Below are 57,671 nucleotides of genomic sequence, written 5' to 3' on the forward strand. Positions count from 1 at the left end.
TTCTAATTTCTTATTTGCAGATTTCACAGTTTTATTTGCAGTTTCAGATTTCATATTTGCAGATTTCACAGTGTTATTTGCACTTAGACTTTTATTTCAGCCACTTTTCTTAACAATATATTGAGACACCACCATTTTTTGTTTAAGAAAAGGGTCTTACTAAATTGAATTTTAGATCTATAAAAATGGAACTAAAATATTTTTAGAAAATTTAGAATTTAAGCTTGAATAAAAGAATAAACTTCAATATAATAAAAAAAAAGGATATCCTTCATAATTTGGATAGGAGAATTGCAATGGAAGAATTAAAGCAAAAAGTTCAAGATGAATTCGATAATTTTTCGAAGGGGTTAAAAAAGGTCGCAAAATATTTCCTTGCAAATCCGGAAGACTTCGCAATGGATTCAGGTGTTCAAGTTGGGCAGAAGATTAATGTAAGTGAAACAACCGTTATTCGATTTTGTCATGCTCTAGGTTATAGCGGTTTTAGCGCATTACAAAAAGATATTCAGACTCGACTGTTAAATCGTAAAAGCACGTTGGTTGAATACCATTCCATGAAAAATAAGATGGACATGGATCGAGATTTTTCTAAGAAAATGATGCATAAGGATGCAGAATTAATATTGCAAACTGCTGAAGGACTAAACGAAGAAGAGTTTAATTTGGCAGTAGAACGATTAAGTCAATCTGAAAAGATACTTGTTTCTGGTACCCGTTCTTCTCATGCAATGGCACATTGGTTTTCGTTTGCACTTGAACTAATCCGAGGGAATGTTAGGATGTTTCGACCAGATACGGATGATATTGTATTACGCATTGGTGAAATGAATGAAAATAGTACGTTTGTGGCGTTTTCTTTCCATCGCTACGCATTAGAAACAATTAATATGGCTAGAGAGGCGAAATTACGAGGTGCGTTTGTGATTAGTTTTACCGATTCCGAGGTTGCACCGATTCGTGAGTATACTGATGTATTATTTACTGTACAGCTACCGATCAAGTCAACACTGGATGTTAGTCCGGCAGTTTTTTCTCTTATGAATTCCTTACTTGGGGGAGTTGTCGTAAAAAATTCTGATCAGTTTATGAAGCGTACAAAGGCATATGAGAATTTTCATTTGCACCATTTCTTTGGGGAATAAAAGCTTTTCCTCTTATTTTTATAAAGAAAGTGGGTATAGGAATGTTTCAAATTAAACGATTGGAGGATATTGGTGAAATAGAATCCATTCAACAAATTGAAAAAGAAGTGTGGAATATGTCACCAATACCAATTCATCAAACGTACACAGCATCTCATAATGGTGGGTTGATTTTAGGAGCTTTTCACGAAAATCAATTAATAGGGTTTCAATATAGCTTTCCGGGGTATATGGACGGGAAATCCTATTTATGCTCACATATGTTAGGGGTTTTGCCTACTTATCAAAAAAGTGGGTTGGGTAAAAAGTTGAAAGAGGCACAGCGGGATTATGCTCTAGAAATGGGCTATTCTTTAATCGTTTGGACATTTGATCCATTAGAGAGTGTTAATGCCTATTTAAACCTACATAAGTTAAAGGGCATTGGTGCTACATATATCGAAAATCATTATGGCGAGATGACTGATTCGTTAAATAAAGGATTGCCTACTGATCGTTTTTTAGTAGAGTGGTGGATTCGTAGCGATCATGTATGTAAAGTACCAAGCAGGGTGGACATACAAAGTCTCAAACCATTAGTAGAAACAAAGCTTGATAACTTTGGGTTTCCGACAATTACCAAGGAATATGAAATCAATTTAACGGAAGATATTTTGGCCGTGCCGATACCTGAGCATATTCAACAAATAAAAAATAAAATGCCTGAGCTTGCGAAAGAATGGCGGTATAAAACAAGAAATTGGTTCCAAACCTTGTGTGAAAATGGCTTCGCTGCTAGTGATGTTATTCGAAATCCAGAAGGAAGAGTAAGTTACTATATTTTTGAAAAACGTAGAAATTTATCTCTTTAAGCTTCCAAACTCTTTATAGGAGGAGAGATTTTCGTGGTTAATTTTCAAAATAGTGCATTAACGATTGATGGACACTTTGATATTTTAATGGATGTCCAGATCCAACGGGAAAAAGGAAGAAAGAAAGTAATTGAAACAGATTATTACCCTAGGTTTTTAAAGGGTGGCATTAATGTCATTATCGCTGCCATCTTTATAGACAGTGCATTTTTGCCAGAAATGGCTCTTCGCAAAGCACTAAGCCAAGTAAGTGCGCTTTATGAAGAAGTACAGGAGTCTCCTGAAAAATTAATGATTTGTTATAACGGAGCCGACATGGATCTTGCGAAGAAACAAGGAAAGATTGGTTTCTTACTTTCCATTGAAGGAGCAGAACCGTTAGGAACAGATCTTAGTTTATTACGAGTTTTCTATGAATTAGGCGTTCGTAATCTAGGATTAGTTTGGAGCAGGAGAAATGCAGTAGGGGATGGGAGTTTCTTTCAACCGGTTCCTGAAGGACAAAAGGGGGGGATATCAAGCTTCGGAGTTAAGGTGATTAAAGAGGCAGAAAGACTTGGTATTTCTATTGATGTTTCTCACTTAAATGATGAAGGCTTCTGGGATGTCATTGAAATTTGTGAAACGCCAGTTATTGCGTCCCATTCCAACGCACGCTCCATTTGTTCAACAATGAGAAATCTGACCGATGAACAAATGATGGCAATTGCTTCCACAAATGGTGTAATAGGGATTAATGCTGCTAGTATGCTAGTTTCGGATGACGATTCTAAAGGCAACATTGTTCAGCTCGCCAATCACTTAGATCATCTTGTGGATGTAGCAGGTATTGAACATGTTGGAATAGGGTTAGACCTTTGTAATGACTTTATGAAATATTTATCACCAGATGATTTAGCAAGTTTGCCAAGAGTACCCTTTGATGTGATAGATGGACATGACAAGTTACCTCTTTTTATCGAAGAGTTAATGAATCGTGGGTATAAGGATGGAGAAATATTAGCAATATTAGGAGGTAATTTTAGAAGAATTTATTAAATAAAGTGGAAGGTTTTTACAAAAACAGTTCACTTTCATAGGAGGTTTTAGAATGACTAATAGTCCAATTACAATTCGGCAAATTACGTTGCACCGATTAAACATGAAGTTAAATGCTCCTTTCACTACAAGCTTTGGTACCTTTGAAGATAAAGAGTTTTATATTATTGAAGTAGAGGATGAGTTCGGGAACGTTGGTTTTGGAGAATCTGTAGCCTTTTCTAGTCCTTGGTACAGTGAGGAAACGGTTAAAACGAATAAACATATAATGGAAGATTTTCTCATTCCATTATTATTTGAGTCACCTATTCATCACCCAGATGAAGTGTCTGAACGTTTCCAAGCGATCAGAAAAAATAACATGGCAAAGGCTGGACTAGAAGGAGCAGTTTGGGATCTTTATGCAAAACGCCAAAAATTACCACTCTATAGAGCACTTGGTGGAAATAAAGACCAAATCGATGTTGGAATTAGTATCGGTCTTCAACCAACAGTAAAAGGACTTCTTCAACTGGTGGATTCTCATGTCGAGGCTGGTTACAAACGGATAAAATTAAAAATTAAACCTGGGTCTGATTATGAAATGTTAAAAGAAGTAAGAAGAGAATTTCCAACTATTTCAATGATGGCTGATGCAAATTCTGCTTATACTTTAGCCGATATAGAGATATTAAAAAAACTCGATGAATTTAATTTAACGATGATTGAACAGCCGTTAAGTCATGATGATATTATTGACCATGCCAAATTGCAGCAACAGTTAGTGACGCCTATTTGTTTGGATGAAAGTATTCATTCACTAGAAGATGCTAGAAAAGCAATTGAGTTAGGTAGCTGTCGAATTATTAATATTAAAATTGGACGTGTTGGCGGACTGACTGAGGCAAAAAAAATACACGATTATTGTTTAATGAAAGGTATACCTGTTTGGTGTGGAGGTATGCTTGAAGCGGGTATTGGTCGTGCTCATAATATCGCCTTAACGACATTAGATCAGTTTATTTTACCAGGGGATACTGCGGCATCAGCAAGTTACTGGGAACGAGATATTATTGATCCTGAAGTAATTGTAGACCATGGAGTTATTCATTTACCACAGAAATATGGTATTGGCTATGACATTAATCGAGAGGCATTAGATTACTATTGCGTCGAAAAAAATGTATTCCTAGAATCGAATTATAATGTGAAAACTTAAAATTTCGAAAAGTCAGAAAATATAATTGACTAGAAATTCTAAGAGATTATATAATAGGTCAAAAGGAAATACTTTATAATTTATAAAAATGAAGTGTTTGCTTTTTTATAGTAATACTTTATGGTTTAATCAAGCTAAAAATACAACTAATCATCTTATCAACTAACCTACTAATCATCTAATCAACTAACCTCAAAAAAATCTTACTTTAGTACAAGTAACGTTCCTACCCATTCATTCAAGAATCGTCACCAAAAAAGAAAGTAACTTAAACTCTAGTAGTCACACCTAAAGTTAATTAATTTTAGGTTTAATAAAAAAATATTAAGGGAGAGTGCTGTAATGGGACACAATGTATTGAAAAAAGTAAAAGAGTTTGAAGGGTATTGTAATGAAATCGTAGAGAAGTATCAAATTCCTGGATATATGATTGGTTTAGCAAAAAATGGTGAACTTTTCTATGAAAGCGGTTTCGGTTTCCGTGATAAAGAAAATGAGTTACTTTTATCCTCTGACACAGTACTTGGAATTGGCTCAGTCACTAAATCTTTTACTTGTGTAGCCATTCTCCAATTACAAGAGGCAGGGAAATTATCGGTTCAAGATCCTATTATTAAATATTTACCTGAATTTAAGACAAGCAATGATGAATATACAAAACTGATGACGATCCATCATTTTATGACACATTCAGCAGGGCTTCCTCCAATTCCAAGTCTTTATGGTGCTATGAGTAAAACGCTAGCGTTAGATCCAAAATTTGATGATGGCAAAGAGGAAGAAAAGTCTCCTGAAATTCCATACATTGCTACATACGAGGAATTAATGAAATCGATCGCTAAGGGTGAATATGCTCTTCTTGGTGCTCCTGGTACTGAGTTTAGTTATTCTAATGATTGTTATGCCCTACTTGGAGCTGTTGTAGAAAGAGTCAGCGGCATTACTTATGAGCAGTACATGAAGGATTATATTTTAGAGCCAGCTGGCATGAAAAATAGTGTCTTCCATCTTCATGAATTGGATGGACATGAAGATATTTCTAACTTATATGCTTCTAGAAAAGTAGATGAAGAGACTGTTGTGTTTGAGTCAAATAATCCATGGGATGCACCATCGATGCGTGCAGCAGGATTCTTAAAATCAACAGTAAACGATATGCTGAAATATGCAGAAATCTTCCGAAATGAAGGCAAAGTAGGAGATGCTCAAATTTTAACACCTGAGAGTGTTGAAGCTATGACTACTCCTTATATCCAATGCGGATATACTGAATTCTATGGCTACGGAGTAATGATTCATCCAGATTTCTATGGATATAAACTTGTTGAACATGGTGGTTCTATTAAAGGGGTATCAGCTCAACTGAATATTATTCCTGAGTTAGGCTTAACTGGTTTTTCGAATGCTAATTTAATAGGTGTTCCTTCTAAGAAACTTTTAAATAGTGCCTTTGCAGATTATTTGGAACAACCAATAAGATCTTCAAACATAAACTTGGCGGAAATACATTTAAATGTAGAACAGTTACAAGAATATGTAGGGAAATATGTTTCAGGTGAGGGCGGTAAGGTTGAGTTTTCAATCAATGATGAAGGAAAACTTTGCGCTCAAATGGAAGGGATGGTAGACTCGCTCGTTAAACCGATTGAGGAAGATTGGTTCTTATTTGAAATGAGAGAAGATGAATATTCTATTCAATTTAAAAGAGACGAAGAAGGAAAAATTAGTCGTTGTGTATTTGGATTCAGACAATTAGTAAAAACGGAATAAGGAGGCTAGTCAATTGCGTACAAAAACTGCACGTAAAATATTCCCAAGATTCGCACTATTATCAGTGAGCGTTCTTACTATTTTTGCAATGACTGCATGTAATTCTACTGACCAAGCATCGACGGATAAAAAGAATAATGCGACAACTGCTTTAACTTCTCCACAAACAGGTGGAACAATTACGGTTGGGCTTTCGCAGGAACCAGATACGCTTGATATTCAAAAAACAGCAATGAGTACAGCTGATGAAATTTCAAATCGTTTAGGAAATACGCTTTTAACACTTGATCCAAAAACGAATGAAATTGCTCCAGGTCTTGCAGAAAGCTACCAAGTATCAAATGACGGTAAATCGATTACGTTTAAAATTCGTCAAGGCGTTACCTTCCATGATGGAACGCCTTTAACATCAAAGTCATTTAAAGAAACATTTGACCGTATGTTAAATCCAGCTACTGGTGCGCCTTTAGTTAGCTTTTTAGCAGGTGTAAAATCGGTTTCGACTCCAGATGCTCAAACATTAGTCGTTGATTTGGCACAACCATCGGCACCATTTTTAAATAACTTAACGACTGGATTTTTACAACCATTATCGTTATCTTCTATCAATAAAGATGGAGCTAATTATGGAAGGAACCCTGTCGGAGTTGGTCCTTGGAAGTTTGAGAAATGGGAAACTGGACAATCTGTTACATTAGATCGAAATAATGACTATAATTGGGCGCCATCCTTCTTTGCAAATAAAGGAAAGGCTTACCCAGATAAATTAGTTTATAAATTTATTACGGATCCACAAACGATGCTTGCTGCTCTTGATAGTGGCTCGATTGATGTCCTAGTAAATGCGGCTCCAAAAGATGCTGAAAGATATCGCAAGAATGATAAGTTCCAAGTCCTAGATGCTGATCAACAAGGGCTAGGATTATTCTTAGAGATGAATCTTGATAATGAACTGTTAAAGGATAAAAATGTGAGAACAGCATTGAATATGGCTATTAACAAAGATGCCATCATTAAAGCAGCTCTTAATGGTGAAGGAACAGCGGCATATGGACCACTTTCATCTTCTATTTTTGGATATGATCCGAATGTGAAAGATTACGGCATTAAATACAATAAAGACGAAGCAATCAAATTATTAGAAAGCTCAGGCTGGAGTAAAAATAGCCAAGGTATTATGGAGAAAGACGGTAAGAAACTAGAGTTTGATCTTTCAGTCTATAGTACACAAAGTCAAGCTGCACAAATCGTTCAAGCGATGTTAAAGGATATTGGTATTACCATTAATATTAAACAAATGGAAACAGCAACTTTAATCCAAAAAGCATCTAAAGGAGAATTCGATCTGTCATTCTTAAGTTATTCCTACTCAGATCCTGACATTCTTTATATGCTATTCCATTCAAGTCAAATTGGTGGATTAAATCACATTCGAGTGAAAAATACAGAGCTTGATGCTTTATTAGAAAAAGGTAGAACAACTACCAATGCTGATGAAAGAAAACAGGTTTATGCTGACGCTCAAAAGTTGATTGTTGAAAATGCTTACTGGGTACCAATCTATTCTCCTAAAGTATTTTATATTGTCAATAAGAGGGTACATGATATTAAACTTCAGTCAACGAATATACTTTTAAATGATAGTTGGGTGAGTAAGTAATGACTCAATTCATTCTAAACCGGATCGTTTCAGCCATCATTGTTATCTTTGGTATCTCGATACTCTCATTTTTTCTAATACACTTGATACCTGGTGATCCAGTTAAAATAATGCTCGGTTTAAATGCTTCACCGGAACAAGTAGCAAAACTAACACACCATTTGGGGCTGGATAAGCCCCTTTTGGTTCAATATTTACAATACATTAATAATGTTTTTCACGGCGATTTTGGGACTTCCCTGAAAACCGGTAGACCAGTATTAACTGAAATCTTAGATCGTTTCCCTGAGACAATAAAGTTAGCAGCAACTGGGATGGTATTTGCCGTCATAATTGGAATCGCGTTAGGTATTTTAGCAGCAAAATATAAGGATACGATCATCGATACATTTTGTACCGGCCTAGCAACATTAGGAGTATCTATTCCTAGCTTTTGGTTAGGAATCTTATTAATTTTAGTATTTTCTGTAAAGTTAAGCTGGTTTCCGATCGCTGATGGAACTGGACTAAGATCACTCATTCTACCTGCTATTACTTTAGGCGTAGTCATGTCTACAATGATTAGTAGATTAACAAGAAATGGAATGGTGGAGGTTCTATCAAATGATTTTATACGTACTGCACGTTCGAAAGGTCTAGAGGAACGTCATATATTATTCCGCCATGCCTTTAGAAATGTGCTTATTCCAATCATTACGGTTATTGGATTACAAATAGCAGCTCTACTTGGTGGTACGGTAATTATCGAGCAAGTCTTTAATTGGCCAGGTTTAGGTACACTTTCCATTGGTGCGATTATGTCGAGGGATTTTCCGATGATTCAAGGTACTGTCTTATTTATGGGAGCTGTTTATGTTAGCGTTAATATACTAGTAGACATCGTTTACAGCTTAATCGATCCACGTGTTAAATTGAATGAAAAGGGTGAAGGGTAATGGCAAAATTGAGTGAGGCATATAAACCAATTGAGGCTCCCACTCTACGTAGGACACCTAAACTTATTAAACTCACAACTTTCCATAAAATTCTTAGCTATAAGCGGGCCAAATATTGTTTGATTTTTTTACTATTCATTGTTTTAATTGGCATTTTTGCTCCAGTCATTGCACCGTATAATCCTGAGAAGCCTTTCTATGATGCTATTTTACAAGCTCCAAATAAGGAGCACATTTTTGGAACGGACTCACTAGGAAGGGATGTATTCTCAAGGCTAGTTTATGGAGTTCGCGTTACTCTAACTGTTTCCACACTGGCTTTAGGTATCACTTTAGTTGCTGGTACGTTTATCGGGTTAATTAGCGCTTATATCGGTGGCCTTGTTGATAACGTTTTAATGCGGATCATGGATGTATTGTTAGCTTTACCAAGTATTGTTTTAGCTCTTGCAATTGTAGCGATTTTAGGTCCAAGTCTTACAAACGCCATGATTGCAGTTGGAATCGCTTCAATACCGGGCTTTGCCAGATTAACTAGAGGTGCTGTATTGACGGTGAAATTTTCTGATTTCGTCGAAGCAAGTCGTTCGATCGGAAGCTCAAATAGCTGGATTTTGAGAAGACAAATTTTACCCAATATTTTTGGAGTTCTACTTGTTTATACAACATTATTTATCGGAGTTGCCATATTAGATACAGCTGGACTTAGTTTCATCGGACTCGGTGCCCAACCGCCGACACCTGAATGGGGAACGATGCTTAGTGAAGGGAAGCAATATATTAATGACGCTTGGTGGTTAGCAACATTTCCTGGTCTAGCGATTACGGCTGTTGTGTTTTCGGTTAATTTCTTAGGTGATATTTTAAGAGATGTATTTGATCCAAAAGCATCAAGGTAACGAGAAGGAGAGGGCGATTATGTCTAATGTACTAGAAGTAAGAGGCCTTACCACAGAATTTAAAAGTAAGAACGGTTCGCTTAAGATTATAGAGAACATTGACCTTACTGTAAAAAAAGGCGAGATACTAGGAATAGTTGGGGAATCGGGCTGTGGAAAGAGTGTGACTTCTCTTTCGATTCTTCAGCTATTAGATAAAAAGGCTAAAATTTCTAGTGGTAGCGTTACGTTTAATAATAGTAACTTAGTAGATAAAACTGAAAAAGATATGAGGAAAATAAGAGGTAACGAGATATCTATGATTTTTCAGGATCCTATGACCTCTCTTAATCCTGTTTTGACGATTGGAATCCAAATAGGCGAAGTGATTCAAAAGCATCAAAAATTAACTGGATCAAATTTGAAGGAAAAGGTTGTCCATTTATTAAAATTAGTTGGAATACCACGTCCAGAAGCCATCTATCACGAATACCCACACCGTTTATCGGGAGGAATGAAGCAACGTGTAATGATTGCCATGGCTATATCTTGTAATCCATCACTTTTAATTGCTGATGAACCAACCACTGCACTAGATGTAACAATTCAAGCTCAAATATTAGCATTACTTAAATCCCTAAAAGATGACTTACAAATGTCGATCTTGCTTATTACACATGATCTTGGAGTAGTAGCAGAGATGTGTGATCGAGTAGTGGTTATGTACGCTGGACAGGTTGTGGAAACAACGGATACAAGAACACTTTTACGTAATCCTAGGCATCCTTATACAATCGGGTTGATTCAATCCACTCCGCATCAATCTAAAGGCGAGAATCGTCTTAAATCGATTCCAGGTCAAGTGCCAACTCCTGACAACTATCCAAAAGGTTGTCGTTTTGCTGACAGATGTCCAAAGGTGTTGGGAATATGCAGAACAAGCCTTCCACCACTTATCGAAGTTGATGACCAAACATCTTGCAGATGTTGGTTGTTACAACAAAAGGAGACGTTCGTATGACAGCCCCCCTCTTACAAGTGAAACAGTTAGAAAAAAAGTTTAAGGCCAATAAATCCTGGTTTAAACCTCCGCAATATGTACGTGCAGTAAATGGGGTTAGCTTGTATTTAAATCAGGAGGAGACGCTTGGGATTGTTGGTGAATCCGGTTGTGGAAAGTCAACAACTGGTAGATGTTTATTACGCCTTACTCAGCCCACGAGCGGAGAAGTAATTTTTCAAGGAACAGATTTACTTCAGCTTAGTAAAAAAGAAATGAATAAATATCGTAAGGATATTCAAATGGTATTTCAAGATCCAATGGCTTCCTTGAATCCGAAGCTGACAGTGAGAGAAATTCTTTCTGAGCCGCTAATAGCCAATCGTGTTCCAAGGAAAGAACATGATGATTTAATTAAACATACTCTTGGTTTAGTAGAACTATCTGAAAGCTATTTATCAAGATTTCCTCACGAACTTTCTGGGGGACAGCGTCAACGTATTGGAATTGCAAGAGCAATTATCATAAGACCAAAGATCGTCATTCTTGACGAACCTGTTTCGGCACTTGATGTTTCAGTTCAGTCCCAAATTCTTAATTTGCTACAAGACTTACAAGAAGAACTTGGTCTTTCTTATATCTTTATTTCACATGATTTAAGTGTAGTAGAACATATCGCTCATCGTGTTGGTGTAATGTATCTTGGGGAAATCGTGGAAATTGCAGATAAAGAACAATTATTTAAAAAGCCGCTACATCCATATACGCAAGCACTAATCTCTGCTATTCCAAAGACAGATCCAGACGATATTAAAGAGCGTATTATTCTTACTGGGGAGCTGCCGTCTTTAGACAACCCTCCTAGTGGATGTGCTTTTCATCAACGTTGCATTCATGCCATGGATTCCTGTAAAACTGTTAAACCTCAAATGCAAGAAGTAGAAGGAAGAAGAGTAGCTTGTCATTTATATAATGAAGAGAATAAAGGATGATGAAGGATAGTGAAGCCCAGTTAATTGGATTCACTTTCTTCATTTTGGAGGAGAGAAAATATGACTATAAGACTTACGAAACCAGAAGATATTTATCGTTTTGAATGGCCAAGTAATCCCGTGATATCACCTGATGGGAAACAAGTAATCTATGAAAAAACGAAAGCTTGTGAGAAAGAAAATGATTATAATACGCAGTTGTTCTTAGCTAATATAGAAGGAAAAACGGATCAGCAACTAACTATTAACGGAAAAAGCAACACCCAACCTATCTGGTCGCCAAACGGAAACACCGTTGCATATCTTTCTCATCGCAGTTATGGTTCGCAAATTTGGCTATTATCGCTAGACTCTAAGCAGGAGAGATGCCTTACAAAATTTAAATATGGCATTAGCTCAATTATTTGGTCACCAAATAGAGATATGATTTATGGTTTAGTACCAGTAGCACAAAACAAAGAAGTGGAAGTGTTTAATGAAAATATAAGTGAAGCCGAAGCCATTGATGAAATCAATGCTCGAAATAAACAGTGGCACGAAGGTTCGAAACGCTACAACAAGCTTTATTACAAAAATGATGGGATTGGTCTTCAAACTCCCCACACTCGCCAGCTTGTTTCAATAAATGTCAAAACAGGTGAGTTCGAACAATTAACGAATAGACCACACCATATCTCAGAACCTACTATTTCACCCGATGGGAAATATATTGCTTTTACTTCTTCAAATGATGGAGAGAGTGGTCTTTATGGTAAAAACATCTACACTATACCAGCACATGGTGGAGAAGAAAAATTGGTGTATCCAAAATCAAATGCACATTCGCCATCTTTTTCACCTGATGGAAAGTGGATTGCGTATTTTTCCTACTATTATAATCAAATTCAATTACAACTAATTCCAGCTGATGGAGGAGAGGTTAAACATTTAAGTAAACAATATCATGATACGTTAGGTGATATGATTTTTACTGATATGCGCTTCCTAAAAAGTCCTTTGAAACCTCAGTGGTCCAAAAATGGACAGTACGTTTTTTGCCTAGGAACTCGGGAAGGCAGGAATGAAATTGTCCGATTTACTGTGGATGATACAGATGGAAGAGGTCGTATAGTAATTGGTGGGGATCGGACTATCTTTCATTTTTCTTATAATGGCGACCAAACATTTGTTATAGCGTATTCGTCTTGCGAACACCCTGGAAAAATTGCTGTCGTTAATGTTAAGAATAATACGGGATATCATTATATTAAGAGAGAACCAACGGAAGAATTTTCTATTCCAGAAGAACCATCCTTATTCACAAACGAAGTACGTATAGATGACTGTAATGATGCCTACTTATCTGAGGTAAAGGTAGTCAAACCAGAAGTCTTTTCGTATCGTTCGGAGGATAAATGGCAGATTCAAGGATTTGTTCTTAAGCCAGCTAATTTTGAGGAAGGAAAAAAATACCCTGTATTATTAGATATACATGGTGGTCCCCATTCTTCGTTTGGTTATACATATTTTCACCAAATGCAACTATTCTCTGCACAAGGATTTGCGGTTGTTTACCTTAATCCACGAGGGACTTCTGGCTTTGGTGAAGATTTTACGAATGCGGTGTGTGGCGATTATGGCGGAAAGGATATGATCGACCTTTTTAACGGGTTAAACGAGGCTTTACGTCGATTTGATTTTCTTGATAAAAACAAGGTGGCAGTCAATGGAATTAGTTATGGTGGATTTATGGTGAATTGGCTAATTACTCATACCGATCAATTTTTTGCAGCTGTATCAGAAGGTTGTATTTCAAATTGGATTTCGATGTATGGTACTAGTGATATCGCGCCGGAATTTATGGATGTAGAATTTCAAGGGAAAACGGATGTAGTATCACTTTGGAAACGCTCTCCACTTGCTTATGTGGAAAATGTGAATACACCACTTTTGCTTCTTCATAATGAGAGCGATTTAAGATGTCCGATCGAACAGGCGGAGCAGTTCTATTCACACATTAAGAGGAAGGGAGGAGAGGTGCAATTTGTTCGGATACCGAACTCAAGCCACGCACTTCTTCAAATCGGGAAACCTACGTTGCGAATTCAAAGGTTAGAAGCCATGCTAGAATTTGTAACTTCACAGTTACAAGAATCATTATCAAAAGGGAGTTTGGCTATTCATGAATGAGATTAATACGTGGGTTTCTCAGCATGACGAGTTAATAAAATCTACTTATCAGTATTTTCATAAACATGCTGAAGTTAGTTGGAAAGAATTTGAGACAACTAGGTTCTTATGTGAACAATTAGAAAAATTGAATATACCATATGAAACGTTTGAGGACATTACCGGTGTCGTTGGATACTGGGGAAATAAAGAAGAAGGACCAACAATTGGGATTAGATCTGATATGGATGCTTTGTGGCAGCTAGTGGATGGAGAATGGAAAGCAAATCATTCCTGTGGTCATGACGCTCATATGACAATGGTCCTTTATGCCATAACTTGTTTGAAGGAAATTGGATATGAACCTAAAGGATTAATAAAAATAATCTTTCAACCAGCCGAGGAAACTGGGAAAGGTGCACAAGCGATGATTGAAAGAGGGGTTCTAAATGACGTGAAACTTTTACTAGGTCTTCATGTCCGCCCTATTCAAGAATTGAAATTTGGAAAAGCGGCACCTGCTATCTATCATGGGGCTACAACTCTATTAAAAGGGACGATCAAAGGGAAACAAGCTCACGGAGCTAGACCGAATCTCGGAATAAATGTAGTAGATTCCCTTGGAGCAATCATTCAAGCAGTTAATGCGGTAAAGGTAGATCCATCTGTTTCTGCATCTGCAAAGGTAACAATGGTAACGGCTGGTGGAGATAATGTAAATATCATCCCAGATTTTGCTGAGTTCGGAATTGATGTTCGAGCCGAACGAAATGAAATAATGAAAGAGTTAATTAAAGATATTGAACAAGCGGTTTTTGCAGCTGGAACGGCCAATCATGCAGAAGTTTTTATGGAAACTATTGCAGAAATGGTGGCTGCAGAAAAAAGTCAGTTGATGGAAGAGGTTGTAAAAGAGGCGATCGTGGAAGCAACTGGAATTGAAAGCTTGGCTCCAGCCGTTAACACTCCTGGAGGAGAAGATTTTCATTTTTACAAAACAAATTTCCCTCATTTACAATTAACAATGGTAGGATTAGGGACAGACTTGAAGCCAGGCTTGCATCACCCGAATATGAGCTTTAATCTAGATTCACTATCAAACGGTGTTAAAATCTTAAGTACTGCATTAATCAAGATGTTGGCGTTATAAAGCAACTTAGCGACGAATCCTATTTAGTCTAAAAATGGTGCTAACGTCCATACTTATGAAAGTATTACTTGAGCCAAAATAAAATGCTTTTAATGTATTTCACTTCTATTAAAGAATTTACTATGCTTGTTGAAGCATAGGCAAAGGTTATTGTTGATTTTAGAAAGTGTGTGACTGTTTAACTTGAAAGAGGATTTCTCATAGTTACTATGAGAAATCCTTTTTTTGTAGAAATATTGAACAGATCCCATAGAAAATAATAACTAGATAAAGTTTAGGCATAATGTGACATTTGGTGAAATTTCACGTACCAAACTTTATCTTTTTTTAAGTACTTACTAATCAATATTGTATTTAAGTATGGGGAAAATTACCTTTTTTTAACTTTGTCGATAAATAGGAGGTTTGTGAATAGTTTGACTCATGGTATGATATAGTAAGTGATAGATTAATGAGATAGAAAAGGTGATTAAATGAGAGCAAATCCATCTCAAAGACCATCATTAAAGATGAGGTCTGTATGGAGAATTACATCACTATTAAGTAGTATCTCTCTAGTTACATTACCAATTATCTATTATTTTCTTATGAGACATTTTTCACTTCCTTACTTTATTTTAATGATCATTATCGCTGTCGTTATAGTGTTAATTCTTTTTTTAACTTTATTTTTCCCTACACTTAGATTCAAATATACTGCATATGAGATATATGAAAATGAGTTAGAAATTCAAAAAGGAATATTTGTTATTAAACGAATCGTTATACCGATGGTCAGAGTTCAACACGTTACGACTGAGGTAGGACCAATACTACGTCGATACGGTTTATCTACAGTAAATATTTCCACGGCTGCCACCACACATGAAATTGAAGGCTTAGAACACCATGTCGCTGAAAAGCTTAGAGATAAAATTATCTACTTAGCAAGGATAAGTGATGACGATGTTTGAGCCAAAAAGACAACATCCAGCTTATATCCTTACCGTATTTTTAGAGCAAATAAAAAACGTACTAATACCACTTATTATTCTTTTAATTTCAGGTGGAAAAGGGTCAATGTTTCAATATTTGTTTGCTGGAGTTCTAATTGTTTTTCCTGTTGCATCAGCGATCATTAAATGGTATCGCTTTACTTACTATATAACTGAAGAAGAGTTTCGAATTCGTTCAGGATTATTTGTAATTGAAAATACATTTATTCAAAAAGAACGAATCCAATCTTTTTCAATCAATGCTGGTTTTATTCAACAGCTTTTTAATGTTGTGAGTGTTCGAATTGAAACAGCTGGTGGAAAAAAAGCTGAAGGTATTTTAAATGCTATACCAAAAGAAGTGGCACTTTCATTAAAGAATGAAGTCTTAAGTTCTAAAAAGAAAAAAGTAGATTCGGTTGTAGCTGAGGGAAATAGTGTACAGGCAGAATCATTTGTTGATATTAGTTTAACAATTGAAACGAGAAAACTTTTTTTAGCTGGAATCACTTCATTTGAGGTTGGACTAGCTTTTGCCGTACTAGCATCATTATTTTCACAAATCGAGGACTTGCTTCCACATAGTATATATGTAGCAATATATAATCAAATCCAATCTTTTACGTATATGATGTTTTTTATTGCATTTTTAGGTAGTTTATTGCTTTCGTTAATCTTCTCCACAATAAGATACATATTAAAATTTGCAAACTTTACAGTCCAAAGAAGAGAAAATCGAATTATTATAACAAGAGGGTTATTAGAAAAAAATGAATTTACGGTATCCTTAAAACGGATTCAAGGTGTCGTTATAAAGGAAGGAATCATTCGTCAATTATTTGGTTATTCAACAGTTTATGTAGAAGCTGTTGGGATGGGGGATAAGCAGGAGCAAGGCAGGCATGTTCTTCATCCATTTATAAAAACGAAGGATGTACAATTATTCCTAAAAAACTTTCTACCTACTATTAACTATGAAGATATTGCAAATCGAGCACCAAAAAGAGCCCGAAAAACGTATTATTCTAGAATGTTGATTATTTTTCTACTTATTGCAAGTGGGATCGTATTGCTTCCATTTGTCCATTTTTGGGCATATGCAATCGTATTAATAGGCTTACTTATTGCTGAATTAGGATTTAGAAACGCCGGCTATACACTATTAGATCGTACAGTGATTGTTCAATCTGGTTACTTCTCAAGAACAACTGCGATTTTACCAAAAGAGAGAATACAAGTACTGATAGGTGAACAAAGTTTTCTACAAAGAAGAGTAAAACTAAAAACGATTTATATTACAATTCTATCAAGTCAATATGGTCACACTTATCAAGTAAGACATTTAGATGAAAAAGATGTAAATCGAATGATTGGATGGTTTAGTAAATAAATTGTCTTATATTATAGAGTAAGTAGTTTTTACAAGATTTTTAGTTCTGTTAAACTTTCATTGTTTATTAGGAACAGGACAATAGTGTTAAAAAAAAAGACGTGTTTACATTATTGTAGTCACGTCTTTTTTTAACGCTTAAGTTTACTTTATCTATTTGGGGGAAAAGAACGTGAGGAAAAAAATATTAGTAGGAATACTCCTCTTAACAGTGTTTGCTACAGTTTTACATACATTATGGAATAAACCAACTCCATTAAAGCATGGAATGATTGATGATGTTGGCCACCTACTTCCAACAAAAATTGATCGTGTTGTTAAAGGGAAAGAAGTAGAACAATTAAAGAAAATAGTTATTGACGCAAAAAAACAAGGCAAGACAGTTTCAATTGCAGGACAGCGCCATAGTCAAGGGGGACATACTTATTATAAGGATGGAGTTGTGATCGACTTAAAAACATTTAATAAAGTTGAAAAAGTGGATCCAGTTCATAAAACAGTAATTGTTCAAAGTGGAGCAACCTGGGGGGATATACAAAAAGCAATTAATCCTTATAATCTTGCTCTGAAGGTAACTCAGTCTCAAGAAATATTTTCTGTCGGTGGATCATTAAGTGTGAATGCACACGGACGTGATATTCGGAATCATTCATTAGCTAGTACAGTTAACTGGTTCACATTACTAACTCCAACAGGGAAAGTAATCAAAGTAAGTCGTACTGAGAATAAAGAGCTTTTTCCTTATGTATTAGGTGGTTATGGATTATTTGGAGTTATTTTAGAAGTAGAGCTTCAATTAACAAATAATGAATTATATCAAGTAGAAACAAAAACGATGGAATATGATAAATATCCGGCGTATTTTAAGAAAAACGTTTTAGAAAATAAAAATGCAAGTATGCATATCGCTAGAATTTCTGTTGCGCCAGATAGTTTTTTTGACAAAGTTTATGCCATTAATTATATGGAAACATCTCGTAAAATGTCAGATTCGGATAAAGAGCTTAAGGAAGATCATTCCGCTTTTTTACCAAAGCTTGCTCTCGGTATGTCCAGAACATCGGATATTGGTAAAGATCTTTTCTGGCAACTGCAATATAGCTTTATTCATTCATTAAATGGAAGCTATGAAACTCGTAATAATGTTATGCGCTCAGAAAGCAAGTTTATGGAATTCGATGATCGTCAAGATACACAAGTTTTACAAGAGTTTTTCGTACCTGTAGATGAATTTGTTAGCTATATTGACGATGTTAGAGAATATTTACAATATGAGCATGATTTTAATCTTTTAAATATAACGATTCGATATGTTGAAAAAGATAATGAAACAGTTATGAATTATGCAAAAGATGATATGTTTGCTTTTGTTGTTTTGATTCAACATGGAAAAGATAAAGATTCTGTTCATAAAGCTTCAGAGGTTATTCAAAAATGGACTGATCTAACAATAAAACATCGAGGATCCTATTACTTACCGTATTATCCTTATCAGACTAAGCAACAAATGCAGTCGGCATATCCAAGAACTGAAGATTTTTTTAATAAGAAGAAAGAGTTTGATCCAAATCGTGTATTTATGAATACTTTTTATGAAAATTACGGGGAGTAAATCCTATGAATCGTTATGTAATCGCATTACTAAGTATTATTGGCTTTAGTAGCTCTTTAGTCTTTCCATATTATGTCCTCTTCTTAAGGAATATAGGGGATGCGTATGATGTATTTAGTTTATTGTATGGACTTTTTTCATTAAGCTTAAGTGTTGTAGTCTACTTTGGTGGCCGTTTTGTTGACTCTGTTTCGCCATATTTATTAATGGTATTGCATTCATTATTTTGCTGTCTTCTGTTCTTTTCACTACCTCTGATCGATAATATAAAAATTGTTTATGTTGGCCAAGTTCTATTTGGTGGTTTTACTGCATTGTTTAAGATTGCTGAAAAAAAATTATTTATGAATGCTTCGTCTGATTTTTATAGAAGCTACTTATTTTGGACATCTTTTGTAACGGCAATATGTATTATAGGTGTAGGAACTTTGCTTGAAACAATTGACATCCAATTTATGTTTCATTTAGCTGCATGGTTATTTTTAATAAGCGCATTTGGTCTTGGGTATAAAATGATCAGAAGTAAGGAATAAACAAAACACTCTCTATTCATAAAAATTCAGTACAACACAACAATGTTTTGTTTTTACCTTTTCGTTTGTGCCGTAACGTTGTTACATCCCTTCTATATTCAATAATATTAAGGTTCTATTGTTATTATTTACATATAAATTATTGTTTTTAATAAAAATACTACAATAAATTTTAATTTTTATATTGTCTAAGTAACGAAACAATGTTATATTAACTTTAAATTAAATAAAGTAACGCACTTATTATTTTATTTGAAGTTAAATTGTATGAAGGGATGATTATATAGTATGAGACACGAAGAAGCTGTTGGTCTTTTTTATGGAGCTTTTGTAATTTTAGGTTTAGTAGTTGGTTTAGGTGTAGGTTATTTTACATCACATCTAATTGTAGGTGGCTTTCTTGGGTTTGGAATTGGTATAGGTTTAGGTCTATTAAGCAATGCTATTTTATACATTAATAGAGATTGATTTGAGACTATATTTTGATTTATAGGCATGAAAGGTGAAGGAGAGATGATTATGCAAAAAAGGGAAACAAAATTGGTTCCTGTTATGATTGCGTTATTACTGGGGATATTTTTCGCTTCTCTTGATAACACAATCGTTTCAACAGCGATGCCAACAATTTTAAAAGACTTAGGTGGCTATGATAAATTTGTTTGGGTAACGTCAGCTTATTTAGTGACTGAAATGGCTGGGATGCCAATTTTCGGTAAACTTTCTGATATGTACGGTAGAAAAAGATTTTTTATGTTAGGTATTATTTTATTCATTTTAGGTTCGATTCTTTGTGGAACTGCAACTTCTATTATTCAACTTAGTGTTTACCGTGCGATTCAAGGTATTGGTGGAAGTGCTTTAATGCCAATTGCTTTTACAATTATTTGGGATGTGTTTCCTGTTGAAAAGCGTGGTAAAATGAGCGGTATTTTTGGTGCAGTATTTGGATTATCAAGTGTACTTGGACCGCTAATTGGTGCTTACATTACAGATTATATTAACTGGAGATTTATTTTCTATATCAATATTCCATTTGGACTTTTAACATTAGGATTAATCGGTTATTTTTATGTTGAATCGAAAAACCACACAAAGCAACAAATTGACTGGTGGGGTGCAATTACATTTGTTATTAGTATTGTCTGTTTAATGTTTGCACTTGAGCTTGGCGGAAAAGAATATGCTTGGGATTCAGTTCAAATTTTAGGTTTATTTGCTGGGTTCGCAGTTTTCTTAATTATTTTCTTATTTATTGAACGTAAAGTAGCAGAACCGATCATTTCATTTGATATGTTTAAATATCGACTTTTTGCTGCTAGTAACTTTGTCGGATTATTCTACGGGGCGGCATTCATCGCTGCAACAATTTATATCCCGATCTTTATTCAATTTGTTCAAGGTGGAACAGCAACGAATTCTGGCTTAGTTTTATTACCAATGATGGTAAGTGTAAGTATTTCTGCTACACTAGGTGGGGCATTAGCAAATCGAATGAGTTATCGTAGTATAATGATCGGTTCGGTTGTCCTATTATTAGCAGGTATTATTTGTTTAGGTACGATCACACCTGATACGAGTAAATTCCAAGTGATTGTGTATATGGTTATTGTTGGACTTGGCGTTGGAGCTTCATTCTCAGTTCTTGGTATGTCTGCAATGCATCACTTTGACAATGAAAATCGTGGTTCAGCAAGTTCAACAAACTCATTCCTACGTGCATTAGGAATGACAGTAGGGATTACTGTTTTTGGTGTTATTCAACGAAATGTATTTACTGACAAAATTACAGATGCTTTTGCAGGTAGCGGAGCACCTCAAAATTTCTCTAATATTAATCAAGCATTTACACCTGAAGCTCAAAAACTGATTCCAGCACCAATATTGGCGAAAATTATTGATGTGTTTTCTTCTTCAATTGCCCATACTTTCCTTTGGACACTAGTTCCAGTAGGATTGGCGTTGATTTCAATTTTCCTAATGGGTAATGAACGCTTATCTGATAAAGATTTTGCTAAGAGTAATGCTTCATAAATAGTGATGTTAAAAAGAAAGACCTTTGGTCTTTCTTTTTTTAGAGGTTTGATATAGTAAAGCAAGATGATGAAAATAATACGCTTTATGAACAAAAATCTCTGTTTTATGAACAAATCTACGGACTTTATGCACATTGTTCATAATCTGTTCGCCCTGCCCGAAAAGAGGGCTAGAGGAAGTAAATAGTAAGTTACTAAAGGAGAGATCATTATGACAGAAATTTGGGAATCAAGTTTTATCGAAAATCAAATGATGTGGGGACTAGAGCCTGCAGATTCAGCAATTTTGACAAAAGACTTTTTCGTTGAGAAGAATATTAAGTACATATTAATTCCGGGTTTTGGATATGGTCGAAATGCAAATGTTTTTATTGAAAATGGAATAAATGTAACTGGCATTGAAATCTCTGAAACAGCGATTGAATTGGCTAGGAAAAATGGAATGAGTTCTCATATTTTTCATGGTTCAGTTACCGATATGCCTTTTGATAACAGACAGTATGATGGGATTTTTTGCTACGCACTTATTCATTTATTGAATAAACATGATCGAGATAAGTTTATTAGTGATTGTTATAACCAATTAAGTCCAAATGGATATATGATTTTCACTACGATTTCAAAAGATGCTCCAATGTTTGGTAAGGGCAAACAACTAGGTGAAAACTATTTCGAAATAACGGAAGGGATGAAATTATTTTTTTATGATTCCGAATCGATTAAACAAGAATTTGGAAAATATGGATTGATCGAAGTAGTAGAAATTGTTGAACCACATAAGAATATGGAAAATAAACCTCCATTTAAATTTACGATGATAAAATGTCAAAAAAGATAAAATTTAGCGAACTAAGGGGAGTTCATAGGCTTCTTCTTTTTTGCTTAGAAGTGCAATATTAATAGGTGGTTGTCTTTTTCGTAAAATAGTTTAGACTATTAATTGAGGTGAAAGCTCTTGAAAGATAAGGTTTCTAGTACGAAATGGTTTGGACTAGCACTGCAATCTCTACTCATTTTAGCAGAGCAAGATGGAATATGCCCAAGTGCAGTATTAGCTCAGAAACTTGAAGCTCAGTCTACCTTCTTACGAAAAATTCTTGCCAATTTAGTTAAAGCGGGGATCGTTTCAGCTAAAGAAGGTCGAGATGGTGGATATTACTTAGCGAAAGATGTTAATGAAATTACTTTAAAAGATGTTTATGATGCGATGAGATCTGACCCATATTCCAAAGGTTTCTTGGATGTTAATAGTAAGGAATGTTTTGCTCCTTCTACAAAATCGGCTTTATACGAGTTAAAAGACGAGATGGAGAGCTGGCTAGTTGAAGGCCTTGCGAAGAAAACAATTTCTGACTTATTACCTAATGAAAAAGAGAATGGGTAAAATAAAATCGAAACAATATAGTTTCGATTTTATTTTTTTTTGGAAACTGTAGTTGACTTTTATACAGTTAAAGTCATATACTGTATTTGTAAATAATACAGTTAATCAAGGAGAGATCAATATGTCTAGTACGAAAACAGAAAGAGAAGAATATTTAAATAAAGTAAACGAAATTGATTTTGGAACTGATGCACCTAAAGAAATTGAAAGCACAGATTTCTTTACTGTAGCAAATGAAAGAAGATCAGTTCGTCATTATGACCCAAGTTTTCAACTGTCTGATGATGAAATTAAAGAATTACTTGAAATTGCAATCCAAGCTCCATCATCATCAAACTTACAACCATGGAGATTTCTTGTCATTAAAGATCAAGAAACAAAACAAAAATTATTACCAATCGCAAATAACCAACAACAAGTTGTTGATGCATCTGCAGTAATCGCTGTATTAGGTGATATTGAGGCATTCAAAAATGCTGACCGCATTTATGATGAATTAGTCGCAAAAGAAATGATGACTCAAGAAGTTAAAGACTTCTATGTAGGCTCAATTGTGAAAAACTACGGAAGCTTACCAGAGGAAGTGGCTACAAAAGTTGCTATGATTGACGGTGGATTAGTATCAATGCAATTTATGCTTGCTGCAAAAGCAAAAGGCTTAGACACAGTACCAATGGGTGGATATGACCAAGCGAAGTTTATCGAAGCTTTCAATGTACCAGCAAACTTCAAACCAGTAATGCTAATTTCAGTAGGTAAAGGAATTAAAGCAGGCTTCGAAAAAGTTCGTCTAACTTTAGATGAAGTTGTTACTTGGGATAAATATTAAGAAATCAGGGTTAAATGAAGGACAGGGAATAGGGAGAACCTAGGACCTGTTCTTTTTTATTGTTATTTCTAAATTTTGTCCCTTTAACTCATCATCCCCTCTCACGGAACTACTAGTATTATAAGAATATGTATTGTAAAATTTAATCGAAGAAGTTTGTGAATCTATTGGGAATTTTGTTTCGGTACATAATGGCTATACTACTATAAAACGAACATATTAAATCCTTAAGATCGGTTATTATCTATTTAAGTAATTTTGTGAGGTGTTAGTGATTTGAATGGTAATATGCATCCTAAAGTTGAAGCATTTTTAATTAGAGCCAAAAAGTGGCAAGAAGAATTTTATAAATTGAGAGAAATCGTGCTTGAGTGTGAATTGACCGAAGATTTTAAATGGATGCATCCTTGTTACACGCTTGATAATAAAAATGTAGTTTTAATACATGGGTTTAAAGAATATTGTGCACTTTTGTTTCACAAAGGTGCGTTGTTACAAGATCCAAAAGGTATTCTAATTCAACAGACGGAAAATGTACAATCAGCACGTCAGATTCGGTTTACGAATATTCAAGAAATAATTGAAATGGAAAGCGTCTTAATCGATTATATTAAAGAAGCAATTGAAGTGGAAAAAGCAGGTTTGCAGGTTGAATTAAAAAAGACTGCAGATTATGAAGTTCCTGAAGAACTTCAACTTAAATTAGATGAAAGCCCTGCCTTTAAAACTGCTTTTGAAGCATTGACTCCAGGGCGTCAAAGAGCATATATTTATTATTTTTCTCAACCAAAACAATCGAAAACTAGAGCGTCACGTGTAGAAAAGTATATTGATCATATTCTTGACGGAAAAGGTTTAAATGATTAGTATAAAATTAATAAAAAAAATATATACATGCTAAATAAAGAGTGATTAACACTAGTAATATAAAAAGAAGGAGGGAATCGTATGGGGCAAAATAAACATGCAATTCATCTTCACAATATGCATCGTAACCATAATCAAAGAGTAGCTGAGTTTCATAAGCAACACGCTATTCAGATTGCAAATGGAGAAAATGGAAATGGTTTATTAGCTAGATGGGAAAGATTCGTTTTTTTCAAAGCAAGAGATTTATTTAAACTAATTAAAAACGTGATCAAGTGAACTTTTAAAAAAATGTAAAAACCACAAGGATTTAATTCCTTGTGGTTTTTATCTTATCTTATCTTGATTTATTTAAGCTTCACCATGTAAACGATAAGCCATATGATTTGTTGGGCCTACGTATTGATTAATTGGGAATGAGTGACGAATTGCTTCAGTAATGAATTTTTTAGCAGTGTTAATTGCTTCTCTTGGTTCTGCACCTTTAGCAAGCTCTGCACAAATTGCTGCAGAGTATGTACAACCTGCTCCATGTGTGTATGTAGTTTCAATTCTGTCAGATTCTAAATGTTCGATTTTTTCACCATCAAATAATACGTCGATTGCATTTTCATGTTGAATTTTGCTTCCGCCTTTTACTAAAACATATTTTGCACCTAACTCATGGATTTTGCGTGCTGCTTCCTCCATTTGTTCAACTGTACAAATTGGTGCCATTTTAGCTAATTGTGCTGCCTCGAATAAGTTTGGCGTTACAACTGTTGAAAGGGGAACTAAAATTTCTCTTAATGCATCATTTGTTTCTGGATGAAGAGCTTCGTCATTTCCTTTACAAATCATAACTGGGTCTACAACTACGCGATCAATATTATGTTTTTTAATCGTTTTTGCAGCTAACTCAATGATCTCAACTGATCCTAGCATTCCTGTTTTCATCGCTTGAATTCCAACACCAACTACGATTGTTTCTAATTGTGCTGCAATTGTATCTATATCAATTGGGAATACTTGATGATGCCAATGATTATGAGGATCCATCGCTACTAAAGTTGTAATTGCACTCATTCCATAAACATTACGTTCCTGAAATGTTTTAATATCAGCTTGTAACCCTGCTCCACCACTACTATCTGATCCCGCAAGTGTAAGTGCTTTATAAATTGTCATGTGAAAAATTCCTCCTTTGAAGTACATAGAAATATTATACATAAAGGAAGTAGAATGGTACAAGGTAAGAGCATTAGTCGCTAGACAATATTAGTAAAAAAATTGAAGTCTTACAATAAAATTGAGATTTTTACTAATCTTTTATGGCCTTTAGAACCACGATTCTCTTCATGTTACCCTCAAAATTTGTCGAAAAATCTATTGACAAACTAGATTAGTAGATTGTATATTGAACTTATAAAATTAAATATGATCTTTATCTCGTATGGATAGAGGCGCGGTTTTGATTAGTCATTACTTTGAGGTTTATGGGACCTATGATAAGTAATAAAAGGCGAAACTGCCGAAATAATAAATTTACCATTTAAATTTATTATTGGGCCTATTGCTAAATAAGCGTAGGACTGTCACAAGATTTCTTGTGGAGGGCTATTGAAGAGATGTTGATGTTGTTTGACACATATATTTGAGTCTAGAACACGTGAACATTGATTCACGTGTTTTTTTGTTTTTTACTGGATTTTCCAATCTTTACATATTGTTGAAAATCATGAGTAAAATACACATCATACAACACTTTATACCGTCCCATATTCTCGCGTAAAGATAAGATTGCAAGAATCAAGAGGAGGCAACAAGATGGGACTAACAAACCCGAAAAATGATCGTACAGAAACGAATACTAACCAAACTTCTTTAAAAAGAGGTCTAAAAGCAAGACATTTAACTATGATTTCAATTGGTGGATCAATTGGGACAGGTTTATTTTTAGCTAGTGGATCTTCAATAAGTGAAGCGGGTCCTGGTGGTGCTATTTTAGCTTACGGATTGATTGGTATAATGGTTTATTTCTTAATGACTAGTTTAGGTGAGATGGCGACTTATTTACCAGTTTCTGGTTCATTTAGTACTTACGGATCTCGCTATGTAGACCCAGCATTTGGTTTTGCAATGGGTTGGAATTATTGGTATAACTGGGCGATTACATTAGCTTTTGAATTATTAGCTTCAGCAATGCTTATGAAATATTGGTTCCCACATACTCCAGCAGTATTATGGAGCGGAATCTTTTTAGTTATTATTTTAGGTTTAAATTTACTTTCAGTTAAAGGCTATGGTGAATCAGAATTTTGGTTTTCATTAATTAAAGTAGTTACTGTAATTGTCTTTTTAATAGTTGGTATTGCAATGATTTTTGGTATTTTAAAAGGGCATGATGCAGGTTTTAAAAACTTTACTGTTGGTGATGCTCCATTCCATAATGGATTTTTAGGTGTATTATCAATCTTTATCGTTGCGGGATTTTCATTCCAAGGAACTGAATTAATTGGTGTTGCAGCAGGTGAGACAGAAAATCCAGAAAAAAATGTTCCAAAAGCTATTCGTCAAATTTTCTGGCGTATCCTTTTATTTTACGTGTTAGCGATTGTAGTAATTGGCTTATTAATTCCTTATACAGATCCTGACTTAGTGCGAGGCAGTGTTGCTGTTAGTCCATTTACTTTAGTATTTGAAAAATTAGGTGTTGCATTTGCAGCGTCTGTTATGAATACAGTTATTTTAACATCAGTTTTATCTGCAGGTAATAGCGGAACATATGCGTCAACACGTATGTTATATACTTTAGCAGTAGAAGGAAAAGCACCTAAATTCTTAACAAAAGTAAATAAAAATGGTGTTCCTACAAATGCTTTATACGTAACACTTGCAGTTGGTTCTTTAGCTCTTTTATCTTCATTTTTCGGTGAAGGTCAAGTTTACAATTGGTTATTAAATTTATCTGGTTTATCAGGTTTTATAGCTTGGTTAGGTATTGCGATTTCTCATTACCGATTCCGTAAAGGGTATGTTGCTCAAGGGAAAGATTTGAAAGAACTTCCTTACCGTGCAAAATGGTTCCCTCTAGGTCCAATCTTAGCATTCTTAGCTTGTTTATTTATTGTTTTAGCTCAAAACTATCAAGCATTTACTGGTCATGCAATTAACTGGCAAGGTGTTCTTGTTTCATACATTGGAATTCCTGTATTTTTAATTGTTTGGTTAGGTTATAAAACTAAACATAAAACAAAAGTTGTACCTTATGAAGAAATGGATTTAAGTAGAAAATAAATTACTATGTGTTCTAACCCTTTCATCTATGATGGAAGGGTTTTTTAGTAAGATAAGTAAGTATAAATTTTGAGGTGTACCACGGTTCTAAAAACTGTGGTATTTTTTTGGCTGTACTCTAAGCAAAAAAGGACCAGTCTATTTTTTGCCCAGTTTTTATATGGGGTTATTGATATACGCACAAAGCTGTGACATTGTGGGAGAATCAACCAATTAACACAGAAACCATTGGCATTATCGAGTAAATCAATTGATTTACTCGAAAGCTAGTTATTTTATGCACGAAATCTTTCCAAATACGCACGAAATTCATTGATTTATGCATAAACCCACGGATTGCAGAGTCCGCCAACCATCATATCAACAAAAAATCCGATATATCAACAAAAATCAGTACTATATCAACAAAAACAAATGCTTTATCAACAAAGTTCACAGCTTTATCAATAAAGTACACAAAGTGTTCGCCATTACCAAACAACAACTAGATCCAATAGTTTTCATCTTACAAAAAATGTAAGTATATTTAGTCATTTTAACGATTTTTATGGAAAATTTGGAATTTTTGTTCACAAAAACTAATACCATTAGTATTATAAAACTAAAGGTATTAGTTTTTATTATTAGGAGGGTATAATATGAAGATTACGAAAAATAATCATCTTTATGAGTTGAGCTTTTTACCCAATTTCTTTCCTGTAAATTGTTTTTTAGTTGAAGAAGAAAACGAGCTTACGTTAATTGACACAGCGCTATCTTTTAGTGCGGCTAAAATTTTGGATACAGCAAATCAAATAGGCAAAAAAATTACGAATATCGTTTTAACACATGCTCACGGTGATCATGTCGGTTCGCTTGATCAATTAAAAGCATTACTTCCAGATGCGGTCGTGTCTATTTCAAAACGAGATGCAAAATTATTAAAAGGGGATACTAGTCTAGAAGCAAGTGAACCCAATATTCCTATAAAAGGCGATGTTCCTAAAAATATAAAAACGATTCCTGATCGTTTACTTCAAGAAGGTGATACGATAGGCTCTTTAATAGCGTTTGAAGTTCCTGGTCATACGCCAGGCTCGATGGCATTTTTGGATCAACGCACAAATGCAATTATTGCTGGTGATGCTTTTTCGTTAAGAGGAGGATTTGCGATTTCCGGTCAATTAAGAATTTTATTTCCTTTTCCAACTCTTGCAACGTGGAGTAAAGAGACTGCATTAAATAGTGCGAAGAAAATTAGTGATTTGAAACCTACATTATTAGCAGTTGGTCATGGTACGATGCTAAGTCATCCACAAGCAGCGATTGACCGTGCCCTTAAAAAGCAGTAATGGGAGAGGGTATGATATGTCACCAAGAATTGGATTGAATTTTAATGAATTACTGAGGGCTTCAATTAAAATTGTCGATACAGAAGGGTGGGAGGCTTTAACGATCAGTTATCTTGCAAAGAAGCTAACGATTCAACCACCATCGATCTATAATCATGTTAAGAATTTGGATGAACTAAAAAATAGTGTTGCCCTATATGCTATTACACAGCTTTATGAACAACTTAAAGAGGCTGTTCATCATCAAAGGAACGAGAAAGCAATTTTTGCTTTAACCTTTGCATATCTTAATTACGCTCGAACTCATCCAGGTTTATACAAAGCTACCTTATCTCCGTCTCAGACACCAGAAGATGAGTATCATCAAACAGCGAATAAAATTTTAAACCTAATTTACGAAATAATGAAACCATATCATTTAAACGATATTGAACAGATACATGCGGTTAGAGGGTTAAGGAGCTTACTCCATGGTTTTGTCTCACTTGAAAATAGCGAAGGATTTGGTATAAATATTCCAATCGATGAAAGTGTGCTTTTTGTATTAAAAAATTATATAAGTAATTTGAAGCAATGATTTGTATCCATAATTAAAAGGATAGGAAGGTTTAATACCCTCCTATCCTTTTTATCGAGAAAATACGTTTTATTTAAAAGTAAGTTTTATGTCTTTATTTAAAATTAAACATTTACGCCATCATCAAAGTTTTTATTCCAGTTTTTATCTCCAAGATGTTCGAAATCTTCAGTAGTACGCTCTAATACGTCAATTAGTAGCTTTTTCATATTGTGAATATTGCTATAAAATAAAGTTTCTTCTTCTAAATCTGGTTTTGCATGATGTGCTGCCTTAATTGCTGTTTCGTCACGAAATCTTTTAACTTTTGTGTCTAACTCATCGAAGACATGTTTAACATACTTTACAATATTTCTATGGTTCAACGTATTTCTCTCATTTAATTCCTCTAATTTGTTTACCATAGTCATTTCCTCCATCAATAAGATTAAAAGATTAATATTGATTATACTGAAACATATCGAAAAAACAATGATAATTATAAAATTTTAACCATTATAATCAAAACTTTAGGATTCAGTGAATTGCAAAATTGTATTTTTTTAGAGCTGATTTATGCTACAATGACTTCAAAATATTTTCCATTTCGAAAGAGGGAGTCAATATGAAAGCGATTGTAATTCATCAATATGGAGATAGCTCTGAATTTAAACACGTTGAAATTTCAATGCCAAAGCCAACTGGTAATCAAGTATTAGTGAAAGTTGCTGGAACTAGTATTAATCCGATCGATACAAAAATAAGAAAAGGCATTGTGCCAAATGCGTTTCAGCCTAATTTTCCTATGATTTTACATAGTGATTTTTCTGGTGAAGTTGTTGAAGTAGGTGAGAATGTTACACAGTTTGAAGTTGGCGATTTAGTATTTGGTTTAAATGTCTTTAGTGGAACTTTGACAGATTATTTTTTAATTGAAGAATCGTTTATTGCTAAAGCTCCAATGAATTTACCGATTCAAGAAGCGGCTAGTTTACCATTAACGTCTATAACTGCGTGGGAAGCACTTTTTGATAGAGGTAATTTAAAACAAGGTGATCATATTTTAATTCATGGTGGAACTGGTGGTGTTGGTCACGTTGCTATTCAATTGGCGAAAGCTTTTGGAGCAATTGTTACGACAACTGTTTCATCAAATGAAAAAGCTGATTTAGTTAAAAAGCTAGGTGTAGATCACGTTATCAATTATAAAGAAGAGTCTGTAGAAGAATATGTAAATCGACTAACAAATGGACAAGGCTTTGATATTGTTTTTGATACTGTTGGTCAAAAAAACTTAGATAAATCATTTCTTGCAGTGAAACCAAAAGGTACCGTATTAGCAATCGCTGCACGTTCGACACATGACTTAACTCTTTTACATAATAAATCATTATCTTTGCACGTCATTTTTATTATGCTCACTCAAAAGACGAAAGAAGGGCGAATGGAGCATAGTGCTATTTTAAATAAAATTTCTTCTTTAGTTGAAGAAGGAAAATTAAAGCCACTCATCAATCCAAAATCATTCACGTTTAATCAAGTGAAACAAGCCCATGATTACTTCGAAAATAATGAAGTGCAATTTGGTAAAGTATTAATTGAAAATAAGTAATAGGTAGAATCCCTTTTGTTATTACATTAGGGATTTTTTTATTTTTCGTTCATTAAAATCTCTTTTCTACTATTAGTAATTGGTTTAAATAGGTATATAATGGAAATATAATTCGTGGAATAAAGGATGTGAAAACGAGGTAGAAATTTTCTCCCTCTATTCAAATGAAAATAAAACTAATTATTGCAGATGATAATTCATTTATTAGGGAAGGACTTAAAATAATATTGAGTTCTTATGAAGAGTTTGAAGTGTTAGAAACTGTAGATGATGGGAATGAGGCGTTTAAATATTGTCAAAGTCATCAAGTAGATGTTGCTCTTTTAGATGTTCGAATGCCTAATATGAATGGTGTGGAGGCTACGAAGCTTATTTCTGAGCAGACTAAAACGAAGCCACTTATTTTAACGACTTTTGATGATGATGAGTATATTATTGACGCTGTGAAAAATGGAGCAAAGGGCTATTTATTAAAAAATAATGACCCAGAACGAATTCGAGAAGCAATCAAAAGTGTTTATCATGGAAATACAATCATGCAGGATTTAGTACTGGATAAAATAAGAACGAATTTATCAAATAATACAAATATAACTGACACAAAGATTGACACAAGTTTATTTACTCAAAGGGAGTTAGATGTGATGTCTTTAATTGCAAAGGGCCTATCGAATAAGGAAATATCTAAGCAAATATATATATCAGAAGGTACTGTTGCTAACTATATTACTTCAATTCTTGGGAAAACAGGTTTAGAACATCGAACACAAATTGCTATTTTCTATATTACTGGGAAAGTAGACTGACTCTAAGGGTGTTACATATGGAGCGTTGGATTATTTTAAATAAGCTCTCTGTTATTTTGTATATTGCTTTAATTTGCATTTATAATGAAATTCCTAATTTCTCTTGGGTTCTTTTTGCACTACTTGTTTATTTTTGTATAAACATTAGTCTGTATTTAATCAAAAATACAAACTTGATAAAATTTTTGCTTATTTTATCAATTTGTTTAATCGTCTATTCCAATTTAAAGATTCAGCCATTATTTTTCTTGTTATTGCCTATGTCTATTTTTGAGATTGTTTCTTTCTTTATTTCGAAAAAATGGATTAGTTGGTTTCTTTCGTTACTCCCAATTTTTCACCTTCATCATTCTTTACAGCCGATTTATGGTTTAATTACGTTCGTTAGTTTTATCGTTTTTTCAATTGTGGATTTGTATAGCACTCGATTACGCTTTAAAGAAGACCAAATTGACAGGATGCGAAGTACAATTCAAAAGCTTTCAAAAAAATTAAATAACCATAGTGAGTTTATGGAACAGTCAGAGTACACTTTTAAATTAGAAGAGCGGAATCGAATTTCTCAAGAAATACATGATAAAATTGGGCATTCCATGACAGGTGCATTATTTCAAATGGAAGCAACTAAGCATTTAATGGGTCATAATCAGGAGAAGGCATTAGAATTACTGCAAAACGCAATTAATATTTCAAAGGATGGAATTGAAAATATAAGACTTACTTTAAAAAATATGAAGCCTCCGACTGAGCAAATGGGAATTCATCATATGAAATTATTCATAGATGAATTTTCAGCTAAGCATGATTTAAAAACGTTATTTGTTTATAAAGGAAACTTAGACCTTATTACGCCAATCCAATGGAAAATAATTCAGGAAAATGTAGTCGAGGCATTAACAAATACGATGAAATATGCTGATGCTACAGAGGTTTCAATTGAAATTTATGTAATGAATAAAATGATTAAAACGAATGTGAAAGATAATGGTAGAGGGAAAGTGATCGTTAAAAAAGGTTTAGGGATTATTGGTATGGAAGAGAGAACGGCAGCTGTAAACGGTAAAATAATTGTTGATGGCCAAGATGGTTTTTCGGTAACCACTTTGCTTCCAATCGAATAATTTCATATAGGTTTATTCATTTCTATGAAGTCCATAATCATATTACCTATGAAAAAACATGAATATTCTCATGTTGAAAAGGTGAACTAATACACTGATATTAGTTCACCTTTTTGCTTATAATAGCAACATAACGAACGGAGAGGTGAGAGAATGAAAGTTTTAGAGATAAAAAATTTAACGAAAAAATTTGGTGATTTTATAGCCGTTGATAATATGTCTTTGTCAATTGAAGAAGGAGAAATCTTTGGATTTCTTGGGGCAAACGGCGCAGGGAAAAGTACAACAATTAATATCATTTCCGGGTTACTTCGAAGTAATCAAGGTACTGTTGAAATCCTTGGTAAAAATAGTAAAAAGTATAATAAATTTGCGAAAATGAATATTGGAATGGTACCGCAGGATTTAGCTATTTATGAAGATTTAACGGCATATGAAAATGTCAGATTTTTTGCCGGCTTATACGGATTAAGAGGCTCAGAATTAAATGAAAGAGTAGAAGAAGCATTACAATTTGTAGGGCTTGAAGATAAATTTAAGGAGTATCCAAAAAACTTCTCTGGTGGGATGAAGAGAAGATTAAATATTGCTTGTGCGATTGCACACCGACCAAAGCTTATTATTATGGATGAACCTACTGTTGGGATTGACCCGCATTCACGTAATTACATTCTTAATAGCGTACGTAAGCTAAACGAAATGGGCTGTACAATTATTTATACGAGCCATTACATGGAAGAAGTGGAAGAAATTTGCTCTCGTATCTCAATTATTGATCATGGGAAAATCATCGCTGAAGGAACGAAAGAACAGCTTAAATCGATTATTACGAATACTAAGGATATTCGAATTGAAGTTAAAACAAATGAAAAAATTGATGTGACAGCACTTAAAGTAATTAATGGTGTAGAGAATGTTCATATTTTGGATAATGTGATTACAATTACATCAGATAATGGTGTAAATAATTTAAATAAAATTATTCAGCATTTTATTAATAGTGAGATTGAAATCAGCTCATTACAGGAAAACGCACCTAACTTAGAAACTGTTTTTCTTACATTAACAGGTCGAAACTTACGCGATTAATTTCGTGAAAAATCATTTAATAAGGAGGCAATTGGCTTGAATATTTTTAATATTGCTTTCATGGAAATTAAGCGTGACTTTCGAGATGTAAGGACACTACTTTTTATGTTAGCATTTCCAATACTTTTAATGCTTGTTTTAGGTACTTCACTTTCAAATGCTTTTACAACATCTGTCCCAATTAAAGATGTGCATGTCTTATACAAAGATCAATCAACTACAGGTGAATTTTCGAAGTATTTTAATGAATTTGTGAAAGGAACGAAGGATTCAGGAATTCATTTTAAAAAGGCAAATAATAATACAGATGGTGAGAAGGAAGTAAAGCGAAATCAATATGATGGATACATTTCTATTCAAGATAATGGAATTAAGCTTTATATAAATGAAGGTAACAGTGTTGAAGGTAGCGTTATTCAAGGAATGTTAACTTCTTTTGTTGATAAATATAATGTTGGAGTCGAGGTCGCAAAAATTGATCCAACTCAAGTTAAAGAAGTCTTTTTAGCAAATCATGACGATTATATTAAGGATACTTCTATTGCATCAAATAAACAGCCAGGTTCGATGGATTATTACGCGATTGCAATGACGACTATGATCGCACTTTATGGTGCCATGTCTGCAAGTAAATTGATTACTGGTGAAAGAGTTAGAAAAACAGCTGATCGATTAATTGTATCGCCTATTTCTAAATTTGAGATTTTTATAGGGAAAATACTTGGAAGTTTAGCAGCTAATTTTCTTTGTATTATTGTAGTTGTCTATTTCAGTAAATTCTTTTTTAAAGCAAACTGGGGTAATCATCTTTTATTAGTATTTATTGTATTACTAACTGAAGTGCTTCTTTCAATCAGTTTAGGATTGGTTGTAAGCTATATAACGAAATCAAATGCTTCTTCAAGAGCGATCATCATGATTGTTGTGCAACTATCATCATTCTTTGGTGGAGCTTACTTTAAATTAGGTGATACTAGTGGAATCTTAAAAATCATTACACATTTTTCGCCACTAACATGGGTTAATACAGCAATTACAAAAATAATTTATACAAACGATTTATCAGCTGCATTTCCCGCTCTTATTTTTAATATAGGTTTTTCTCTACTATTTTTAGTAGTTGCATCTATTTCTCTACAAAGAAGGGAGGGGCTGTAGGATGCAGACAGTTTTTTGGCTAATTTCGAATACTTTAAGAGCTACGTTCAAAAACAAGAAAAATATCATTATGTATATAGGTGTTCCTTTAATTGGTATTTTTATTTCCTTCCTAGCTTATGGAGGTTCAAGTAAAACAGTCGTTCATGTTGGAATTGTCAATAATGATCACCAGTATATTGCAAATGATACGGTCAAATTTTTAGATCATCTAGATAATGTTAAAATTGAAAAAATAAAGAAATCTGATGTTAACGATAAAATTGCTTCCGGATCACTTGATTGTGTCATTTCATTAGATAATGGCTTCACAAATAGTGTTCGTTCTGGTAATCCAGGGCATATTCAAATCACTTCTATAAAAGGTGCTCAAATTACAAGCTTCGTAAAATCTTATTTATATAATTATGTCGACAATATTTCAGCAATAGGTAAAGTTGCAAAAACAGATCAGGCTAAATTTGATCAAATGTATTCTAACTATCAAAGTGCAAGCTTTAAAGTATCAACAAAAACAGTATCAGATTCATCCCAATCTGAAAATATGACGACATATAGCTTAGGATTTTTGATTATGATTATGCTAATGTCAGCGGGGAATCTTTCTGAAATTATTTTAAAGGAAAAAGAAAATCGTATTTATTACAGACTCTTATCAGCTCCTATTAATGCTAGGATGTATATTTTCTCAAATATTGTAGTGAATATGATTATAATGACTGTTCAAGTAATCCTTACGCTCTTCTTTATGACGAATGTGTTCCATATCGATATTCATATTCCGTTTTGGGAAGCAGCAGTTGTTATGATGCTTTTTGCTTTGATTGCTGTAGGAATATCATTAATGATTGTAGCGTTCTCAAATAATTCAAAATCATCAGGGGCATTACAGAATTTAATTGTTGTACCAACCGTCATGATTTCTGGTTGTTTCTGGCCAATCGAAATTATGCCATCATCAGTTCAAAGAATTGCAGATTTTCTTCCTCAAAGATGGACGTTAGAGACATTGACGAAGCTACAAAGTGGAAGTAGCTTAGGAAGTTTATATTTAAACATCTTAATTCTTCTAGTATTTGCGATTGCATTTTTCTTAATTGCGATTTATAAGTTTAGTCGTAATAGTTCTACGAGAAATTTTGTGTAAGCTAAAAAAATCCATCTCTTTATTTAGAGATGGATTTTTTGAGTGTTGAAATATAATATTTTGAGCGGGTTTAAAAATACCAATAAAGCCTAGGTCATCGCTTATATCTTTTTTAAAAGTAGGCTCTGTTAAAGTAGATTGTTGATTTTCTAATTGAAATAAATTGCAGGTTAGTTCAATAAGGAATGGCTCTATAAGTATTTCTAGAATGTTTTGATTTAGTTATACCAGTAGGGGGAAAGTTAACAACTTCTTCAGAAAGTTTAGGGTAAGTTTTTTTCGATTGGGGAAGACTTGAGGTTGTGCATAGGACAAATTTTAGAAAAGAATAGAATATTAAAATAGTGGCATAATAAAGTCGGCATTTGTAATTTTACTTGAAGATAAAGTAGTCATCATAATTGGTGAAAGGTACTGAAATCTAGGAGGCATTGATGTGAAATTAAAGGACAAAGTAGCAATTGTTACAGGTGGAGCTAGTGGAATTGGTGAAGCGACTGTTCGCCTTTTTGTTGAAGAAGGCGCAAAAGTGGTCATTGCAGATTTTTCTGAACGAGGTAAAGGGATATCAGAAGAATTGAATTCCAATGGATATGATACGTTATTTGTTAAAACTGATGTAACAAATGAAGAAGATATTAAACAGATGATTAATGAAACCGTGAATAAATACAGTAAGTTAGATATTATGTATGCAAATGCAGGTGTTGCTGATGATGCGCCAGCACATGAATTGTCATTTGATAAATGGAAACGAACCATTGATATTAACTTGTCAGGAGTATTCCTTTCTGATAAATATTCTATTGAGCAGTTTCTTAAACAAGGCACCGGCGGAGTCATTGTTAATGCTGGTTCAATTCATAGTTTTGTGGCATTACCAGGTCCTACAGCCTATTCCTCTTCAAAAGGTGGGGTTAAACTATTAACTCAAAACCTATGTACTGCTTATGCAAAAAATGGTATTCGTATTAATGCGATTTGCCCTGGTTATATTGATACTCCATTACTCAAAAATGTTGATCCTAAAAATAAAGAATATTTAGTTTCTCTTCATCCGCAAGGCAGACTAGGAAAACCAGAAGAAATAGCAAAGGCTGTTTTATTTTTAGCAAGTGATGATGCTAGTTTTGTTAATGGTACAACTCTTCTTGTTGATGGTGGCTATACCGCACAGTAATTTAAGATAAAGACGATCATATCCCAACAAAGCAGTCTAAATCGTAGATCATTTAGAACTGCTTTGTTTTTTTATTTTATAAAACACCTTCTATAGGATAGCAGCTATACTGACAACAGACGTCAATGTGTGAACTGGAGCGTTAATATCAACTTTAACATCTAGTTCTTCATAAAATTCCCTTATTAAAGTATTATCGGATATCTCTCCTAATTTCAGTGTTCCTCCAATTACGCCCGTTGCTCCTGTTGCTCAAGAGAAATCCCAAAATATTTATTATGATTCCTTAGGCAGCCTTCTCCGTTTTATATACCCAGTGTAGAAGAGTTGGTTGATAATTTGGTATCATCCACCCCAAAATTTTGCCGATAAAATAAGCGGCAATAAGTGTACCGATTCCGATTGATCCTAATGAGTGAATGAAAATTACACAGATTGTACCAGCCACACAAATATTTATTAAATCGCTTGAAATTTTTGCTTTACCGAATTTTAATTTAAACTTTGCACTAATTGCATAAGTTAACGCATCGTACGGCATTAAAGGAAGTTTCGCTGTTGTATAGCCCATTAAACCGACCGCTATAACAAATAAACTAACAACTAAAATGACAATTCGAGCAATGATGGTTTCAGGTGTAGGGAAAAGTTGTACAATGAAAAGCGTTGCATCCATGAAAAAACCAAATAAAAACGAAATAATGAATTGACCTATAAATTCATTTAACTCCATTCGTTTACTTAATATTATTTGAATAATAATATATAAAACATTTGCAAGCGCCATTGTCACACCTACCGATAAACCAGTAGTTAGTGTACTTGCATATGCTAATGATGAAACTGGCGATACCCCAAATCCAGCTTGAATCGACATGCTGATGCCCATAGACATAATAAATAACCCGAGCGCATACAAGATGATACGCTTCAAGGTTCTGCTCCAATGATTCATAATATCTCTCACTTCCTAATTAATATAAATACTATAGCTATAAGATTAAATTTAACATCAAACTCAAGATATGAAAAATATATATATGGTAAACTAATCATATTAAAAAACATATAACGGAGAGATGAAATGGATTTTCGTCAATTATATTATTTTAAAGAAATTGTGAAACAAGGAAGTATTTCTAAAGCAGCAGAAGTGCTACATATCGCGCAGCCCCCACTTAGTCAGTTGTTAAAAAAGCTTGAAAATGATCTTGGCACAACTTTAATTCAGCGTTATCGTCAAAAATGGGAGCTTACAGAAACAGGTGAAATACTATACCAATATGCCAATCAAATGCTAATGCAAATTCAAGATGTAAAGCAGCAAATTGAAGAAATTGAACAAGGTACAGGAGGAACAGTAAGTATCGGCGTATCGTCTACATGCTCGAATATGCTCATTGACTATATTAGTATGTTTAGAACACAATATCCAAAAGTTAAAATGAATATAGTTACAGGAAATTCAGAAGAATTATTAAAAAGACTAGAACAAAGAGAAATTGATGTTGCCTTACTTTTACGATTGGGCAATAGCGAGCAATATGAGATGAAAATATTAAAAAAACAACCAACCGCTGTGATTATCCCATCAAGTTGGTTAACATCGTTTTCATCACAGCATGTGACGATTGAACAGATTGCGCAGTTCCCATTCATTATGCTAGGAGCAATGGAAGGACTCACCTTCAATGAAGATCTCTTTAAAGCATTTGATGAACATCAAGTCAAGCCAAATATCATTATCGAGTGTAAAGATTTAAGGATGGTTGTAGATCTTGTTAGTAGAGGACTAGGATTATCCGTTATTCCGAGAATGGATTACACATCAGCATTTTTAGAACATACAATGCTATTTGAATTGAAACAATTTGATTTTCATATAGAACCTGTAATGGTTAAATTAAATGGCCAACGAATTTCCAAAGCAGCATCTCAATTTTGGGAAATTGTTGATTAGTTCATAACACTAAGGAGGAAACGTAGGGCAAATTTTTATAAATTTAAATGATGTTTTTAATACAAAATATCATCATGATAAAGAGAGATTAAATGGTTGTTGTGGTTATGATAGAATTGATGGGATTAATATCGTATGTAAGAATGGGCATGAAATTGGGACAGTAGAATCTGATTGTTGGATGCCACATTCTTTCGTTGTAGAAAAAGATTATATAGATTGGAATAGAGGATAATCAAAAATTGATTATCCTCTATGTTTACAATCGAAAAAGAAACCATGCATTTCATTATGCTCTATAGCAAGATTTTTAGAAATACACAAATTTATATAGACAAAGTTATAAAAAAGTATGAACTTAGACAGTTTTATAACCAAACAACAAATTCACCAGAATAACTTATTGTTTTTTACATAACATAAAGCCGTTTAGGAGGTGAAATATGATGTCTAATCAAACAAATAAAAACAACGAAGAAAAGAATCAAAGTCTTTCAGAAAATATAAAAGATACCGCAGGAGCTGCATTTCATTCTGTACATAGAGGATTAGAAGCCACTGAGAATGCTGCAATGAATGCTGTTGACGCAACTACAAACGCTGTTAAAAATTTATCAGACAACCGATAACAACAAAAGATGCAAGAGGAATGATGAATAAGCACATATAAAACAAGCCAGTATTTGGCGTTGTTTTATATGTGCTTCTGGATAAAATTTTTTAAATCTTCGTGTTACGAAATGATAAATCAACTAAGTTACAAAATGAAAGGATTTTCACCTCACTTGTTCCACTATCCTATAAAGTTAGCCCGCCATCTACAAGAACAGTTGAACCGGTCATATAGCTTGCTTTATCTGATGCTAAGAAAACAACCATTTCAGCGAGTTCTTTCGGATCAGCATAACGACCCATTCTCATATTTGGAAGGTCTTCTGGAACGTAACCACCTGTGGCAAACTGAGCTTCAACACTTGTTGTTAATGCTGTTTTCACACCTCCTGGACAAAGTGCATTAATGCGAATTCCTTTTTTCGCATATTCTAATGCAGCGCCCTTGGTTAAGCCTACAACCGCATGCTTGCTTGCAGAATATACAGCGACACTGTGTTCAGGACGAACCCCTGCAGTAGAAGCGGTATTAATAATAGAGCCACTTCCTTGCTCCTCCATCACTTTTAACACATATTTCATTCCAAGGAAGACCCCTTTTACATTGATCGACATAATGCGGTCAAATTCAGATTCTTCTACTGAAGTGAAAGGTGCGAACTTTTGGATAACACCTGCATTGTTGAAGAAAATATCAATACGTCCATATGTTTCGACTGCTTTATTTACATAGTTTTGTACATCTTCAGTTTTCGAAACATCGGCCTGGATGAAGATGCCTTCTCCACCTTGTTCTTTCACAAGTTTTAACGTTTCTTCTCCTGTTTCCTGATTGAAATCGACTAATACAACTGTTGCACCATTACTAGCAAGTTTCAAACTGCTTGCTCTTCCGATTCCACTTCCTGCACCAGTTATGACAGCAATTTTATTTAATAATTCCATGTCTAATTCCTCCCTGCTTATTCTTCTTACATGATTCATTTTATTGCTTGTTTAGAAAAATTTATTGTATTATCTTACGAATAATAGTAATTATTAATATAGTTTTTAAAAGTGAACCGAATTAATAAAAATTTGAAAGGAGTTTATAGAATAGATGGAAGTAGCCATACAAGATTTAAAATATATATGTGAGCTTATTTATAACGCTCATAAAATACCTGTTTATTATGTCAATCAATTTGGTGAGATTGAATATGAATTTTCAAGTAGGGACTTAGGGGATCAACCATATTACAGCCAGTTCAAAGAGCAAATAAGTGTGTATACTTATGAAGATAATCCAAAGGATTTTCCTATATTCTTCTCAAATTCAAATTTGAACTTTTTCTTTGTCAATCTAAAAAAAACGAATCTATTTTTAGGTACCATTATTTTAGGTCCTACTCTTGAGTCAGAAATATCTATTGAAATGATCAGCAAGATCATAGATGCTTTTAATGGAAACCTTAATAAAAGGAAACTCATTGAATACTACCATTCCATCCCCATTATTGGTAGTCAACAATTCCTAACGATTAGTCTATTGGTTTATTATTTGATATACCATAAAAAGCTTGATAAAACGACGGTTATCCAAAATAATGAAGCATTGAGCCTTGATATGATTGAATTAGAGAATCTGGATCTTGAGCTATCAAAAGGGAGAAGTAATTTCATTTTTCATTCCAATCTTTCATATGAACGGGTTTTGCTTGAGTATGTTAAAAACGGAAGGATAGATAAATTAAAGGATATCCTCGATTACTCTATTGTCGGTGAGGCAGAATTAGGATTATTATCGAAACGAAATCGCCTAAGAAGTGAAAAAAATTTAATGATAACGGGAATTGCTCTTGTTTGTAGAGCGGCAATTGAAGGTGGTTTATATGATGAAACTGCCTTTACCTTAAGCGATTTCTATATTCAACAACTAGAGGAATTAGAAAGCTTAAATGCAATATTGAAATTAACGGAAGAGGCGATAATGGATTTTGCCAAACGTGTGCACCAATTAAATGAAGAAAGATATTCTCCAACAATTACAGCATGTCAGCATTATATTTATGACCATCTTTATGACGATATCACACTTGATCACCTTGCAGAAATGAGTCGTTTAAGCCCGAATTACTTATCATCAGTTTTTAAAAAAGAAGTTGGTATACCAATAAGTGAATACATTCAACGGCAACGAATTGACGAATCAAAAAAGCTATTACAATTAACAAATTATTCGATTTCAGACATCGGCACATCGCTAAATTTCAACGACCAAAGTTATTTTATAAAAATATTTAAAAAATACACTGGTTTAACCCCAAAGCAGTTTAGAAGTAATCATTTTTCCGAGCATAAATCGACATAATTATCTATCAATAAAAATTTATAATAATGAAGGCTAAAGACCCCATAGGAACGAGGAGGTTCAGGTCTCGCCCCATGGAAAGCGAGCAACCTGTAGTGGAAATCAACATCACTGGGCAACATTTACGGCAATTTGGTAAATAATTTTTCAATAGCTAAAAAATCCATCTCTTTATTTAGAGATGGATTTTTTTAGCTATTTTATTAGTCCATTGAACTACAAATTTCAATATAATGGCCATCTGGATCAGCAACGTACGCTACTGTTTGACCCCATGGCTTTGTAATTGGTTCTTTGATAATCGTTACACCATTTTTTCGTAAATCTTCTATTGTAGAATGCACATCTTCAGTTACAAAACCAATTTCAAAGGTTTGCGAAGATGTTTCAGTACTTTTATAGGTCAATCCTGTTAGCTCTTGAACATTTCCACGTTCAATCATAGCTAGTACAGTATTACCAGTATCTAATTCTACATACGTACCATGGTTCCCACGAATAGGAAGACCTAAAGATTCAGTATAGAAAGTAAGAGATTGTTCTAGATTTGAAACATATAAAATTAAATACTTCATTTTCAACATTTCATTTACCTCCAGAATAGTTTCATCTCCATTTCTTTCTACAAAGATCTTGTACATACCTTCTTATTCGAATTGATAAGTATAGAATGATTCTTTCGCAAAAAATGATTTTAATCGATCGTCTGGAATATCTTCAAACTTTTCGATTTTTACAACGTCTTTTAGCATTGACTCTGTTTGAGAGCGGTGTGCTTTCATCGTTCTTAGTTTTTGGGTTGCAACATCCATTACATCATTTACGATATCTGGTTTTCCTAAAACTTCAAAACGTTCTTTTGTAATCGCAATACACCATACAGTAGGGCGATCATCTTTATCCATACGACGAACCGCCTCAACAGCTGCTCTTGCAGTTGCATCATGGTCTGGGTGAACACCATGATCTGGATAAAAAGTAATTAATAATGTTGGTTGAATTTCGTCGATAATTTCTTTAATTGGCTCGATTACTGCCTCAGGATCTTCGAATTCAATTGTTTTATCATGGAATCCTAGCATTCTTAAATCTTGGATTCCCATTTCTCTACAAGCATCGATTAATTCGTTTTTACGAATTGTAGGAAGTGATTCTCTTGTTGCGAAAAATGGATTTCCCATATTACGTCCCATTTCTCCTAAAGTTAAACAAGCGTATGTAACGGGAATTCCTTTATTTGTAAATTTAGAGATTGTTCCAGCAGCCCCAAAGGCTTCATCATCAGGGTGAGGGAACACAAGTAATACTTTTTCTTCTTTTTGACTCATTTTTAGTGCTCCTCTCTTAAAATGGTGTATGACTTAAATGAATTGCAATTGCAAGCTTTCCATCTTCATTATGACCTGCTAGTAGGAGGCGATCTTGATCATCAACTTCAAAATCTGTTAATCCTTCTGCAACAACCCATCCTTCTTCAAGTTTTAATCCTACTCTGTATGGGTATTTTCCTGTAATTGTAGCACGGCTAATGACTACCTTCGTATTTCGGATAAAGGCATTTACTGTCATTACTTTTTCGTTAAAATGATTAGCGTAAGCTCCATTTGTAGTTTCTAAATGTAAATAGACTGTCTGATTTATATAATTTTGAAGTGCATCTTGGGCAGCACTGATTTCTAATTTTTGCATTTTTTTAAGCCTCCTTTAAAAAGTATTATAATCCAACTTTCCCTAAAATGGTAATTTGAGAGCTTCTGTATTTTAATTTTGAACATAAAAAGATCCCTATCTAATTGGGTGATAGGGATTGGGGGGATGTGTATAACATGATTACTAAAATTTAACTGTTTAAATATTCAGTTAATTTATATTAAATATACATTATAGGAAAATATTCGTCAACTAGTTTTATTAAAAAAATTTAAAATATTCAAAAAATAATAAAGAAGTTAATAACTGCTAACTTTGTGCCGATGATATACATGACTGAAGTCGACAAAAAAAATGTGAATTTGAGCAAAATAGGCAAATTTTTACTTGTTTTACCTTTTTTTTCTTTTCTAATAAAGCATTAGTTGTTAAACTAGAATAGAATGATCACTTTTAAAAGGAGGTTTTTAACGTGAAGGCAGAAGCGCGAAAATTATATAATCCACAAAGAGAAGAAATGAATAAGCCTTCTCGTAATCAATTTCCGCAGGCTCATATTCCGCAGACTCATAAAAGAAAGACAATCCGAATCCATAGGATCACTTTGATGATTTTATATGTATCTCTAATTATTGGATCTGTAATGTATATGTTTAGTCAAAATAAAATTGTCTCAGCAAAGCAACGTGAACTGTCAAAACTACAAGTTGAACAAAAAAAATTGACTAAAACAGAGAAAGACTTAAACAGGCAAGTTAGACTATTAAATGATCCGGATTACATCGGAAACTATGCTCGCGGTGAATACATGTTCTCTAAAAAAGGAGAAACAATTATCATCGTACCGAAACCGAAAGAAGATAACAACTAAAAACATTTAATTAATCGAAAAGATTCTCAAAAATTCTGAGAATCTTTTTTTCTATATTTCTATTATAGAACAGTTGTTCGTTTAGTGCAAGAAAGAAGACGAACGTACAAACTGAAATGGGAGGAAAGATTTAGCTTAATAAAGAAAATTCCTGTTCCCTTAGCCAGTTTTTGCAATTTTTGACTTTTTTTTAGTTCGAACTACCTATATTTTCTACAAAATTTTCACTATTCTGAAAAATGTATTTTTGATATAATTTAGTTAAGCTTAAATAAGGAGGAATAACATGAAGAAGTTCATTTACGTTTTTGCTATTCTAATTGTACAAGTCATATTGACGTTCCTTGTTAGTGTTCTCGCGGATTCAGCGGCTAGTAATATTGCTATTATGGTAGGATTCGTTACGACGATGTTCCTTTACTGGAAAACAGCTAAAAAAGAAAGCTATACACCGTTACAAAGGTATCAATGGTTACGCGTTGCAGGACTAGAATTAAACGATTTACATAAAGATTTCCAAAGAAAAATTGCTATTAAAGCATCTCTGATGTATAGTTTTTCTGGTTTAGTAGTTACACTGTATACATCACATATTTTACTATAAGGTTAATCAAAAAGAAATGGACAAGCATAATGCTGTCCATTTTTTTGTACCGTTTTATATTATTTATTCTGGTTCTTGCTGTAGGCGTTTAATTCTTCTTCTAAATGCTACAGATGAGACAAGAATACTTAGTTCATATATAACCAATAGTGGTAAGCTTGTCATCATATCGGATACAAAATCAGGTGGTGAGATTGCTGTCCCTATAATGATAAGGATAAAGTAGGCAAATCGTCGTGATTTTTTTAAAAATGCTGGTGATACGATTCCGATGCTTGTTAAAAACATGATAATGACTGGTAAATCAAAGAAAAATGCAAAAGGAATAACTAAGTTAAATAAGAAGCTAAAATAGCGTTCAGCTGTAAATGTAACTGTTACTAAGTCTGCTCCGATGTTTTGTAAAAACTTTAAAACGTTTGGAAAGATAAAATAATATCCAAATGCTAAGCCACAAATAAACAATATGAATAAAGCTGGTATGTATAGCATTGTAGTTTTTCGTTCTTTTACATGCAAGGCCGGCTTTACAAACGCCCATATTTGATAAGCGATAAATGGGATACTACACGCAATCGCGAATACTCCACCAATCATTAGATAAATCCAAAGCACATCACTTGGACCTAATGCTAGAAGTTTTCCATTCAAATCTTTAACAAGGAAATTGAATATAGTTTTCGTATAATACAACCCAATCCCTAAAAAAATAACGAATGCTACAATAACTTTTATGATTCGATTTCGAAGCTCATCTAAATGGTCAATGACACTCATTTCTTTTTCTTGCATAATTTCCCCCAAAGCAAACTGTGAAAGTATTTTATTACACTTTAAAAAGTATAAATTGGCAGCAGTATTTTAGAATACGATTTAGTAGCCATCTCTATCGAATAAAGTGTAAGTGCAACTACGTCATTGTCTAAAAGACTCTCCAATCGACGAGTTGTAATATTGAGCTTCCTATATTTTGTCAGAAAAATGAACAATCGTCAATGATATCAGGACTTTAATTACCATCTTTTGTTAATATATTAATATGAAATCTAACCTTGTCCGACTATAATTAGAGTATGAGTATGTAAGATAAGGAAGGTAAGTATTTTGGATGGAAAAAGTCATGTAATTGTAGGATTATTTGCAACTGGTGTCACAATGTATGCAACAAAGAATGATTCTATAATCGTTCCACTTATTGTAGGAGCAATCAGTAGTTTAGCTCCTGATTTAGATCATCATAATAGCTCGCTAACAAAAAAGGTTTCAATGCCGCTAAAAATTTTTTTAAGCTTAATCTTTATAGCAGCTACATTATTTATTGTTATGAAAACTGGCGCGTTAATTTATTCTGGCTCCTGGATTTATGGAGTAGGTATTCTCACATTATTTATTATGATAGTTAGCTGGCTTCGGAACATAAAAACAATTTTGATGTTAACTGGCATATTAATTGCAGTTATTGGCTGGTTTTTCTTTCATAGTTATTGGTCAATCGTTGCGCTTGGGTTATTTGTTGCTGTTTCATCAAGATTAAAACATCGTGGACCAACGCATTCACTTTATTTTTTAGCGATTTGGAGTGGAATTTGTTATCTACTGCAAAAAGATTTAATGATGAACGGATTGTGGTTAGCTGGTACGGTCGGTTATTTTTCGCACCTTTTAGCAGACCAGTTATTTACAAAACAAAATATTAAGTGGTTATAGGCTTCTTAATTATCACATTTTTTTATCACAAATATCCATACTAAGAAAGATGTGATGATGAAAGAAGGGGCAGTATTGAAAAAAATAAATTCTCTGATATCCATGTGGATTTTGTTTTTTATGCTAGCTATGTCGTTCCCAGTGGATGCAAGTAGGACCTATAATTCTCAAACTATTAAGGTAAATACGAACTCATTTGTTCTGACTAAACAAACATCAACGAATCTTGCACTTAGGAGATCGTATCGTTCAAATAGAAGTTACAGACCGACAGCACCTAGATCAAGTTATCGGTCTTATAGAAGTCCTGGAAGGAACTTTTTTGGTTATGCAGGTGCATTTGGGTTAGGTTCCCTATTTGGCTCAATGTTAAACCCATTTGGCGGCTATTATGGCGGTCAGCACTTTGGTTTCTCATTTTTTAGCTTATTATTAGATATTTTAGTAATAGTAGTTATTATTTGGTTTATCAAGAGACTCTTTCGTAGAAACCAATATTAACTTTGTGAGGTGGCTTGTGAAAATCTTTTTTGATGAACAAGATGTTGCCAATGCAATTTGTGTATATGCAGCTGACCTTGAAGGAATCCGTCCAGAAAATGTACAAATTGAATTTCAATTTAATGAAGATGATGGCTTATGCTGTGAAGTATCAGCTAATCATCGGAATTTAATTTATTTTGAGCAACAAATAAGTGATGCAATTGGTTTTTACTTAGACGAGATTCATCATTTTTCTTCTCATTCGATGGAAATCATAATTGGTTTTGATGAAGAAGCAGGCATTACGAGTGACATATCATTTACCTAGTCAAAAAACCCGAAAGAGAACAAATGTTCTTTTTTCGGGTTTTTTTCGTTTACTTAGGCATAAGTCGTCACATATTCGTAAACAATATCTTGTACTATTTCATGTAATTCGCGGTCATCTTGTAATTGTTCGGTAATGACTTGATCGTACAGTTCATTTAGCATATCAGCTGTAATCCACTGTTCGTGTTCTCCTCTATATTGCATTAGTGCGCGTTTAATCATCTGCTTTATAAATTGTCCATTCACTGCGTCTTTCCTCCCTTAAGCTACTTTTTAGTATATCCAAAATTTTGTATCGTTCCTAGCGAAAAAATTATTGAAATCGAACGTATATTCGTTTAATATATGTTTATAATATAAATAAGAACATTAGTTCTGCTATTTTTTGGAAAATCGGAGTGATATGTATGAGCATTTGTTATGAAGAGTTACCACATCATCGTATATTATGCATCGATATGAAGAGCTTTTATGCAAGTTGTTCTGCGGTCATGCTCGAATTAGATCCATTGGAATGTTATTTAGCAGTTGTTGGAGATGTAGAAAGAGAAGGAAGTATTGTGCTTGCAGCTTCACCGCGATTAAAAAAGGAATTTGGAATTAAAACAGGATCAAGGGTTTTTGAAATACCAAAAGATCCGCGAATTAAAATTGTAAATCCTTCAATGGCAAAATACTTAGAAGTCTCAACAAACATCGTAAAATTATTAAATGAATTTGTACCTTTAGAGGATTTACATGTATACAGTGTCGATGAATGTTTTTTAAAGGTCGATGGAGTAAAAAAATTATGGGGGGATGCATGGGAGGTTGCCGAAAAAATTCGTGCTGAGATTATGGCACGATTTCAATTACCATGTTCGGTTGGGATTGGCCCCAACATGCTTTTGTCGAAGCTCTGCTTAGATTTAGAAGGAAAAAAAGATGGGATAGCAGAGTGGACTTATGAAGATGTAGAAAAAAAACTATGGCAAGTAAGTCCTCTTAGTGAAATGTGGGGAATCGGTAAAAGAACCGAACGGACTTTAAATGGAGTGGGGATTTTTACGGTAGGACAGCTAGCGAAATATCCTCTTCATTTGCTTGAAAAGAAATTCGGAGTAATGGGCAATCAACTATATCATCATGCATGGGGAGTAGATTTGTCTGAGCTAGGAGCGCCAATAATGAACGGGCAAATTAGTTTTGGTAAAAGCCAAATATTAATGAGGGATTACACAAAAATAGAAGAAATTAAATTTGTTATACGTGAAATGTGCGAAGAGGTTGCGCGCCGAACTCGAAATGCAAAAAAAGCAGGAAGAACTGTTACTTTAGGAATTGGATATAGTCGTGAAGAGTTTGGTGGAGGATTTTCTCATGCGTTTACAATGGATGAACCTACAAATATTACTTCAGATTTATATAAAATATGTGCAAAACTTTTTGATCAATATTACGAAGGAAAGACTGTTCGCCAAATTCTCATCTCCCTTTCGAACATTGTAAGTGATGAAATCATGCAACTAAATTTATTTGACCAGAAAAAACCTCAAAAGCGTAAATTAGGATATGTCATGGATGCAGTTCGAAAAAAATATGGATCAACTGCGCTTCTTTGGGCGGTTTCTTATGCAGAAGGAGGAACGACACTATCTCGAAGCAAGCTAGTAGGTGGACATAAAGGTTGAAAATTTCTTGATGCCGCTCTAGCTAACTTTCCCCTTATAAGTCAAAACAACTAGAATTTGTCTCAACAAGAAGAAGAATAAGAAAAGGAGAAGAATGCCGATGATTCGTGACCGTGGAACGATTAAATGGACTTCAATGATGTTACCTGAACACGTGAAAATACTCCGTGATTGGAAAGTATCCCAAAACTATGAACAACCAAAAGATGTAGACGAACAATTATTAGAGGAAATGAACCGTCATCTTCAGCAGGCAATTCACGAGGATGAAAGTGTGCAAATTACTTACTATAAAGATCACTATCATCATAATGTAAAAGGAAAAATAGGAAAAATCAATTTACACCAAAATAGACTATCAATTTATGAAGAACAAGCTGGATATATGGAGCTATACCTAAGCGATATTGTAGACGTAAAAATTGGATCATAAAAAAATAGTTAATCATTAACGAAAAATCCCCCCTACTTCTGTATATATACATCGAAAGGGGGAGTTGAAAATGGCACAAATTGCTACTCAACAACTTACATTGTATGTAAATTTACATGCAGGAAAAGACTCACAAGGAAAAATCATCATCAAGAGAAAGGCATACAAAAATGTCAGAGTTGATCTTGATCTAGTGAAGCTAAGCGAAGTTGGAAATGCTTTAGCATCACTGCAAGAACTACCACTAGTAGACCTAGCAGTACTAAGCAACGGAATAATTTTAAACAGTCTGTAAACAAGGAGGAAAGTGACATGATTCAAACATTAGAACTAAAATTTTTAAATGAAAGTGAAAAGGTTGTTACTCTCACAGTAGACAATCCAACAATCCCAGTTAGTCCAACATTAATTAATCAAGTAATGGACAAAATTGTAGCAAATAACGTATTCACTTCTTCAGGTGGATTTGTTGTAGCAAAGCAGGGTGCTCGATTAGTTGGAAAAGAGATTGTTGAGATTGAGTTATAGGCTCTAGAAACTTAGAAATAAGTGCTATTATAGGATAAATGACAGAAATAGTAACGATGTAAGAGAGCCTTGACCATTAGTTTAAAGACCTTCTTAAATGCAGAAGGTCTTTTTTTGCGTTATAATAGTAAAGTATGAACTCATAAAATAGTAGATAGTAAAATTGTAATAAGAATGTTTTAGTAGAATCAGTGAATACTTAGCATTCAGATAGCAATAGAATAGTAGAAAAGGGGAGAACGACATGGCATTAATTGCAATTGATATGGATGGTACACTTGTAAATGGTAAAAATGGGATACCAGCAGAAAATATTGAAAGCATCCGGGCAGCACAAAAGGAAGGAATCCATGTTGTCATTTCTACGGGCAGAATGTATGAAAGTGCGAAGGAAGCATTAGATGAAGCTGGATTGACTTGTCCGATTGTTTGTTTAAATGGATCTCAAATATATGACTATGAAGCGAAAATTTTGCATAATGATTCAATGGATAAAGAAATTTTTGCAAAAGCTTTAAGCATATGTGAGGCGGAAAATAAGACATTTATTATTAGTACTAGTGAAGGATCATTTACGAAATGTCGAGATACTCTTTACGATGAATTTTTTACTGATAAGAGTACTGGCAAGACGCATAAGGTTACCGCTACTTTAAGAAAAGTTCGAAATTACACTTCAATTGAGGATTTTAATAATCTTGATGTTTATAAAATATTATTTCTTTCCAATAATAAAGAAGCTATTGGCCGTATTCGACTAAATTTAATGCAAGAAGAAGGGTTATTAATTACTTCATCAAGCTCAAACAATGTTGAAATTAATGCCGCAAATGTTAGTAAAGGAGCGGCTTTATTGAAGCTTGCCCCAATTCTTGGAGTAGATTTAAAGGATAGCATGGCAATAGGAGATAGCTTTAATGATGTCTCTATGTTTAACCGAGTAGGATTTCCGGTAGCGATGGGAAATGCGAAAGAAGAACTAAAAAGCCATTGTGCATTCGTTACAAAAACAAACGAAGAAGCAGGCGTAGCGCATGCGATTTATCATTTTTTAGACCAAAAACAAAAATTGAAGCAAAACTAATTAAAGTTTAATCATAGAGGGAGCTCAGAAAGTCAAAGTACTTTTTGGGTTCCTTTTTTTAATTCTATTAAATCAAAAAAATATTAAAAAACTAGTGGACATGCCGTAACGAAAAAGGAAAAGTTTCATATTAATAAGATATAGACAAGCCTTTAACTAGTAATTTCGAAAGAGGATTTATGTCTAATAATAAGAAAAGGTGATAGTATGAGACATCCGAGACACCCAAGACATCATTATCCGCCAATCCCTCCAGGGGAAAATTTTGCATTTGTTACAAATAGCGGAGGAAAAGTTGAGGTAACAAGTAAGGGTACAAATATAACTTTCCCATCATTTCAATATTTAGGCGAAGGAATTACAATTAATCGAGCAAATGATCGCTTAACAATTGAGGAACCAGGTAATTATTTTATTACTTACACTGTGAATTTAAATTTACTATTGGGAGTATCTTCAAGAATTTTAATAAATGGTCGACCTATAAATGCATCCGTAATCGCAAATGAAGTGAATAGATCCATCTATAGTAGTCAAATGATTTTACCGTTAGATGCTGGAGACACAATTTCACTTCAATTATTTGATTTTGAAGGAGAAGTTACGCTTTTACAAGGTGCAGGAGCAACTATTAATGTTTTCAGAGTTCACTAATTTCAATTAATTGCTCCTTATTGCAAAAAATGCATTACTTTTTTAAGTAGTGCATTTTTTAATGGATTGAAAGCATAGAGTAAAAGGGATATCTACTGATAGACGCGAAAGTACATAATTGAGCAAATAAAAAAAGTTAGGAGAAATGTATATGAGTAAAAAAGAATTCCTATTAGATCAATTAGAAGTTTGTCGCAATGTTGAAAGTTGGATTCAGCCTTTAAGTATAGCATTAGAAAATTTAAGCCTAGAAGATATTAAATGGAGACAAAATGAGTTTACCCATACGATTTGCGAAATCGTAAATCATCTTTATTTTTATAATGAAAGATGGTTAAGAAGATTTAAGGGGGAAATCCCTACTGAAATGAAAGAAAGTAATGCTTCAACTTTTCGTGATTTAGAAAATTTAACAATAGAAAGCTGGCAGGAGTTAGTTCAGCAGTTAGATGAAAACTTAGCCAATTGGCAGCTAGCCATAAAAGAAATAGATGAATCAAAACTGCATGAACAAATTCCGAATTTTCCAGTAGACGCAATTTGGTGGGGAGCGTTATCTAACTTATGTACTCATAATACATATCATATAGGGCAAATCATTTATATTCGAAAAGCACAAGGTTCATGGCAATCGAAAGAAGAGTAAGGGTTCATGAGTAAGTAAAAAAGCAGAAATCTACGAAAGTGTTACTCATAAAGGGTTCATGAGTAAGTAAAAAAGCCGAAATCAACAAAAGTGTTACTCATAAAGTGTTCATGAGTAAGTAAAAGAGCAGAAATCAACAAAAGAGTTACTCATAGAGGGTTCATGAGTAAGTAAAAAAGCAGAAATCTACGAAAGTGTTACTCATAAAGGGATCATGAGTAAGTAAAAAAGCCGAAATCAACAAAAGAGTTACTCATAAAGGGTTCACTTAGTGATGATATTGTTGGGCGCTAATTGACAAACTCATTTTTCAACAACGTGAAATGCGATCTTTATGGAAAAAAGATCGTATTTTTTTATTGCTGTAATAGAAATAGTAGGCTAATTTGGAAGAAGCAGGAATATATAGAAGTAAAGTTGAAAAAAAGTATATAAAAAAAGAAAAATGGAGACCAAAAATGATTGCACAAAATGTTATTGCTTACATTTTAAAGAAGTATAAGCTAGACGAATCAAACTTTTTAGGAAAAGGACAAGAAGCAGAAGTTTATGCTTACGATCATGAGAGAGTTTTAAAAATATATAAGCTAGCAGCCTATCCAAAATTAAAGATATTAAAGCAATTTTATGAGTCATTAAACTTTAGTGATGTACATTTTAAACTGCCAAAAATACATGAAATTATAAAAGAAGAACATGCTATTTTAACGATTGAAAAACGAATTGAAGGCAAAAATATTCAAAAGGATTTATCAAAGTATAATGAACAAGAATTAGATTCTTTTTTTGAAAACTATTTATCTACAATATTAAGTATCCAAACAATTAAATTAGAAAACCGCATTAAAGGCATTAAATTATTAAGTGATTATGAAATTTCTTCAAAGGATTGGTATGATTTTTTAAAACAGTCATTACTAAAAAAGAATATCGAAGTAGAAGGCTATTTAAAAAAAGATGTTATGGATTATGAAGTGAAATTAAATCGAATACTGGAAGGATTTTCGGTTAAATATGAAGGGGTCTATTCACTTGTACATGGGGATTATTATCCATCAAATCTATTAGTAAATGAAAATGGACAAATCAATGGAGTAATTGATTTCGGATTAATGACATTATATGGGGACCCATTATTTGATGTTGCATTAAGTTGGATTTTATTTGATTTATATGATGAATTGGGAGAAGTAAAATTAGAAAAATATTTAAATAAAATAGTTAATACATTAGGTGAAGAAGTTAGAAGTACAATCCATTTATACGTTCTTTTTTATAGTATTTATTCAGCTAATTTCTTTTCGGAAAATTGCAGCGATGGACATTATCAGTGGAGTGTTCGCAATTTAAATAATGAGAGATTTTGGATAGCGCTAGGAAACTAAAAAATAGATGAAACTATGAATAATAAAAACTGCTCACTATTACTAGCGAGCAGCTTTTTGTTTATTTATTGACTTCAGATTTTACTAAACTAGCAACAAGAATATAACGTTTTGGTGCATGTCCAATAAAATTAAATGGGTAACAAGTGCTCACCGTTAATGTAGGTCTTGGTTTTGGAATAATAACAGTGCGATCATCTTTATCAACGATACGAATTCTGTGGACTTTGTAAGTAAAAGTACCGGCAGAAGTTTTTACAATTAATGAATCGCCTATTTTTACTTCACCAAGATGACGAAATACAGTATCTCTATGACCAGCAAGAACACTATTATCTCTTTCACCTGGCATCACGGATTTGGCATAATGACCGATTCCTTTTGCAAGCTCGTCCTCATCAGTCCCGTGGAAGATTGGTAGAGTAGCTTCAATTCTAGGAATCGTTAATGTACCCATTTCTTCGCCAAATTTAGGATAAGTCTTATAAAGTGGCTCATTTTTTTTAATTTGCTTCAATTTAGTTGCTGTTTCAGTTTTGATTTCTTTTTTAAAATCATCCTTTGACTGTTTATACAGTACATAGGTTTTAATCAATGAATAAGCATTTGTTGAAGCAAAAAATAATCCGATAATAAAAAGAAGTGCAGAAAAAATAAGAAGTACTTTTCGTTTTCGACTCATAGCTTATCGTTTTGCAATTACTTTTTTACGTAAAACAACAGCAGCTAACATCATTAACATACCAACCATTGTCCATTCAGTTGTATGAGTTGCAGTAGTTGGTAGTTTTCCACCATTTTCTGTTCTTACAGTAACAGTTGGTTTTTTCTCTGAAGTTTTAACTGCTTTTTGAGTATCTTTCACGATATTTACTAGTTGGTCATCGCCTAGTAGTGCATCTGGTGTAAATAAAGCGTCTAATAATAGATTACCAGCGTTATCGTAAATCTCTAAATATACTTTTAGGTCTTCCATAGAATCCATAGAATCATCCATTGTAAGTAATTTAGCAAAAGTTAGAGGTGATTTAACGCCTTTTTGTTCAATTTGAACTTTAATATCAATTTTTAAAGTAGATTGAAGCTCTTTTACGATATTCATTAATTCTACTTTTAATGCATCTGGTAATTCTTCTGGAGTAGCCTCAGTATCCATTGAGAAAAATTCAGGATAGTTTTCTTCTAAAGCAGAAGCACGGTCAGCTAAAGCTTCTAATTTTGCTTCAATAGCAGGGTCATCATTCACAACTTTTTCTAAGTATGAAGATAGATTATTCAGTTCTGCTTCAGTAATGCCAAACGCAGAAAAAACATCAGAAAGATCATCCATAGAAGGGAACTCATCTTCTGAACTACCTGACTCATCTTGATCTAAGTAAATTAAATTTTCAATATCAGAAGTGAAGTAGTAAGTATCTAGTAATGATGCATTTTTGTCCATATCATCATAATAGACTGCTAGATCAATAACTTCTTTCTCAGTATAACCATTCTCTTCTAGAACTGCGTCTAATGTTTTTTGAGTAAGTCTTTCACCTAAAGTCTCTTTTAACTCAGCAACTGAATCGAAATCAGAGATCGACTCTCCGTAGTATGATTGTAAGTAGTCGTTTAATTGAGCTTGAGTCAAACTGATACTCTTTAAATAACTATTTAATTCATTTGTGTTTGGCGCTGCGTAAGCGGATACACCTGGTGCAACTAGTGCTGCTGATAAAACGACTGATGCTAATACCTTTTTCATGTTACTTCCCCCTTGAAATGAATCCGTAAAGTTAAGTGTGATTAGATTAGGCTTATGAATGTTTCAAATAGATTAGAGGTGAGGGCATTAAGAAAGCCGATTATTTAAAATAATTCAATAATCGGCGCCAGAAAAATAATATTATTCTGCTTCTTTTGGAGCTCGAACGACAGATTCAAACTTTCCTTTGTGAGTGCCGTCACAGTATGGTAATTTACTTGATAATCCACATCGGCATAATGAGAAAGCCGCTTTTTGTGGGTATGTATTTCCTTCAGCGTCAACTAGATCTACTGTACCAGTGACACGTAAAGGACCATTATCTAAAACTTTAATTTGAACATCAGACATAATTCATTCCTCCTACACATCTAAATTCATTATATTACATTTATGTTAAATTAAAAGGGGGATTTTAATTTAAAATTAATTTTTAACATGAAATTAATATAAAAATATTATAAAATGATAAAGTTGTTTTTTTTTATACTAAAAAAGGCTTAATCTAAACAGAATAAATCATAATAAGGAGTGACAATCATGATTCGATTAGCTAAAAGAGAAGATACAAAACAAATTGTCCCTCTAATTGTACAAGCGATTGAAGATATTGTATTCATGTTAACTGGGACATCATCATATGAAAAGGCTATTCCAATTTTAGAATATTATGTTCAATCAGAACAAAATAGACTAAGTTACAATAATTGCTTAGTAAAAGAAACAGAAGGAAAAGTAGTCGGGCTAATCATAGCCTATCATTCCTCAGAACTATCCGTACTTGATCGTGAAATGCTTGAAATAATTAGTCGTAATTTAAATCTCCAAAACGTTCAAGTAGATCGAGAAGCAGATGATGAAGATTTTTATATTGATACATTATCAGTACACCCAGATTATCAAGGCAAAGGAATTGGAACCGAATTATTAAATGGTTTACTTTCTTATGCTAAAGACAAAGGGGTTACGCGAGTTTCATTAAATGTCGATCAAGATAAACCGTCTGTTCGTCGATTATATGAAAAAGTAGGATTTAAATATGAGAAAGTTAGATATATAATGAAGCATCCATACGATTATTTAGTTTTCCCTATAAATAAAAAAATATTCCAAACAAAAGTCGTTTAAGATGCATCCTTTTGCCTATTTAAGTTAAAATTATATTTGACTTAAGGAGGGATATAGATGAATTTTTTTACATTTGCAAATCCAACTGAATTAATCTTTGGTAAAGATAGTGTACAAAAGTTAAAAGATAAAGCGACTACTTTTGGAAAGAATGTGTTACTTGTATACG

Annotated in this window: 63 protein-coding genes and 1 riboswitch (1 of these 64 running past the window's edge); of the genes, 51 read left to right on the top strand and 12 right to left on the bottom strand. The window is 33.6% G+C overall.

All coding sequences use genetic code 11. The features are described from left to right. Positions 1 to 296: 296 nt before the first annotated feature. From CN692_RS20005 to CN692_RS20115, 23 genes are all read left to right on the top strand, one after another. Positions 297 to 1,145: a MurR/RpiR family transcriptional regulator gene (locus CN692_RS20005; RefSeq protein ID WP_098120882.1), complete on the top strand. Its 849-nt coding sequence runs from the start codon at positions 297 to 299 to the stop codon at positions 1,143 to 1,145. Positions 1,146 to 1,186: 41 nt separating this feature from the next. Continuing rightward, entirely contained in the window at positions 1,187 to 1,996 is an 810-nt protein-coding gene (locus tag CN692_RS20010; protein ID WP_098120883.1) for a GNAT family N-acetyltransferase, read from the top strand. A gap of 33 nt (positions 1,997 to 2,029) precedes the next feature. Then, positions 2,030 to 3,034 (top strand): dipeptidase, encoded by a 1,005-nt coding sequence (locus tag CN692_RS20015; RefSeq protein WP_257144085.1) that lies wholly within the window; start codon positions 2,030 to 2,032, stop codon positions 3,032 to 3,034. Between the two features lie 52 nt (positions 3,035 to 3,086). Further along, on the top strand, positions 3,087 to 4,232 hold the full coding sequence (gene menC, locus CN692_RS20020; RefSeq protein ID WP_098120884.1) for an o-succinylbenzoate synthase: 1,146 nt from the start codon (positions 3,087 to 3,089) through the stop codon (positions 4,230 to 4,232). A gap of 342 nt (positions 4,233 to 4,574) precedes the next feature. After that, positions 4,575 to 6,002: a serine hydrolase domain-containing protein gene (locus CN692_RS20025; protein WP_098120885.1), complete on the top strand. Its 1,428-nt coding sequence runs from the start codon at positions 4,575 to 4,577 to the stop codon at positions 6,000 to 6,002. A 13-nt stretch (positions 6,003 to 6,015) separates the two neighbouring features. Further along, positions 6,016 to 7,662 (top strand): ABC transporter substrate-binding protein, encoded by a 1,647-nt coding sequence (locus CN692_RS20030; RefSeq protein WP_098120886.1) that lies wholly within the window; start codon positions 6,016 to 6,018, stop codon positions 7,660 to 7,662. Beyond that, the gene (gene nikB, locus CN692_RS20035) at positions 7,662 to 8,597 is read left to right on the top strand and encodes a nickel ABC transporter permease (RefSeq protein ID WP_098120887.1); all 936 of its coding nucleotides are present in this window, start codon (positions 7,662 to 7,664) and stop codon (positions 8,595 to 8,597) included. The genes CN692_RS20030 and nikB overlap by 1 nt, the downstream gene beginning before the upstream one ends. Further along, positions 8,597 to 9,496 (top strand): ABC transporter permease, encoded by a 900-nt coding sequence (locus CN692_RS20040; protein WP_098120888.1) that lies wholly within the window; start codon positions 8,597 to 8,599, stop codon positions 9,494 to 9,496. The genes nikB and CN692_RS20040 overlap by 1 nt, the downstream gene beginning before the upstream one ends. 19 nt (positions 9,497 to 9,515) lie before the next feature. After that, positions 9,516 to 10,496, top strand: coding sequence for an ABC transporter ATP-binding protein (locus CN692_RS20045; RefSeq protein WP_098121111.1), 981 nt, complete (start codon positions 9,516 to 9,518; stop codon positions 10,494 to 10,496). Beyond that, a complete protein-coding gene (locus CN692_RS20050) occupies positions 10,493 to 11,467 on the top strand; it encodes an ABC transporter ATP-binding protein (RefSeq protein ID WP_098120889.1) in 975 nt (324 codons plus the stop codon). Before CN692_RS20045 ends, CN692_RS20050 begins: the two co-directional genes overlap by 4 nt. A 60-nt stretch (positions 11,468 to 11,527) precedes the next feature. Further along, positions 11,528 to 13,636, top strand: a complete 2,109-nt coding sequence (locus CN692_RS20055) for an alpha/beta hydrolase family protein (RefSeq protein WP_098120890.1) — start codon at positions 11,528 to 11,530, stop codon at positions 13,634 to 13,636. Further along, the gene (locus tag CN692_RS20060) at positions 13,629 to 14,765 is read left to right on the top strand and encodes a M20 peptidase aminoacylase family protein (protein WP_098120891.1); all 1,137 of its coding nucleotides are present in this window, start codon (positions 13,629 to 13,631) and stop codon (positions 14,763 to 14,765) included. The genes CN692_RS20055 and CN692_RS20060 overlap by 8 nt, the downstream gene beginning before the upstream one ends. A 473-nt stretch (positions 14,766 to 15,238) precedes the next feature. After that, the gene (locus tag CN692_RS20065) at positions 15,239 to 15,718 is read left to right on the top strand and encodes a PH domain-containing protein (protein WP_098120892.1); all 480 of its coding nucleotides are present in this window, start codon (positions 15,239 to 15,241) and stop codon (positions 15,716 to 15,718) included. Further along, complete coding sequence (locus CN692_RS20070; protein WP_179874496.1) at positions 15,711 to 17,129, top strand: PH domain-containing protein; 1,419 nt, start codon at positions 15,711 to 15,713, stop codon at positions 17,127 to 17,129. Before CN692_RS20065 ends, CN692_RS20070 begins: the two co-directional genes overlap by 8 nt. Before the next feature lie 172 nt (positions 17,130 to 17,301). Beyond that, positions 17,302 to 18,741: an FAD-binding oxidoreductase gene (locus CN692_RS20075; RefSeq protein ID WP_098120894.1), complete on the top strand. Its 1,440-nt coding sequence runs from the start codon at positions 17,302 to 17,304 to the stop codon at positions 18,739 to 18,741. Positions 18,742 to 18,746: 5 nt separating this feature from the next. After that, positions 18,747 to 19,274, top strand: coding sequence for a hypothetical protein (locus CN692_RS20080; RefSeq protein WP_098120895.1), 528 nt, complete (start codon positions 18,747 to 18,749; stop codon positions 19,272 to 19,274). A 288-nt stretch (positions 19,275 to 19,562) separates the two neighbouring features. Continuing rightward, a complete protein-coding gene (locus tag CN692_RS20085; RefSeq protein WP_098120896.1) occupies positions 19,563 to 19,742 on the top strand; it encodes a hypothetical protein in 180 nt (59 codons plus the stop codon). Positions 19,743 to 19,793: 51 nt separating this feature from the next. Then, a complete protein-coding gene (locus CN692_RS20090; protein ID WP_098120897.1) occupies positions 19,794 to 21,305 on the top strand; it encodes an MDR family MFS transporter in 1,512 nt (503 codons plus the stop codon). Between the two features lie 213 nt (positions 21,306 to 21,518). Beyond that, positions 21,519 to 22,145, top strand: a complete 627-nt coding sequence (locus tag CN692_RS20095; protein ID WP_098120898.1) for a class I SAM-dependent methyltransferase — start codon at positions 21,519 to 21,521, stop codon at positions 22,143 to 22,145. A gap of 117 nt (positions 22,146 to 22,262) precedes the next feature. Then, on the top strand, positions 22,263 to 22,691 hold the full coding sequence (locus tag CN692_RS20100; protein WP_098120899.1) for an RrF2 family transcriptional regulator: 429 nt from the start codon (positions 22,263 to 22,265) through the stop codon (positions 22,689 to 22,691). A gap of 121 nt (positions 22,692 to 22,812) precedes the next feature. Beyond that, positions 22,813 to 23,520 carry a nitroreductase family protein gene (locus tag CN692_RS20105; RefSeq protein WP_098120900.1) on the top strand — a complete coding sequence of 236 codons (708 nt, stop codon included), beginning with the start codon at positions 22,813 to 22,815 and terminating at the stop codon, positions 23,518 to 23,520. 288 nt (positions 23,521 to 23,808) lie between these two features. Next, complete coding sequence (locus tag CN692_RS20110; protein WP_098121112.1) at positions 23,809 to 24,387, top strand: YdeI/OmpD-associated family protein; 579 nt, start codon at positions 23,809 to 23,811, stop codon at positions 24,385 to 24,387. 81 nt (positions 24,388 to 24,468) lie between these two features. After that, positions 24,469 to 24,666, top strand: coding sequence for a hypothetical protein (locus CN692_RS20115; RefSeq protein WP_098120901.1), 198 nt, complete (start codon positions 24,469 to 24,471; stop codon positions 24,664 to 24,666). Positions 24,667 to 24,738: 72 nt separating this feature from the next. Here CN692_RS20115 and pdxK read toward each other — a convergent pair whose 3' ends face one another. Then, positions 24,739 to 25,554 carry a pyridoxine/pyridoxal/pyridoxamine kinase gene (gene pdxK / locus CN692_RS20120; protein WP_098120902.1) on the bottom strand — a complete coding sequence of 272 codons (816 nt, stop codon included), beginning with the start codon at positions 25,552 to 25,554 and terminating at the stop codon, positions 24,739 to 24,741. A 262-nt stretch (positions 25,555 to 25,816) separates the two neighbouring features. Then, positions 25,817 to 25,994: riboswitch (Lysine riboswitch) on the top strand. 199 nt (positions 25,995 to 26,193) lie between these two features. On the opposite strand from pdxK, the gene CN692_RS20125 reads away from it, so the two are divergent. From CN692_RS20125 to CN692_RS20135, 3 genes are all read left to right on the top strand, one after another. Continuing rightward, complete coding sequence (locus CN692_RS20125; protein ID WP_098120903.1) at positions 26,194 to 27,663, top strand: amino acid permease; 1,470 nt, start codon at positions 26,194 to 26,196, stop codon at positions 27,661 to 27,663. Positions 27,664 to 28,301: 638 nt separating this feature from the next. Further along, a complete protein-coding gene (locus tag CN692_RS20130) occupies positions 28,302 to 28,994 on the top strand; it encodes an MBL fold metallo-hydrolase (protein ID WP_098120904.1) in 693 nt (230 codons plus the stop codon). Positions 28,995 to 29,010: 16 nt separating this feature from the next. Beyond that, on the top strand, positions 29,011 to 29,571 hold the full coding sequence (locus CN692_RS20135) for a TetR/AcrR family transcriptional regulator (protein WP_098120905.1): 561 nt from the start codon (positions 29,011 to 29,013) through the stop codon (positions 29,569 to 29,571). A gap of 104 nt (positions 29,572 to 29,675) precedes the next feature. Here CN692_RS20135 and CN692_RS20140 read toward each other — a convergent pair whose 3' ends face one another. Continuing rightward, positions 29,676 to 29,975 (bottom strand): hypothetical protein, encoded by a 300-nt coding sequence (locus CN692_RS20140; RefSeq protein ID WP_098120906.1) that lies wholly within the window; start codon positions 29,973 to 29,975, stop codon positions 29,676 to 29,678. A 200-nt stretch (positions 29,976 to 30,175) separates the two neighbouring features. On the opposite strand from CN692_RS20140, the gene CN692_RS20145 reads away from it, so the two are divergent. The 7 genes from CN692_RS20145 (at position 30,176) to CN692_RS20175 (ending at position 37,663) form a co-directional block, all read left to right on the top strand. After that, a complete protein-coding gene (locus CN692_RS20145; protein ID WP_098120907.1) occupies positions 30,176 to 31,162 on the top strand; it encodes a zinc-dependent alcohol dehydrogenase family protein in 987 nt (328 codons plus the stop codon). 164 nt (positions 31,163 to 31,326) lie between these two features. Beyond that, complete coding sequence (locus CN692_RS20150) at positions 31,327 to 31,968, top strand: response regulator transcription factor (RefSeq protein ID WP_098120908.1); 642 nt, start codon at positions 31,327 to 31,329, stop codon at positions 31,966 to 31,968. Positions 31,969 to 31,985: 17 nt separating this feature from the next. Further along, positions 31,986 to 33,089 carry a sensor histidine kinase gene (locus tag CN692_RS20155; protein WP_098120909.1) on the top strand — a complete coding sequence of 368 codons (1,104 nt, stop codon included), beginning with the start codon at positions 31,986 to 31,988 and terminating at the stop codon, positions 33,087 to 33,089. A 153-nt stretch (positions 33,090 to 33,242) separates the two neighbouring features. Next, entirely contained in the window at positions 33,243 to 34,178 is a 936-nt protein-coding gene (locus CN692_RS20160; protein ID WP_098120910.1) for an ABC transporter ATP-binding protein, read from the top strand. Positions 34,179 to 34,214: 36 nt separating this feature from the next. Then, positions 34,215 to 35,336 (top strand): ABC transporter permease, encoded by a 1,122-nt coding sequence (locus CN692_RS20165; protein WP_098120911.1) that lies wholly within the window; start codon positions 34,215 to 34,217, stop codon positions 35,334 to 35,336. Position 35,337: 1 nt separating this feature from the next. Next, a complete protein-coding gene (locus tag CN692_RS20170) occupies positions 35,338 to 36,483 on the top strand; it encodes an ABC transporter permease (protein ID WP_098120912.1) in 1,146 nt (381 codons plus the stop codon). Between the two features lie 436 nt (positions 36,484 to 36,919). Then, a complete protein-coding gene (locus CN692_RS20175) occupies positions 36,920 to 37,663 on the top strand; it encodes an SDR family NAD(P)-dependent oxidoreductase (RefSeq protein ID WP_098120913.1) in 744 nt (247 codons plus the stop codon). 286 nt (positions 37,664 to 37,949) lie between these two features. Here the strand turns inward: CN692_RS20175 and CN692_RS20180 are convergent, their stop codons facing one another. Continuing rightward, positions 37,950 to 38,618, bottom strand: a complete 669-nt coding sequence (locus CN692_RS20180; RefSeq protein ID WP_098120914.1) for a YczE/YyaS/YitT family protein — start codon at positions 38,616 to 38,618, stop codon at positions 37,950 to 37,952. Positions 38,619 to 38,747: 129 nt separating this feature from the next. On the opposite strand from CN692_RS20180, the gene CN692_RS20185 reads away from it, so the two are divergent. Further along, a complete protein-coding gene (locus CN692_RS20185; RefSeq protein WP_098120915.1) occupies positions 38,748 to 39,623 on the top strand; it encodes a LysR family transcriptional regulator in 876 nt (291 codons plus the stop codon). 446 nt (positions 39,624 to 40,069) lie between these two features. Then, on the top strand, positions 40,070 to 40,252 hold the full coding sequence (locus CN692_RS20190) for a hypothetical protein (RefSeq protein WP_098121113.1): 183 nt from the start codon (positions 40,070 to 40,072) through the stop codon (positions 40,250 to 40,252). A gap of 169 nt (positions 40,253 to 40,421) precedes the next feature. Here CN692_RS20190 and CN692_RS20195 read toward each other — a convergent pair whose 3' ends face one another. Continuing rightward, a complete protein-coding gene (locus CN692_RS20195; protein ID WP_098120916.1) occupies positions 40,422 to 41,180 on the bottom strand; it encodes an SDR family NAD(P)-dependent oxidoreductase in 759 nt (252 codons plus the stop codon). 154 nt (positions 41,181 to 41,334) lie between these two features. Here CN692_RS20195 and CN692_RS20200 point away from each other — a divergent pair, with 154 nt between their 5' ends. Then, positions 41,335 to 42,585 carry a helix-turn-helix domain-containing protein gene (locus CN692_RS20200; protein WP_098120917.1) on the top strand — a complete coding sequence of 417 codons (1,251 nt, stop codon included), beginning with the start codon at positions 41,335 to 41,337 and terminating at the stop codon, positions 42,583 to 42,585. Positions 42,586 to 42,788: 203 nt separating this feature from the next. Here the strand turns inward: CN692_RS20200 and CN692_RS20205 are convergent, their stop codons facing one another. The 3 genes from CN692_RS20205 to CN692_RS20215 form a co-directional block, all read right to left on the bottom strand. Further along, positions 42,789 to 43,169: a VOC family protein gene (locus tag CN692_RS20205; RefSeq protein WP_098120918.1), complete on the bottom strand. Its 381-nt coding sequence runs from the start codon at positions 43,167 to 43,169 to the stop codon at positions 42,789 to 42,791. A 63-nt stretch (positions 43,170 to 43,232) separates the two neighbouring features. Then, on the bottom strand, positions 43,233 to 43,913 hold the full coding sequence (gene bshB2 / locus CN692_RS20210; RefSeq protein WP_098120919.1) for a bacillithiol biosynthesis deacetylase BshB2: 681 nt from the start codon (positions 43,911 to 43,913) through the stop codon (positions 43,233 to 43,235). 16 nt (positions 43,914 to 43,929) lie between these two features. Then, the gene (locus CN692_RS20215) at positions 43,930 to 44,274 is read right to left on the bottom strand and encodes a YojF family protein (protein ID WP_098120920.1); all 345 of its coding nucleotides are present in this window, start codon (positions 44,272 to 44,274) and stop codon (positions 43,930 to 43,932) included. 433 nt (positions 44,275 to 44,707) lie between these two features. On the opposite strand from CN692_RS20215, the gene CN692_RS20220 reads away from it, so the two are divergent. Together CN692_RS20220 and CN692_RS20225 are read left to right on the top strand one after the other, a co-directional pair. Further along, positions 44,708 to 45,106 carry an FtsB family cell division protein gene (locus tag CN692_RS20220; protein ID WP_098120921.1) on the top strand — a complete coding sequence of 133 codons (399 nt, stop codon included), beginning with the start codon at positions 44,708 to 44,710 and terminating at the stop codon, positions 45,104 to 45,106. Between the two features lie 286 nt (positions 45,107 to 45,392). Continuing rightward, a complete protein-coding gene (locus CN692_RS20225) occupies positions 45,393 to 45,710 on the top strand; it encodes a hypothetical protein (protein ID WP_098120922.1) in 318 nt (105 codons plus the stop codon). A gap of 63 nt (positions 45,711 to 45,773) precedes the next feature. Here CN692_RS20225 and tatC read toward each other — a convergent pair whose 3' ends face one another. Then, positions 45,774 to 46,502 carry a twin-arginine translocase subunit TatC gene (gene tatC / locus CN692_RS20230; RefSeq protein WP_098120923.1) on the bottom strand — a complete coding sequence of 243 codons (729 nt, stop codon included), beginning with the start codon at positions 46,500 to 46,502 and terminating at the stop codon, positions 45,774 to 45,776. A gap of 312 nt (positions 46,503 to 46,814) precedes the next feature. Between tatC and CN692_RS20235 the strand changes: the two genes are divergently transcribed. The 3 genes from CN692_RS20235 to CN692_RS20245 all read left to right on the top strand — a co-directional run bounded on the left by CN692_RS20235 (position 46,815) and on the right by CN692_RS20245 (position 48,228). Next, complete coding sequence (locus CN692_RS20235; protein WP_172444026.1) at positions 46,815 to 47,417, top strand: metal-dependent hydrolase; 603 nt, start codon at positions 46,815 to 46,817, stop codon at positions 47,415 to 47,417. A gap of 120 nt (positions 47,418 to 47,537) precedes the next feature. Then, positions 47,538 to 47,918, top strand: a complete 381-nt coding sequence (locus CN692_RS20240) for a hypothetical protein (RefSeq protein ID WP_142317557.1) — start codon at positions 47,538 to 47,540, stop codon at positions 47,916 to 47,918. A gap of 16 nt (positions 47,919 to 47,934) precedes the next feature. Further along, positions 47,935 to 48,228 carry a DUF2653 family protein gene (locus tag CN692_RS20245; RefSeq protein WP_179874497.1) on the top strand — a complete coding sequence of 98 codons (294 nt, stop codon included), beginning with the start codon at positions 47,935 to 47,937 and terminating at the stop codon, positions 48,226 to 48,228. Positions 48,229 to 48,281: 53 nt separating this feature from the next. Here the strand turns inward: CN692_RS20245 and CN692_RS20250 are convergent, their stop codons facing one another. Continuing rightward, on the bottom strand, positions 48,282 to 48,476 hold the full coding sequence (locus CN692_RS20250; RefSeq protein WP_098120927.1) for a YqzH family protein: 195 nt from the start codon (positions 48,474 to 48,476) through the stop codon (positions 48,282 to 48,284). Positions 48,477 to 48,637: 161 nt separating this feature from the next. Between CN692_RS20250 and CN692_RS20255 the strand changes: the two genes are divergently transcribed. The 8 genes from CN692_RS20255 (at position 48,638) to CN692_RS20290 (ending at position 54,630) form a co-directional block, all read left to right on the top strand. Beyond that, a complete protein-coding gene (locus CN692_RS20255) occupies positions 48,638 to 49,900 on the top strand; it encodes a Y-family DNA polymerase (RefSeq protein WP_098120928.1) in 1,263 nt (420 codons plus the stop codon). Between the two features lie 100 nt (positions 49,901 to 50,000). Further along, positions 50,001 to 50,333 carry a YolD-like family protein gene (locus CN692_RS20260; protein ID WP_098120929.1) on the top strand — a complete coding sequence of 111 codons (333 nt, stop codon included), beginning with the start codon at positions 50,001 to 50,003 and terminating at the stop codon, positions 50,331 to 50,333. A 70-nt stretch (positions 50,334 to 50,403) separates the two neighbouring features. Next, complete coding sequence (locus CN692_RS20265; RefSeq protein ID WP_098120930.1) at positions 50,404 to 50,628, top strand: DUF1659 domain-containing protein; 225 nt, start codon at positions 50,404 to 50,406, stop codon at positions 50,626 to 50,628. Positions 50,629 to 50,645: 17 nt separating this feature from the next. Further along, on the top strand, positions 50,646 to 50,861 hold the full coding sequence (locus CN692_RS20270; protein WP_216854077.1) for a DUF2922 domain-containing protein: 216 nt from the start codon (positions 50,646 to 50,648) through the stop codon (positions 50,859 to 50,861). A gap of 244 nt (positions 50,862 to 51,105) precedes the next feature. Continuing rightward, complete coding sequence (locus CN692_RS20275) at positions 51,106 to 51,945, top strand: Cof-type HAD-IIB family hydrolase (RefSeq protein WP_098120931.1); 840 nt, start codon at positions 51,106 to 51,108, stop codon at positions 51,943 to 51,945. A gap of 207 nt (positions 51,946 to 52,152) precedes the next feature. After that, complete coding sequence (locus CN692_RS20280; protein ID WP_098120932.1) at positions 52,153 to 52,599, top strand: BclA C-terminal domain-containing protein; 447 nt, start codon at positions 52,153 to 52,155, stop codon at positions 52,597 to 52,599. Between the two features lie 151 nt (positions 52,600 to 52,750). Next, the gene (locus CN692_RS20285) at positions 52,751 to 53,245 is read left to right on the top strand and encodes a DinB family protein (RefSeq protein WP_179874498.1); all 495 of its coding nucleotides are present in this window, start codon (positions 52,751 to 52,753) and stop codon (positions 53,243 to 53,245) included. A gap of 458 nt (positions 53,246 to 53,703) precedes the next feature. Then, positions 53,704 to 54,630, top strand: coding sequence for an aminoglycoside phosphotransferase family protein (locus CN692_RS20290; protein ID WP_142317559.1), 927 nt, complete (start codon positions 53,704 to 53,706; stop codon positions 54,628 to 54,630). 61 nt (positions 54,631 to 54,691) lie between these two features. Here CN692_RS20290 and CN692_RS26280 read toward each other — a convergent pair whose 3' ends face one another. The 3 genes from CN692_RS26280 to CN692_RS20300 all read right to left on the bottom strand — a co-directional run bounded on the left by CN692_RS26280 (position 54,692) and on the right by CN692_RS20300 (position 56,725). After that, positions 54,692 to 55,312 carry a class D sortase gene (locus CN692_RS26280; RefSeq protein ID WP_098170976.1) on the bottom strand — a complete coding sequence of 207 codons (621 nt, stop codon included), beginning with the start codon at positions 55,310 to 55,312 and terminating at the stop codon, positions 54,692 to 54,694. A 3-nt stretch (positions 55,313 to 55,315) separates the two neighbouring features. Then, positions 55,316 to 56,374, bottom strand: a complete 1,059-nt coding sequence (locus CN692_RS26285; protein ID WP_098170975.1) for a processed acidic surface protein — start codon at positions 56,372 to 56,374, stop codon at positions 55,316 to 55,318. A 141-nt stretch (positions 56,375 to 56,515) separates the two neighbouring features. Next, positions 56,516 to 56,725 (bottom strand): CDGSH iron-sulfur domain-containing protein, encoded by a 210-nt coding sequence (locus CN692_RS20300; protein ID WP_098120935.1) that lies wholly within the window; start codon positions 56,723 to 56,725, stop codon positions 56,516 to 56,518. Positions 56,726 to 56,914: 189 nt separating this feature from the next. Between CN692_RS20300 and CN692_RS20305 the strand changes: the two genes are divergently transcribed. Both CN692_RS20305 and CN692_RS20310 read left to right on the top strand, forming a co-directional pair. Continuing rightward, positions 56,915 to 57,502: a GNAT family N-acetyltransferase gene (locus CN692_RS20305; RefSeq protein WP_098120936.1), complete on the top strand. Its 588-nt coding sequence runs from the start codon at positions 56,915 to 56,917 to the stop codon at positions 57,500 to 57,502. Positions 57,503 to 57,559: 57 nt separating this feature from the next. Continuing rightward, positions 57,560 to 57,671, top strand: the 5' portion of a protein-coding gene (locus CN692_RS20310; RefSeq protein WP_098120937.1) for an iron-containing alcohol dehydrogenase. It continues 1,052 nt past the right edge of the window; the window shows 112 of its 1,164 coding nt (coding positions 1-112); it begins with the start codon at positions 57,560 to 57,562; its stop codon lies off the right edge, out of view.

The sequence above is a fragment of the Bacillus sp. AFS002410 genome (genome assembly GCF_002556365.1).
GTDB lineage: Bacteria > Bacillota > Bacilli > Bacillales > Bacillaceae_G > Gottfriedia.

What these genes read in the sequence shown, in the direction of transcription:
- CN692_RS20260 (WP_098120929.1), top strand. Translation starts at nt 50,001, where the DNA reads ATGATTCGTGACCGTGGAACGATTAAATGGACTTCAATGATGTTACCT.
- CN692_RS20240 (WP_142317557.1), top strand. Translation starts at nt 47,538, where the DNA reads ATGCTAGCTATGTCGTTCCCAGTGGATGCAAGTAGGACCTATAATTCT.
- menC (WP_098120884.1), top strand. Translation starts at nt 3,087, where the DNA reads ATGACTAATAGTCCAATTACAATTCGGCAAATTACGTTGCACCGATTA.
- CN692_RS20150 (WP_098120908.1), top strand. Translation starts at nt 31,327, where the DNA reads ATGAAAATAAAACTAATTATTGCAGATGATAATTCATTTATTAGGGAA.
- CN692_RS20090 (WP_098120897.1), top strand. Translation starts at nt 19,794, where the DNA reads ATGCAAAAAAGGGAAACAAAATTGGTTCCTGTTATGATTGCGTTATTA.
- CN692_RS20025 (WP_098120885.1), top strand. Translation starts at nt 4,575, where the DNA reads ATGGGACACAATGTATTGAAAAAAGTAAAAGAGTTTGAAGGGTATTGT.
- CN692_RS20010 (WP_098120883.1), top strand. Translation starts at nt 1,187, where the DNA reads ATGTTTCAAATTAAACGATTGGAGGATATTGGTGAAATAGAATCCATT.
- CN692_RS20080 (WP_098120895.1), top strand. Translation starts at nt 18,747, where the DNA reads ATGAATCGTTATGTAATCGCATTACTAAGTATTATTGGCTTTAGTAGC.
- CN692_RS20265 (WP_098120930.1), top strand. Translation starts at nt 50,404, where the DNA reads ATGGCACAAATTGCTACTCAACAACTTACATTGTATGTAAATTTACAT.
- CN692_RS20135 (WP_098120905.1), top strand. Translation starts at nt 29,011, where the DNA reads ATGTCACCAAGAATTGGATTGAATTTTAATGAATTACTGAGGGCTTCA.
- CN692_RS20105 (WP_098120900.1), top strand. Translation starts at nt 22,813, where the DNA reads ATGTCTAGTACGAAAACAGAAAGAGAAGAATATTTAAATAAAGTAAAC.
- bshB2 (WP_098120919.1), bottom strand. Translation starts at nt 43,913, where the DNA reads ATGAGTCAAAAAGAAGAAAAAGTATTACTTGTGTTCCCTCACCCTGAT.
- CN692_RS20045 (WP_098121111.1), top strand. Translation starts at nt 9,516, where the DNA reads ATGTCTAATGTACTAGAAGTAAGAGGCCTTACCACAGAATTTAAAAGT.
- CN692_RS20190 (WP_098121113.1), top strand. Translation starts at nt 40,070, where the DNA reads ATGTCTAATCAAACAAATAAAAACAACGAAGAAAAGAATCAAAGTCTT.
- CN692_RS20280 (WP_098120932.1), top strand. Translation starts at nt 52,153, where the DNA reads ATGAGACATCCGAGACACCCAAGACATCATTATCCGCCAATCCCTCCA.
- CN692_RS20130 (WP_098120904.1), top strand. Translation starts at nt 28,302, where the DNA reads ATGAAGATTACGAAAAATAATCATCTTTATGAGTTGAGCTTTTTACCC.
- CN692_RS20095 (WP_098120898.1), top strand. Translation starts at nt 21,519, where the DNA reads ATGACAGAAATTTGGGAATCAAGTTTTATCGAAAATCAAATGATGTGG.
- CN692_RS20055 (WP_098120890.1), top strand. Translation starts at nt 11,528, where the DNA reads ATGACTATAAGACTTACGAAACCAGAAGATATTTATCGTTTTGAATGG.
- CN692_RS20185 (WP_098120915.1), top strand. Translation starts at nt 38,748, where the DNA reads ATGGATTTTCGTCAATTATATTATTTTAAAGAAATTGTGAAACAAGGA.
- CN692_RS20140 (WP_098120906.1), bottom strand. Translation starts at nt 29,975, where the DNA reads ATGGTAAACAAATTAGAGGAATTAAATGAGAGAAATACGTTGAACCAT.
- CN692_RS20115 (WP_098120901.1), top strand. Translation starts at nt 24,469, where the DNA reads ATGGGGCAAAATAAACATGCAATTCATCTTCACAATATGCATCGTAAC.
- CN692_RS20170 (WP_098120912.1), top strand. Translation starts at nt 35,338, where the DNA reads ATGCAGACAGTTTTTTGGCTAATTTCGAATACTTTAAGAGCTACGTTC.
- CN692_RS20205 (WP_098120918.1), bottom strand. Translation starts at nt 43,169, where the DNA reads ATGTTGAAAATGAAGTATTTAATTTTATATGTTTCAAATCTAGAACAA.
- pdxK (WP_098120902.1), bottom strand. Translation starts at nt 25,554, where the DNA reads ATGACAATTTATAAAGCACTTACACTTGCGGGATCAGATAGTAGTGGT.
- CN692_RS20070 (WP_179874496.1), top strand. Translation starts at nt 15,711, where the DNA reads ATGTTTGAGCCAAAAAGACAACATCCAGCTTATATCCTTACCGTATTT.
- CN692_RS20155 (WP_098120909.1), top strand. Translation starts at nt 31,986, where the DNA reads ATGGAGCGTTGGATTATTTTAAATAAGCTCTCTGTTATTTTGTATATT.
- CN692_RS20285 (WP_179874498.1), top strand. Translation starts at nt 52,751, where the DNA reads ATGAGTAAAAAAGAATTCCTATTAGATCAATTAGAAGTTTGTCGCAAT.
- CN692_RS20060 (WP_098120891.1), top strand. Translation starts at nt 13,629, where the DNA reads ATGAATGAGATTAATACGTGGGTTTCTCAGCATGACGAGTTAATAAAA.
- CN692_RS20255 (WP_098120928.1), top strand. Translation starts at nt 48,638, where the DNA reads ATGAGCATTTGTTATGAAGAGTTACCACATCATCGTATATTATGCATC.
- CN692_RS20065 (WP_098120892.1), top strand. Translation starts at nt 15,239, where the DNA reads ATGAGAGCAAATCCATCTCAAAGACCATCATTAAAGATGAGGTCTGTA.
- CN692_RS20305 (WP_098120936.1), top strand. Translation starts at nt 56,915, where the DNA reads ATGATTCGATTAGCTAAAAGAGAAGATACAAAACAAATTGTCCCTCTA.
- CN692_RS20145 (WP_098120907.1), top strand. Translation starts at nt 30,176, where the DNA reads ATGAAAGCGATTGTAATTCATCAATATGGAGATAGCTCTGAATTTAAA.
- CN692_RS26285 (WP_098170975.1), bottom strand. Translation starts at nt 56,374, where the DNA reads ATGAAAAAGGTATTAGCATCAGTCGTTTTATCAGCAGCACTAGTTGCA.
- CN692_RS20290 (WP_142317559.1), top strand. Translation starts at nt 53,704, where the DNA reads ATGATTGCACAAAATGTTATTGCTTACATTTTAAAGAAGTATAAGCTA.
- CN692_RS20050 (WP_098120889.1), top strand. Translation starts at nt 10,493, where the DNA reads ATGACAGCCCCCCTCTTACAAGTGAAACAGTTAGAAAAAAAGTTTAAG.
- CN692_RS20180 (WP_098120914.1), bottom strand. Translation starts at nt 38,618, where the DNA reads ATGAATCATTGGAGCAGAACCTTGAAGCGTATCATCTTGTATGCGCTC.
- CN692_RS20225 (WP_098120922.1), top strand. Translation starts at nt 45,393, where the DNA reads ATGAAGAAGTTCATTTACGTTTTTGCTATTCTAATTGTACAAGTCATA.
- CN692_RS20110 (WP_098121112.1), top strand. Translation starts at nt 23,809, where the DNA reads ATGCATCCTAAAGTTGAAGCATTTTTAATTAGAGCCAAAAAGTGGCAA.
- nikB (WP_098120887.1), top strand. Translation starts at nt 7,662, where the DNA reads ATGACTCAATTCATTCTAAACCGGATCGTTTCAGCCATCATTGTTATC.
- CN692_RS20200 (WP_098120917.1), top strand. Translation starts at nt 41,335, where the DNA reads ATGGAAGTAGCCATACAAGATTTAAAATATATATGTGAGCTTATTTAT.
- CN692_RS20300 (WP_098120935.1), bottom strand. Translation starts at nt 56,725, where the DNA reads ATGTCTGATGTTCAAATTAAAGTTTTAGATAATGGTCCTTTACGTGTC.
- CN692_RS20275 (WP_098120931.1), top strand. Translation starts at nt 51,106, where the DNA reads ATGGCATTAATTGCAATTGATATGGATGGTACACTTGTAAATGGTAAA.
- CN692_RS20195 (WP_098120916.1), bottom strand. Translation starts at nt 41,180, where the DNA reads ATGGAATTATTAAATAAAATTGCTGTCATAACTGGTGCAGGAAGTGGA.
- CN692_RS20125 (WP_098120903.1), top strand. Translation starts at nt 26,194, where the DNA reads ATGGGACTAACAAACCCGAAAAATGATCGTACAGAAACGAATACTAAC.
- CN692_RS20040 (WP_098120888.1), top strand. Translation starts at nt 8,597, where the DNA reads ATGGCAAAATTGAGTGAGGCATATAAACCAATTGAGGCTCCCACTCTA.
- CN692_RS26280 (WP_098170976.1), bottom strand. Translation starts at nt 55,312, where the DNA reads ATGAGTCGAAAACGAAAAGTACTTCTTATTTTTTCTGCACTTCTTTTT.
- tatC (WP_098120923.1), bottom strand. Translation starts at nt 46,502, where the DNA reads ATGCAAGAAAAAGAAATGAGTGTCATTGACCATTTAGATGAGCTTCGA.
- CN692_RS20270 (WP_216854077.1), top strand. Translation starts at nt 50,646, where the DNA reads ATGATTCAAACATTAGAACTAAAATTTTTAAATGAAAGTGAAAAGGTT.
- CN692_RS20215 (WP_098120920.1), bottom strand. Translation starts at nt 44,274, where the DNA reads ATGCAAAAATTAGAAATCAGTGCTGCCCAAGATGCACTTCAAAATTAT.
- CN692_RS20160 (WP_098120910.1), top strand. Translation starts at nt 33,243, where the DNA reads ATGAAAGTTTTAGAGATAAAAAATTTAACGAAAAAATTTGGTGATTTT.
- CN692_RS20005 (WP_098120882.1), top strand. Translation starts at nt 297, where the DNA reads ATGGAAGAATTAAAGCAAAAAGTTCAAGATGAATTCGATAATTTTTCG.
- CN692_RS20085 (WP_098120896.1), top strand. Translation starts at nt 19,563, where the DNA reads ATGAGACACGAAGAAGCTGTTGGTCTTTTTTATGGAGCTTTTGTAATT.